This window comes from Shewanella glacialipiscicola, assembly GCF_023283485.1.
GTDB lineage: Bacteria > Pseudomonadota > Gammaproteobacteria > Enterobacterales > Shewanellaceae > Shewanella > Shewanella glacialipiscicola.
In genome coordinates this window covers 115,344-173,014 of record NZ_JAKILU010000006.1, presented here as the reverse complement: position 1 = coordinate 173,014, position 57,671 = coordinate 115,344, and the positions used below count along the sequence as shown (strand labels likewise).

Here is a 57,671-nt window from a genome sequence, read left to right as displayed (position 1 = left end):
GCTGACGGGCTACCCATTCAAGCGGTACGTAGTTAGAAAGTAGCTGACTTGCAAAGGTGTGACGACATTGGTTAGGTCCACGGTGGCGTAACTTGGCGCGTTTTAAAATGCCAGTAAACCAGCGACGAACCGAATGGTCATACCAAGGTTGTCCACTCTTACCATTGAAAAAACTAAGCGAATACTTGCTTGCGAGTTGAGCGGTTATGTCTAAGTCAGATTCATTAAAGCCCGATAAATATCGGGCTTTATGTGGTCTATCGCTGCATGATGAGCAAAGCTTCTAGCAGATTATTTTTTAATCCATTTGCCGTTTGAATCTTGCACATAATTACCTTTATCTGTGGCTGCTATGGCTTTTTCGCCAGCGAGTTTAGCAACGTCGGTAGGGGAGAGTTTGTTCTTTTTGGCGATGGTTTCGTAGTGGGCACGGCGCTTGTTATTGACATCGTCCATCACAGCTTTGGCTTCGGGATTGGCTTGAACTAACCCTAAATAGCCGTTGGGCTGCTCGCCTAGATAACCTTGTGACTTAGCGTCTTGAAGTGACATGGCAAAGGCGCTGAGGCTTAAGAAGCTGAGGGTAAATAGCAATAGTAGTTTCGATTTCATAATATATTCCTCAATTCTTATTTAATTAGAAAAGCTTATCGTCAGACAGTAGTTGGTCGAGCTCTTTATCAACTTTGATTCTTATCTCATGCTCAATTTTGACATTAAGATTGATAACAATCGGTTTATCTGGCGGTTCTATTTTTACTGTGGGTGCGCAGCCCTGTAATGCGACAAGTGCGACCAATACGGCCAGAACACTTCTGGCACCTATATTAACTTGCTGTAATTGAATTATCTTCACTGAGGTTTCCTTGTTACTTCACGGATTTTTCGATTCTATCTTGCAAATCATTACCAATTTGGAGGCTTTTGAATAATTGCAGCATGTTCTCTTCATGGGAGTAATTCAAGTGAATAGGGCGTTCAACCCCTTGGCTACGGCCTTTCACTTCGACGAGTAGCTTGGCATCCCATGCTGGGTTCATGTCAAAGCTACTTGATAATTGACTGTATTGTAAGTGTTCCATTGTTGAAAATACAAAATCAAGATACTGCTGGGATTGGCGCATCTGTTCAACCGAAGGGTTACCCGAGATAGCAATCAAGCCACCGGGTGCTCGTGCGGCTAATTGCCCACCGGTAATGGATACTTTGCCGTCGACTAAATCTACCGGTAATACGCCATCAAATATACCGTCAGCATAAATACCTGTTTGCGGTTGAATGCGTAAAACCTCTTCCAGACTCATGCCCTGCAGTAGCAGGTAGGCATGGGATTTATCCTGTAATTTAAGACTAAACTCTGGTAGCAAAAACTGGCCGCTCAACACTTTGCCTTTGGCCGTCATGGATACATCGGTATCACTTAATCCTGTGAGTTGCTGTATCCAATTGTCAGGTAGTTTTGCGGCATCTTTGCTCAGTGCAATATCGGCTGCCACTTCGATATCGGTGAGCGGAAAGCCAGGATTGAATAGGTTAAAGGTCATCAGCGTTTGTGGGCAGTTGAGTTTACTTAAACTGCTCACATTGCCTTTATCTTGAAAGTTTTTATGCGCTTCTTGTTTACGGGAAAGCCCCCAAGTGAATTCACATTGCGCCTGCAGTTTTCCACCTTCAAAAATAATGTCTTTATAAAAACCATTAAGCTCGGTCATTGATTGGGTAATTTGCATGGCAAATTGCGCCTGATCGCGCAGTTGGGTTAAGGTAAACTGTGCCTGTAATTGGTTATTGCCAGTGACATTGAGATCTGATGGCACTGGCTGGGTTTGATTAAGCAGCGCAAGGGCTTCAGTCATGCTGGTGTCAACGACCCATTGGCCTGTTAATGTTAACGGTTTAGTGGTGGTGGCGAAGCTCAGTTTATGTTGGCTTTGCAGTTTAACTGTGCCAACTTGCCAATGCTCATTACCCAATAAGGTATTATTTTTCCACTCTAAGGTTTGTGTCAGTGCTGATTTATCCAGCTTGAGCAAGGTTTCTTGGCGGCTTCGGCCTTTACTGCTAAGCAGTTTATCAATATTAAGCTGATTGATTTGCCATTCAATTTTATTGCTCCACGGCAACGCTAATAGGTCATTGATTGGCGTTTCGGTATGCGATAAATCAAAGGACATGCCCCGTTGCGATGTGATAGAAAACGCTGCTGCACTGATATCACTGCGACTCGTGACGGTATCGGCTGAGTTTATTGTTGATGCTGATTGTGTCGTTTGCGAAAAATTCAGTTGCGTGAGGGTTAATGCTAATGGCGGTAAGGCCATTTTAAATCTGCTCGCATTTGCGTTAGTCGAGCCTGTGTTTGACCTTGCATTTAACGTTACATTAGGTGCTGAACTTGCACCTTTATTTTGCTGCGCAGATTGCGTTTGAAAACTCAGTTGAAACTGATCTAGGGCATCGAGGCTGATATTGCCAAGGCTTAATTCGGTACTTTTGGTGGCTAGTTTTTTAGCCTGACTATTAAGTTTGAGCCCTTCTAACGCTAATTGAATAGTGGGTTGCTGACTTGCAACATTGGATTTGATTGGGTTAATTGGCGCAGTCATAAATTGCCAATCGGTAAAATTGAGTGAGCGCGTAAAACTAAACTGCCCGCTACTGCTTAATTTACCACTATTCCAGCCTAAATCCTGCGACGCAGTTAGCCAGAGGTCTGTTAACTTTAGCGGAAATGATTGATCAGCATTAACGTGCCAATCTGTTTTGAATTGTAATGCAGTAGCAGAATGTTCGATTTCCAGATTATCGAGGTCGAGCTGAGTGGTAATTTTACTGCCTAAGGTTTTTAGCTGCACATGGGGCAACTGGATACGGGTGGATTGCGTTAACGGAGAAGGCTGTGCCTGCTGCGGGCGAGTCAGCGGATAATGCAGGGGCTCAGTTAATGTCAGCGCTATTCCCATTGGCGCTTCGGTAGTTTTTAGCCCTGAGAGTAACGTTAATACTCGCTGCGATGTCGGCGTTGATGTTTGAGATACGGGCTTAGAAACCGGCTCGTCGAGTAGCTGCATTAATTGCTGCTGTTGTTCACTGTTTGGACTCAGTGCCAAGCTAAAGGGCTCAAGGATTAAATCCAGTTCGGTGAAATGCCCCGCAATGCTAAATTCAACCGTAGGCTTAAATTCAAGTCCGGATGTAGGCGTAAGCTGCAGCGCGGCTAATTGATTCAACGTGACTTTTGGGTTATCTAATCTATGTTGGCTCGCCAGTTCACCTGAAATTAACCCAAGGCGGCTATGGGAAACGAGCAGTCCTTGTAAATCGATGGCTAACGCTTGCCACTGTTGATCCAGTTCACTTAACTGACTCAGCACACTGTCTTTATGTTGTCTCAGGCTTATCTGATGCAAACTAGTTAATAGGGGGGCCAATGCGATTTTGCTCTCTAGCTGCCATTCTCGGGCGGTAAGCTGTGCGTTAAGTTGCGCGATACTTTCGCCAGCATGGCTAAATTCACTATTAACTTCCCCCGCACTGTTTAAGCTCAGTTTGTCCATAACGAGGTGATAGGCAGGTAAGTCGTTTTGCACTTTCAGGATAAAGTGAGTTTTACCAATATCGATTAAAGGTAATGATTTAATATCTAGGGCAAATGCAGGGCCTTGTTCATCAATGGCACTGCGATTGCGTAAAAACAACGATTCCCCTAACTCGACCTCAATGTCACCGGTGGTGATTTTTGTGATTTTTTGAGTGAGATAAGATAGTTGACTGTACTGTTTAAGCTCGGCAAAACTCTGCGGCCAATCGAGTTTTAGCTGGATATTTAGATTGTTAAGCGTGATATTGCTGTCATGCACCCTAAGAGTGGCAGACGTAATGCGCCACTGTTCTAACTGACTGTTTCCCAATTGAATATCAATCAGCTCGCTGTCCATGCCACTGAGTGCATAGTTAGCTGCCTGCATGATCAGCTTTTCAGTTTGAGTATTGATAATCCAAATAATGCACGCTGCGCCAAACAATATACCGCTTAAACTGGTGACCAATAGGGCTTTTTTGAAAGGAAATGTACCACGACCTTGGCCCGACTTTTCCCCCGTGACGCCACCCGCATCGGCGGGTATTACACTCGCCTCATTTTGTTGCGCCCGATGGTTGGCGGCGCTTTGAGAGCTTGGCTTGTGGGGTTTGGGCTTGTTGGGGATTGGCATGAGCTTTGACTTTATCCTTATCAACAGAGCACGTTATTAATATTGCAGCATGGCTCATTTTCTATGTATTTAAGTATATGTATTAAGAACATATTGTTAAGCCGTTGCACGCACTAAGATAGGCAGTTTAACACTCAAAGCGTTAGCTGACTAATGTGAAATCAGCATTCGATAGACAAGAACCTGTGGTTAATAGTTGAGGATTTACAGGCTCTTGTAGCTAATATTTTATTTGGGCTAGCTAATTTGTCGGTTAGCTAAAAATCTGGGCGGCGATAACGGCAATACCACAAAGTGTGGCGAGGATTAAGGCAAGCTTGCCACCCGCAACGCGGTAACCTGTCGGCATATTGGCCATATCTCGCCTTTGGCGTTGTGTCCACACCATAGTGACAGGTAAGAAAATGGCGAGGATCACCAGCGCAATTGCCGCATAACCAAGCGCTGTAATAAAGCCTTGTGGATAGAAGAGGGCAAAACCTAAGGGCGGTAAAAAGGTGATCGCCACAGTCAAGCTGCGGCCAGAAAAATTATCCTTTCGCCTTAAGGTGGAAGCCATAAAATCGAATAAACCTAAACTTACCCCTAAAAACGAGGTTGCCAAGGCTAAGTCGGCAAATAGACTAATCGCGCTGCTGAGATATTTGCTGTGCAGCACGCTTGCCAGTTGGTTGATAAAACTCGATAAACTCTGGTTTTCAAGCAATTGACTTTGGCTCAATACGCCTTGGCTTCCCAGTTGCCACAAAAGATAAATCACCAGAGGTAAGGCCGAGCCTAACAGCATGATTCTACGCAGGGCTTTGACCTCTACGCCCAAGTAACGCACGACAGAAGGGATAGAGCCATGAAAACCAAATGAGGTAAAAATCACCGGAATAGCCGAGATAATTAAACCTTGGTTGAGGGGTAATTCGAGCAAGTGCGGGCTTTCGACCTGCGGTAGCAATAAAGCGAGCATCAGTAATAATGCTAATAATTTAAGGGCAAAAAGACCGCGGTTGATAAGGTCCACACAATGGGTGCCCATACCCACAATCGCCCCAATCAGCAGGGTAAACAGTATGGCGCCCGATTGTGTTGGTAGGCTTAACCCTAGCCAAAAGCTCAATTTTTGGTTTACTTGCTCACCGCCGCCAGCAATGTAGGCGGCGCAAAGGGCGTACAGCAAAAACATCAAGGCGCTATTGGCGATCAACTGACCCTTACGACCCAGTAGATGTTGTGCTAAGTGATTAAGGCTGGCGTCACTGGGCGCGAATTGATGGATTTCCACCATTAACAGCGCGGTGTAGGCCATTAGCGCCCACAGGATCAACATGATGGCTGAAGAAGTACCAAAACCAAGTCCCGCCGATGCGATAGGTAAAGCCAGCATACCCGCGCCAATTGTGGTGCCTGCGATAAGCAGTAAACTGCCGAGTATTTTATTCTGTGTCATAACGAGATCTCAAAAAATAGCTGTAAAAAAGGAGATAAAGAGGTGATCCCAAAATAGCTGGCTTACACAGTCTGACGCGATTTAACGTTTAATGACTTAACGTTTAATGACTTAACGTTTAATGACTTAACGTTTAATGATTTAGCATTTAATCAGTAAATCATGTCACTATTTCATTTTGAAATAACAGTGGCGCTCAGCGGATCCGAACGGATATGGCCACAATGGAAGGTCAGGCGAGGAAGCCTATCTATGCCATTGCGGCTACAGATAGAGATAATAGAATAGTGAGAAACACATAAAACTTGCCTTAGCCTGTGTTGAGTAAAATGGTTGAGTAAACATGAATAACCACAGTACGAGTATTTTTGGTGCCGGTAATATAAACATTCGGCACTAGTCGCTTGGTTAATTGAGTCTTGAATATGAGAGCCTAGAGTAGCAGAGTGCTGTTTTAACAGCTGCATTATCTTAACACCGCAATATCCTGACGTCGGTTACGATAGGGACTCTAGCTGTACTTGTCAACCATTACGACAGTATTTTGATGGTTTTTTATCATCACGTTATCGTCGGGATCCCTTTCATTTTGTTGCGATAACGCAGGTGAAGGGTTGGCAAAAAGTAAAGTGCCGCAGACTTGAGTGAAATCTGCGGCATGGGTTATCAGTTAAACGAGTAAACCTGATACTGATGAGTTAACCTGTTCATTTGTTGCGGTATTAATTTAGCTCAATCTTACTGAGTATCCTAGATTAATATCAATTAGCTTTAGCATCAGTCATTTACGTTGTAGCGCCTTTTCATGTCTTGCTAGTAAGTTGGCCGTGATATCACTAAGGCTTAAGTTTTGATCTTCGAGTAATACTAGCAAGTGATAGATAAGATCAGAGGCTTCATTCACCAACTCTTCTTTATCATGGGTTGCGGCGGCAAGGGCGGTTTCAAGGCCTTCTTCGCCGACTTTTTGGGCAATACGCTTAGTGCCACTTTTAAATAAAGAAGCCGTGTAGCTAGAATCGGCGCTTTGCCCTTTGCGTGAGGTAATTAAGCTCGCCAGATTATTCAAAAAGGGGTGCGCATTGTCATCTAACCAGCAACTTTCTGTGCCTTTGTGGCAAGTTGGGCCGTTGGGGATCACTTGCACCAAAAGGCTGTCGTTATCGCAATCTTTATCAATAGCGACCAACTTTAACGTGTTACCTGAGGTTTCGCCCTTGGTCCATAAGCGCTGTTTTGAGCGGCTGAAAAAGGTCACATCACCTGTCTCTAAGGTTTTTTTCAGTGCCGCTTTATCCATATAGCCGAGCATTAATACCTTGCCCGATAAGTGATTTTGGATAACGGCAGGAATTAGTCCATCCTGTTTGTCCCAATCCAGCTCATTAACTTGAACAGGGCTAAAATCCGACTTAGTGTTTGTTTGCGTTGACATAATATTCACTCTTAATCTATTTGTAGAACTTAGAATCGCTCTAGCGTCTAATCGCGATCCCTTCGGCTGCTAAGTAGGCCTTTAACTCACCAATGTTGATAATTGCCTTGTGGAATACGCTCGCAGCCAGCGCCGCATCGACCTTGGCCTCAATAAACACATCACGAAAATGCGCCATAGTGCCAGCACCGCCAGAGGCAATCAAAGGCACATCGCAGATAGCACGAACAAGACTTAACTGCTTGATATCATAGCCGCCGCGCACGCCGTCTTGGTTCATCACATTGAGCACGATTTCACCGCAACCTCGTTGTTGTACTTCTTCAACCCAGTCTTGGGTAAACCATTGGGTATCCTTAGTCGCCGCTTCATCACCGGTAAATTGCTTTACCTTATAGCTGTTGCTGGTGGCATCGAAAAAGGAGTCGATACCAATCACAATACACTGGCGGCCGAACTCATCTTGCAGGCGTGAGATCAAACTCGGATCGGTTAAGGCTGGCGAGTTGATTGAAATCTTATCCGCCCCAAAGGCCAATAATTCACGGGCTTGGCTAATGGTTTTAATGCCACCTGCTACGCAGAAGGGAATATCAATTTGCTCAGCCACGCGGCTCACCCAAGATTTATCGACTACGCGATCATGGGCGCTGGCGGTAATGTCATAAAACACCAGTTCATCGGCGCCTTCTTCGGCATATCGCGCAGCTAAAGGCACGATATCGCCAACAATTTCGTGGTTACGAAACTGCACGCCTTTTACAACTTTACCGTCTTTTACATCTAAACAAGGGACTAGTCGTTTGGCCAGCATTGGATTGCCTCCGCCACATTAAACTGATTGATAAGCAAGGCTTTGCCAATGATGATGCCCGCGGCGCCGCTATCACGCACGGCGGCAACATCCTCAAGAGTGGCAATACCACCAGAGGCTTGCCAAGCGATATCGGGATAGCTAGCGGCAATTTCTTGATAAAGCGCGGTATTTGCGCCCGTTAGCGTGCCATCACGGCTAATATCAGTCACCAACGCATGCTTTAAGCCGACAGCGCTAAAGGTATCTACGAGGGATTCTAAACTTTTACCGCCACCACTTTGCCAGCCGGATACCGCGACAATTTTCTCGCCGCTTTGGTTGATATTGACATCGAGTGCCAGGCAAATTGCTTCGCTACCGTATTTAATAAACCATTCTTTAACTAATTCAGGCTCTTTTACCGCGAGAGAGCCAATCACCACGCGTTTTACGCCGATAGCTAATAATTCAGTGACTTGTTGCTGCGTGCGAATACCGCCGCCGACTTGAATGTTGGCGTTAAGTCCCGTAACGAGTTCACTGATAAGACGAATTTGACGTTTAGCAGGATCTTTCGCGCCCGTTAAATCAACTATATGAAGCCATTTAGCACCTTGGGCCTCGTAGGATTGCAGCTGTGCCAAAGGGCTTAAATTAAAGGTGGTCTGCTGGGCGTAATCACCCTGATAGAGGCGCACGACATTGCCATCAATTAAATCAATCGCAGGGATGATCATAAGTGTACCTCTCTGACAAGTTTTGGTATGAAATCGCCATTAGTGCTGACTTTTTTATTAAGTATTTTATTCATCAGTTACTCTTTTTTATGTCAGTAGAGTCGCTCACAGCATCCTTTTTCGATGCGTTCAGCAGCACTTCGTCCATCTGTAAAAAGTTACGCAGAATTTGCGCGCCCACGGCGGCACTTTTCTCGGGGTGGAATTGTACGCCCATAAAATTGTCTTTGCCGATGGCGGCGCTAAAGGCTTCACCATAGGTACATTCGGCTAAGGTAAATTCGCTCAACGGCGCGCGGTAACTGTGGACGAAATACACATAGCTGCCATCTTCAATACCCGCAAACAGCGGGTGAACGTTAGGGCTGTTGGAGACGTTAAGTTGATTCCAGCCCATGTGCGGCAAAGGTAAGCTTTCAGCTTTAAGTAACTGCGTATCCAGCTCGCAAATATCGGTAGGGATTATGCCTAAGCACTGACAATCTTGACCTTTTCCGCCACGTTCCTTAGAAATCGCCGCCAGCATTTGCATACCAAGGCACACGCCCAGTACGGGTTGAGTTAAGCCTTGAATCAATTCCACTAAGCCTTTTTCATGCAAGGACGCCATAGCAGCGCCCGCGGTGCCAACGCCCGGCAATACCACACGTTTTGCCGCTTTTATTTTAGTTTTGTCATCGGTGACCAACACCTTCGCGCCTAAACGCTCAAAGGCGAAACGTACTGAGTTTAAATTGGCGCAGCCCGTATCTATGATAACGGTTTCAGCGACGTCGCTTATCACTGTATCGGCACTGTTATTTGTAAGATCAGTATCTTGTAGCTCATTAGCGCTTAGTTGAGCTAGTTTAGATTGTTGCGAGTCTTGTTGCATCCTAACCTCTTAAACGATTTATGCTGACGCAGCCTTAAAGCACGCCTTTACTCGATGGCAGAATATCACCCTCGACTTTAACCGCTTGGCGCAGTGCGCGGCCGAGCACTTTAAACAGAGCTTCAACCTTGTGGTGATCGTTATCGCCCTGCGTCGACACATGCAGTGTACAGCGCAGGCCATCGGCAAAGGAGCGAAAGAAGTGCGGCACCATCTCTGTGGCCATTTCACCGACGTGCTCACGCTCAAAATCGGCTGAGAACTTGATAAAAGGACGGCCAGAAATATCCAGTAAACATTCGCCCTTGGCTTCGTCCATCGGCAGACTAAAGCCGAATCGGGCAATGCCGCGTTTATCACCTAGCGCTTGGCGCAGGGCATCACCTATGGCCAGCGCGGTATCTTCGACGCTGTGGTGATCGTCGATTTCTAAGTCGCCATCGACTTTCACATCCATTCTAAAATTACCGTGGGTAGATATTTGATCGAGCATGTGGTCGAAAAAGCCAATGCCAGTATCGATTTTACCTTTAACTGTACTGTCCAGATCTACTGTCACGCGAATATCGGTTTCCTTCGTCGTGCGTACTACCGTCGCGGTGCGGCCTTTATTCAGCAGTGCATCGGCGATGGCGTTCCAGCCTAAAGTGTCGCGTTGATATTTCAGGCTTTTAATGCCCATGGCATTGCCCAGTTCGACATCGGTTTCACGATCGCCAATCACTGCCGATTGGGTGAAATCGATACAACCTTGAGTTAAATATTCTTTGACCAACCCAAGTTTTGGCTTGCGGCAGCTGCAATTTTCATCATTAAAGTGTGGGCAAATCACCACATCTTCAAAGTTAACGCCTTGGCTTTTGAGAATTTGCATCATCATATTATGCGGCGCGTCGAAATCTTCCTGTGGGAAAGACGACGTTCCAAGGCCATCTTGATTACTGACCATGACGAAGCGAAACCCCGCATTTTGTAGACGCAGCAGCGCGGGTATCACCTGTGGCTCAAACACTAATTTAGTCAGGCTATCGATCTGTTTATCGGTGACAGGCTCTTCAATTAAGGTGCCATCACGATCGATAAATAAGATTTTTTGTGTAACGTTTGGGATAAATATAGGGTTCATTCTGCTACCTTTAAATTTGATTCAATTTGTTTAAATAAAATTTTATTATTTATTTTTAATCAGTAAGTTGAGATTCAAATAAATTCACTATAAAATCAGTTTCTGCCTTTGAACTAAAGCTAAAGCGAATAGCCTTGGCAAGCCTTGGGTCTTTGTAGGCACGGGCGACAACGCCGCTGCCCTGCAGCAAAGCCGCGACCTTGGCGACATCATCAAATTCAGCCAGCACATAATTGCCATTAGGCTTAAGTACGCGGGCGCGGGAATCGGCGCCGCCGAGCTTTTCACCACAGAATTGGTCACAATAGGCGCTGATCGCCGCTGTGAGTCTGGCGCCTTGCTTATTTAATTCGGTAACTTGTTCTTTCATCCGTGCAACGCCAGTGCTTGATAGCGCCTGCGTGGCGACCTCACTCACGGGCAGCGGCACTGGGTAAGGGGCAATCACGCGCATAATGATTTCGATCACAGCCTCGTTTGCCAACATAAAACCACAGCGTGCGCCGGCGAGTGCAAAGGCTTTTGACAGGGTGCGCAGTACCACTAGATTGGGATAACTTGCTAGCAAATTCGCCACGCTGTATTCGGGGCAAAACTCAATGTAGGCTTCGTCAATCACTACCAGCGCGTCTGGCAGGGCTTTGATTGCTTGCTCAATAATGGCTTTTTCAATCACAGTGCCGGTCGGGTTATTAGGATTGCAGATAAACACCAGTTTTGCGCCGCGCACCTCATCAACATAACTTGTCGGTAAGCCATACTCAACGCTGAGATTTAGCGCTTTAACACCCACGTTAAAGGTGCTGGCGCTGATGGTATACATGCCATAGGTCGGGCCAAAACAGGCAATGCTATCAACGCCCGGAATACAAAAAGCGCGAATTAACAGCTCAATGGCTTCATCGGCTCCGCGACTCGCGACAATTTTTTGCGCGCTTACGCCACTGTATTCGCTGTAGGCCTTGATAAGCTCGGGCGGCTGGCATTCTGGGTAACGATTCAGTTTGGACAAATCAAGTGTTGCCGTATCAACATTATTAAACGGCGATTCGTTGGCGTTGATCCAAATATCCCCTTGACCGCCTAATCTACGGGCACTTTGGTAGGGCGTTAAGTCCAGTAACTCAGGGCGCGCTAAGCGCTCGGCTAAGGTTAACGGTGATGCTAATGCTGTGGGTTCTGCTGTCTTTTCCATGCTGCTTACTTGGCTCATTTTATTCACTCACATCTTATTAAGCGGATCATTTTTCTAGGCTAGCTAAACGAATGGCGACGGCATTTTTATGCGCATTGAGCAATTCGTTACTGGCTAACGTCATGACCGCTTGCCCAAGCCCGATTAAACCCTTGGCACTGAGCTCTTGCACAGTAAAGCGGCGGCTGAAATCGGCTAGAGATAGACTCGATACTGCGCGGCTATAACCGTAGGTCGGCAACACGTGGTTGGTACCACTGGCATAATCGCCGACAGATTCCGGCGTATAAGCGCCTAAAAAGACTGAACCCGCAGCGCGAATTTTTTTTAGCACCTCGCGTGGAAAGCGCGTTTGAATGATCAAGTGCTCAGGCCCATATTGGTTAGATACCTGCGCAGCTTGCAGCATATTATCGACGATAAAAGTGCGACTGCTGAGCAGGGCGCTAGCGGCGATATCACAACGCGGCAGGGCGGCCAGCTGCCTTGTCAGCGCCTCATTTACGCCTGCGGCGATAGCTTGCGAGTCTGTCACTAAAATCACTTGTGAATCAGGGCCGTGCTCCGCTTGCGAGAGTAAATCGGCGGCAATAAACTCACAATTTGCGTCACTATCGGCAATCACTAACACCTCAGAAGGCCCTGCGGGCATGTCGATAGACACAGTGCAGCGACCATCTTGAGATACCAGACGTTTAGCCTCTGTTACATAACGATTACCTGGGCCAAAAATTTTATCGACTGCAGGAATGGTTTCTGTGCCAAAGGCCAGCGCTGCAATTGCCTGCGCGCCGCCGACTTGATAGATTTCTGCAATGCCACAGGCATTGGCGGCATAAATAATGGCATCGTTGATGGGCGGTGGGCTGACTAACACCCTTTGCTCGCAACCGGCAATTTTGGCGGGCAGGGCGAGCATCATCACGGTAGAGATTAACGGCGCACTGCCACCTGGAATGTATAAGCCCACTTTTTCTATCGGTTCGCTACGTAGCTCGCAGCGCACTCCCGCCTCGGTTTCCATATCAATCGGGCTAAATTGCTGGGCGCTGTGAAACGCATCAATATTCGCCATCGCTTTGGCGATGGCCGCTTTTAGCTCCGGTGACACCCGTACACAAGCTGCGGCGATTTCGCTTTCGCCCATGCGCAGTTCGCCCACTTTTGCGCTATTAAAGCCATCAAACTTTTGATTAAACTCTGCAATGGCGGCATCACCGCGGCTTGCTACTGCATCGAGAATGGCGCGAACGCTTTGCTCTAAGCCACTATCACCAATTAAGGGTGAACGTTTGAGGGCATCTTTCTGTTCGGCGATTGATAATGTTGACCAAGTTAGGATATCCATACATTACCCCATCATTTTTTCGATTGGCATCACCAGAATCGAACTGGCACCGAGTGCAGTTAGCTGTTCCATCGTGTCCCAGAACAAATCTTCGGTACTGACGGCGTGAATAGCAACGCGGTTAGTGTCATCGTTTAATGGCAATACGGTAGGGTTTTCGGCGCCGGGCAGTAGGGCGACGATTTGAGCTAAGGTTTCGGTTGGCGCGTGCAATAAAATGTACTTACTTTCACGGGCACGAATAACGCCATTCACGCGGGATAAAATTTTATCGATTAATGCTTGTTTGGCTGGCGTTTGGGTTTGAGTTGATTGAATGATGCAGGCCATAGAGCGGTAAATAACTTCGGTTTCGTATAAACCATTGGCTTCTAAGGTGGCGCCACTAGAGACTAAATCACAAATACCATCGGCAAGACCAGCACGCGGCGCGACTTCAACCGAGCCTTTTAATAAACAGTCGCGATAAGTTATGCTTTTTTCTTGCATAAAACGGCGCAGCAAGTTGGGGTATGAGGTAGCGATGCGCAATCCCTCTAAAGATGACGGGTCTTTGTAGCTGAACTCTTTTGGTACGGCGAGTGACAGGCGACATGAACCAAAATCTAATTGACGCAGTTTGAGGCAATCTGCCGGTTTATTCAGTGTTTGACGCTCGATTTGTTCTTCTTCGAGTACGTTCTCACCAATAATCCCCATGTCAACCACACCGTCCATCACCAATCCTGGGATATCGTCATCACGAACGCGCAGTAAATCGATAGGCATATTGTCAGAGTGAGCGATAAGTCTTTGTTCATTAATGGTAAATTTAACACCGCAGCTTTTTAGTAGTTGTTGCGATTCGGTTGAAAGACGACCAGATTTCTGGATGGCAATACGTAAACGGGTTGATTCAGTCATAGTGTTATCTCGCTCAAAAGTATCAAAATTAGAAGATTCAAAAGTGTGCTGTTTAATCGGTTTAATACGCCTTGCCATTCAATGGCTCTCGCTAATAAATCTAGCCAAGTGTTCTAGCTAACGTATTGATAATTTATTAAATATCTAAAATTACCTATTTAAAATAAAATCAAAATTAAAACCCAAATTAACGCCTAAATGCAAAAAACCCCCGGAATTCCTTCCAGGGGTTTATGATCATCTTGAATCAGTCCGCCAGAAGGATATAGTCCTCCGGCAGTGAGCGTCCGAAGGCTACCGCATATGGTGGTGATGGTGGATAGCGTTCAGTAATCGGCTCATATCATTGTCTCTGTATTGGCTAGATGTTTAATTCTGTATTTACGGACGTCTATCCGTTTAAGTGGATTTAAACTAACCGCTTTTATCAGCCTTTGCAACAGCCAATTTGAATTAAATGAGAATATTTATGCGTTTCTGTGAAAAGGCAGATGATTATCGCTGGGCAAAGAAGTCGAGCATGCTTGTTGGGGGATGTTGCAAGTGGATAGAAACTTGAGTTGTGAGTTATTAGGTCTTTATTGATATCCAACTCACACAAGCTTGCCATGGTATTAGCTCGTCGACTCGGTGAATAGAAACCTAGGGTTTCTGAGCTTATGAACGGCGAACTGGCAGTTAAACAGGGATGTTGTTCAAGTCCGCCCCGTCTGATGTGAAGGGGTTCACAAATACTGCGATTGAATGAATGTCAAAAAACGTCCATGAGGCGACGGTCGTCTCGCTAATCACCATGGCTCACCTTTCGAGCATTAGTGTTGTCTGTAGCTGTAAATGACTAGAGCTAACATTAACAATTACTGTATTTATTATTTCAATTAGTTATGTGGTCAATATTTTTAAAATTAGTTGTAGGTGTCTTAGAAAAGCTGATTTGTTTAAGGCTGAAAAACACTGAGCAAACTTTTGGACACAACCTTGTTAGATAATTAACTTTTATTAGCTAGATTCGGATTAACTATTTTATTGTCTGCAAACTAATCTACTCTCATTAATGGTTCGGCATAACTAGTCGCAATGATGCGTAAATGACACGTGCTTGGGCGTGTATCAGTCTGGGCTAGAGTGATTCACTGGCACTATTTGGTGGTGAAGTGTGCAATAAATGAGAACATAATATTTCTTATCAAGTGGACAAATTAAAATTGCCACTACAAGAGAGCTATCCTACAATGCGAAGATGGTTGAGGATTAGCCTACTTCGCCAAAAAACGTGTCCCTACGGGATAAAAATACACTGTATATTCCTTGGTACTTCCTGTCTCAACAAAGGGCAGTGTGATAGTGAAATATCCTTTTTCGTCAGCAAAGTTCGTATCCATTGCGACTAATTCACCGCAGAGTATATTGGGATTAGAAATCAACCCACTACCCTTTATTAAATCTAAATTGAAATCAGTCATGTAAGGCACCTCAATACTTTTCTCTTGATAAAAATCGTAAAAAGCTTTTTGTGTTAATTCCGAATATGTACATACCAATAAGCCATGTTGATTTTTCGCTAAACTTGGATAATGTTTTTTCTCCAAAAAATTAACAGATGTCTTTTTACTAATGCGATACTGCTCTAGTATAATATGCTGTGTATCTAGCTCAATTCCTTTTTTTAACGAGGTAATAAATACCTCGATTCTTGCATTATCAAAATGCTCTAAGTCTTGTGGTTTTCGAGGCGAATTATACATCTCTGATATGCTAAACTTGACTTGTACGCCGTTATCAAAGGTAAGTACTGGACTGGTAATTGGGGAATAATAGCCCGTATTAATCGGCCCTAAATACTCTTCGGTATCAACTTTCGTTAAACCATAGGAAGTATGGGGGCTATAAACGTAATAGGCACAACCCTGCAATAAACTTATTGCTAATATCAGCCCTACGCGAATGTATAGCATTAGCGTTTCCTCTCAAAATTGGTTAAGTAATAGTGATAATTACCAATCCCAAGCGCATAATATTGACCTGCTACCGCTGGTGTTATTGTACCTGCTAAGACGCCCAAATTTTCTATCTGCCAATTTGCCATTCTATAGTTCATATTGCAGTGGCCAACTGAATTTAGCCACTGCTTTAAATAATAAATGCTAGGGCGTATTGACGTTTCGAGATTAAATTTTTTTTCACTCTGGCAAGCTCGTGATCACGAAACGAGGAGTGACGTGTAGTTATTCTACTCAAATGACGAGTGACACAGAGCAAGAGCTTACCAGACGAACCCTTCGGGCAGCGTTTGGCAGGCATTTCTGCTGAGTTATCGCCCGTTTATGTAGAATAACTACACTGCACGGGCTTTGTCTTGCATAAAAGCCAGCCAAATCGCTGCAAAAATAACCCTGAAACGTAAGGCCTAGACTGTGAGTCAGGCTAGGCAAGTCTGATTTACTGTAACAATCTATAAAATCACTTATGGCAGGTTTTACCTTTTGATATCCATTACTTTTAGTATCTCAAATTATCAGGCAACAAAGTTCTATTCTTCGAGCTGAGGCACTCTTTGAGGCAAAAGCTGTTTAGGGCGGATTTGTGAATTAAGGACTTGGTTAAGATTGGCATTGTTGCGACAGTGACCGTTGGCGCAATGGCCGCTTTTTCACATCTGACCCATAGGGATATGGGAAATGTCACTATGATGTCGGGAACATCATTGATGATGTGAACGCGGCATTTACACTTCCGTGTGCTGCAGATGTCGCCATCGAGCCTATAGGGATACTTTTTTAAAATGAAAGAGCGGCGTGTCACTGGGGAAATAATGACAATTAATGCAGCACAACTGACGACAATGTTATCTCGCTTTGGGCGCTTTGTGTCAAAACTAACATACCCACAAACGGGCTTAGTGCCGACGCTCGTATGGCGCGAGGGAAAGAACTCGTGAAATTATCCTTGCTAACTTGTAGTCTTATCTTAAATCAGCATAATGCTTCGAGCCGTTAAGCTTAACACTACAGTTTACGGCAGTGGTTTGCGTTACTAACCATTGTTTGTGCTTATAAAGTATCACTATGCACTCGCTCAGTAATTTATTATGTGGACTTGCTGTACTGTTTTCACTGACGTTCCTAACACCTTGATAAAGGATTTATTTTCCCTTTGACTCGCTCCCGCCAACCGACATCAAAGCCTGCTGTCTCCAAAGAGAAAGCCGCTAAACCTGTTGCCTCAAAAGGCGCTGGCGCGGTGAGTCGACTTGCGGGCGAAGTGCAACGTGCATTTTTGCCAGATGGAGTTTTGTCTAAGTATATTCAAGGGTTTAGTGCCAGAGCAAGCCAAATGCAGATGGCGCAGGAGGTGAGTGAGGCGATAGCAGTAAAAGGCAATGTGGTGATAGAAGCGGGGACAGGCGTAGGTAAAACCTTTGCGTATTTGATCCCCGCGATATTGAGTGGTAAGCAAGTTATTGTCAGTACGGGCAGTAAAAATCTGCAAGAGCAGTTGTTTTTTAAAGATTTACCCGCGCTGGTCACCATGTTAGGAATTGAGCCCAAATTGGCGCTGTTAAAGGGGCGTAATAATTATCTGTGCCAGTGGCGGCTCGATAAGCAAATGAGCGAGGCGACGCATATCGAGGCGCGCTTGTTGGATGATTTACTAAAAATTAATCAATGGGCGAGCACCTGTAAAGATGGTGATATTGGTGGCTTGACCTCAGTGCCTGAAAACTCATCGGCGCTGCCGCTAGTGGTCAGCACCAAGGAAACTTGTATTGGTAAGCGCTGCGATTTTTATGATGTCTGCTTTACCCGTAAGGCGCGCAGCCGGGCTATGGATGCCAAAATCATTGTGGTTAACCATCATTTATTTTTTGCTGATAGCGTTTTGAAAGATACTGGCTTTGCTGAGTTATTACCCGATGCTGATGTGGTCATTTTCGATGAAGCGCATTTATTACCCGATATTTGTGTTAACTATTTTGGCCAGCAATGTTCGAGTCGCACTATCGATGATTTTATTCAAAAGTTACTGGTGATTTATCAAACTGAACTAAGTGATACCGGACAACTTGATCAATTTTGCCAGCGCTGTCTTGTTAAATTAAGTGATTGGCATAATCAGTTATATGCCAATGGTGAATCTGATTGGCGTTTAGTGTTGGGTAATAAAGCGCTCGCAAGTGCATCATGGGATTTATTAGCGGAATTAACCGCGCTACAAAAATTATTAATGGCCCATATTGGACGCAGTGAATTATTAGACGATGTTGCCATTAAATTAGCGGAGCTGAACAATAAGCTCAGTGTGTTTTTTAACTGCGATAATAATCAGGCGGCCTACAGTATAGAATTTGGTAGCCGCTTTTTAGTGCTGCGAATTTCCCCTATTAATATTGCCCGTGAGTGCCAGCAGCTATTTATGCCCGATACCTGCTGGATATTTACCTCGGCAACTTTGCAGGTTAACCGTAGTCTTGCCCATTTTGCGAGGGAGATGGGCATTGTCGATTCAAAGCAAAGCATTCTCGACAGTCCCTTCGATTATCCCCGCCAAGCGGTATTTTGTGTGCCGCGGCAACTGGGTAGTGTGACCAATCAACAGCAAGCATTAAAACAGTTGGTGGATGTGTGCGTGCAAGCGATTGATGCGGCGCAGGGTCGTACTTTTATTTTATTTACCAGCCATAAAATGCTCGAACAAACGGCGCTGGCACTGCGAACGCGCACTCAGTATCCACTGCTAGTACAAGGTCAAGCGGGAAAACAAAGCCTGCTGACTAAGTTTCGCCAACTCGGCAATGCGGTGTTGCTCGGCACCAGTAGCTTTTGGGAAGGGGTAGATATGCGCGGCAAGCTACTGAGCTGCGTGATTATTGATAAGCTGCCTTTTGTATCGCCCGATGAGCCTTTGTATCGTGCCAGAGCCGATAATGTGAGTCGTCAGGGACTCGATCCTTTTACTGAGGTGTCCTTGCCGCAGGCCATTATTTCGCTTAAACAAGGGGTTGGGCGGCTTATTCGTGATGAGAAAGATCGCGGTGTGCTGATCCTTTGCGATAATCGCATTGTGAATCGCTATTACGGCCAAGCCTTTTTAAATTCCTTGCCGCCGATGGCGCGCACCCGTGACTTAGATAAAGCGCTGACTTTCTTGAGAGGGATATTTTGAGGGTTAATGAGATATTTACTGGTTATATATCAATAACATTAAAGCGTAGATGAAACTTGCCACTTACAATCAGTAGGTGGCAAGTCCCGTTGAAATTAGGCTAAACAGCATTTAGCCTAATGACGTTCTTCAACATAAATTTTTATAATGATAGTCAATTAATGGCAGTCTTTACAGGAATCCGCAGGCGCTTTTTCTTCGTGGGCGATATGGCAAGTCGTACATTCTACTACGCCATCATGCTTAGCATGAGCTTCCCCTGTGAGGGTTTTCATTTCACCATGGCATGAAATACATTGCTGATTTTCAAACGCTAAATCTGCAGAAGGCGCCTTATCCTTGTGGCAAGATTCACAATCAGCCCTTTCAGAATGGCTATCGGCAAGTGATGCCGCCATTATATTCGTCGACAAGCACAGTGCAGCGACTAGCATCATCTTTTTAAACATATCATTTTCCTTCTTTTATTTTTAGGTTAAATCATCATTCTCAAACCGGCATATCGGCATATCACTTATTGCATTATGTGAGTATGTTATTGATGTACATTTCTATTTAAGGTTAAAGATGTATTTTATAAAGCCTTTATTGCACAGTTTTAATATATCGCTCATTATCATTACTATGCGATTTATGGCTTTTATGGTGAAATATAAAAATATAGATTTTACTTTTAAGGTCGTTTAGGGTTAGGCCGCCTTACGTTGGTATAATAAGTTTTTAAAGTGGTAAAATATTGATCATTATCAAAAGTGACTGAGTTAATATTTTTTTAGTTAAAAACTATGATTAAGGTTATATCGCAGGGTTTATTATCTTAATGAGTTAATCTTTTTTCTATAATTCTATTTATGCAAATACTGACTTGGTCATATAAATGATGAAAAATGACTTTATTGTTTATTCAAGATGGTAATTCTATGAGTTTTGTCGTCGCTTTTACGTTTTTAGCGGTAAGGTCACTCCCTTAACCTATAGCTCTGAAGTAAGGGCGTTCGCTAGGGCAAAAAATGACCGATACCAGATGGGTTCTGCCGAGATTATTTACTGGGAGTAAACATAAAGTGCTGAGTTTTTTTACCCTAAATAAAACATTAAGCTTAATGACTAAAGTGAGTCGCGTACAAACTGCAATAAACGATTATTTGCTGGCATCGCGATATCATGCTGAAGTGTTAATTTTTGCTCACTAGCGAGCTGACAAATCCATTCTATATCGCGAATACCGCTGGCGGGGTCGCGCTGTTTTAAAAAACCATCAAATTGACGATTGCTGTCACTGCTAAACTCACCTTGATAGTTAAACGGGCCGTAGATGCACAGGGTGTTAAGTTGAGGTAGATATAGTCCAAGGCCGCTAAAAAACGCTTCTACCATGTTTTTGCTCATAATATGCAAAGTATTGGCGCTGAAAACGGCGTCAATCTCGGGTGTTAAGCCGCCCACCGGCCATGGCGCGGTAACATCAAGGATAATGGGTAAAGCTAGATTTGCCGCTACATCGGATAGCTTGCCTTCTTGCGTGCACCTTGCGCTAATGACCTCAATATATTCTGCTTGATCGCTGGTTTGCCAGATTAAATGGGGCAGATTGGCGGCAAAATACACCGCATGTTGGCCCGTGCCACTGCCGATTTCGAGTACATGCTGGTTGAGTGAGAATGCCTGTGTTAATACCGCTAAAATCGGCGCTTTGTTGTTTTCGCACGCTTGTGAAAACGGCAGTTGGGCAAGTGGCTGGGCAATTGGCATTAGTGGCATAATGGACTCTAGGTTGCTGAGATTAAAAGAGGGTAACGCCGTATAAGCCTATCTTAAACCAGCAAAAAGCATAAGGCATAAAAGATAAAATGAGCCACGCCTTAATCTTCGCTGCCGCGATTTCAGAAGCTTCCATCTCAAGCTCCTCCATTTCAGGTTCTTCAAGCAGGAGCTAGCCCAACTCCCTTTGTGATGTCCGCATGCGGTGAGCACAATCCAATGTTGACCTCGATCTCAACTCAGATATACTCACAAATTCTGAACAATTGTAAAAAATATAAAACAACTGTCGGCATAATGCCGTGTTAAAACGCGTGTCCAAAACTAAAGCTCAACACTCACTTTCAGCCATCAACTTCCAACAGTTAACTTTCAACATCAAGGAATGACTATGCCAGCAGAGCGTTGCGCCTCCTACTACAATGCCACCATTAACCAAGAGTCTGATTATCCTGAGCTAGAAAGTGACATTCGCGTCGATGTGGCTATTGTCGGTGGCGGGTTTACCGGTGTAGCAACGGCGTTGGAATTATCCGAGAAGGGCTACAAGGTGGCACTAATTGAAGCTAACAAAGTTGCGTGGGGGGCAACCGGACGCAACGGCGGGCAGGTGACGGGCAGTTTGTCCGGCGATGCGGCGATGACAAAACAACTGCGCCGCCATATTGGCAATGAAGCTGAAGATTATGTGTGGAATTTACGTTGGCGCGGTCATGACATTATTAAAAATCGGGTGGCCAAGTACGGTATCGATTGTGATTTAAAGTTTGGTCATATCCAAACCGCTTACCAGATACAGCACATGCACGAGCTTAAGGCTATGCACGATGAGGCGCAGCGCCGCGGCATGAGCGAGTTTATGACGCTGGTCTCAGCCGATGAAATGTCAGGCTATTTAGGCTCGCCTTTGTATCACGGCGGCTTAGTCAATCGGCGTAATATGCATGTGCACTCAGTCAATTTATGCCTTGGTGAAGCTCGCGCTGCCGCGGGTCTTGGGGCGTTAATTTTTGAAAACTCGCCCGTACTCGATATTGAAGAAGGCGATGTAGCTACAGTTATCACCGCAAAGGGAAAAGTGCACGCTAATAGCGTACTGATTGCTGGCAATGCCTATCACAAACTCGCGCGGCCTCAACTTCGCGGCATGTTATTTCCTGCTTCTTTGGGGAATTGTGCCACAGCCATTTTGCCCGATGATATCGCTTTGCAAATCAATCCGCAGGACTTAGCCGTGTACGATTGCCGCTTTGTATTGGACTATTATCGCCTTACCGCAGATAAACGGCTGATGTTTGGCGGCGGCACTAATTACAGCGGCCGCGATCCTAAAAACGTGGCGGTAGAGTTAAGGCCCGCGATTGAGCGTACCTTTCCGCAATTAAAGGGGGTTGATATTGAATTTGCGTGGGCGGGAATGGCGGGAATTGTGATTAACCGTATCCCACAGCTGGGTAAAGTGTCGCCTAATGTGTTTTATTGCCAAGGATATTCAGGGCATGGACTGGCGACATCGCACATTATGGCCGAGATCATGGCCAATGCGATCGACGGACAATTACGTGAATTTGATCTGTTTGCCGCCATGCGTCATATCCGCATACCGTTAAATGAATGGTTTGGTAATCAAGCTTTGGCGTTAGGTATGTTGTATTGCACTTTACGTGAAAACTGGCGCTAGTGTGCGCCGTTTTTAGCCGCGATGGTTAACCTTGACCATCGTCGCTGGAGCCTATTCAATCAGTTTTTCGGCAAGATAATCCACTAATACGCGGATCTTGGCCGACAGATGACGGTTTTGGGGATAAAGTGCCCAAATGCCTTCTTTAGCTTCGCGGTGACCGTCAAGCAAGGAAAGTAAATGCCCAGCTTGTATGTCTTGTTCAATATAGTAATCAGGTAATTGCACAATTCCTATGCCCTTTAGCGCCGCATCTCTTAGTGCGTAACCGCTGTTACAACTCAGACCACCGCGCACTTTTATATTGCGCTCACGGCCATTTTCGACAAAGCGCCAGTAATTATGATTCCCGATCAGGCAATTATGTTGATTGAGTTCAGATAACGTATGCGGTTGGCCGTACTTTTCCACGTAACTCGGTGAGGCGGCCACATAATGCGTGCGGCTGCTGAGTGGTTTTGCCATCAAGCTAGAATCGGCAAGTTTTCCAAGGCGAATAGCCAAATCGTAACCGCCTTCAACCAAGTCTAAGGTGCGGTTAGTTAAGTCGACATTAAACTCAACGCTGGGATATTGCACCATAAAATCATTAAGTAACGGCATGATGAATTTCTCGCCGTAGGCCACGGGCGCGGTGAGTTTAACTAAGCCTTGGGGTGAATCTTTTAAATTAGAAATAGCGCGCTCGGCTTCTTCAAGCCCAGTTTGTAACTGACGGCAATGGCGATAATAAATCGTGCCTTCTTCGGTTAGCGACACTTTGCGTGTGGTGCGGTAAAACAGTTTTGTGCCGAGACGATTTTCTAACGCACTGATTTGGCGGCTAACGTGGGCGGTGGAAATATTAAGCCGCTGGGCTGCGAGGGTGAAGCTTTCTGCCTCGGCCACTGCGACAAACTCAGAAATGCCATCCCATAAGTACATTGTTGTTACTCAGTAAAAATAAATTGCTTAAATAGTAGATTGTCTCTTGCTGAGAAACAAATACAATCATCATTATTCAATGGTCCCTATGATATGTTGGGAGCAGATTGAAACGGATGACAGCTATCATTTACTCATCTACTTATTCATTTATTGTTAATGTAACTTACTCAAATAACCTCTGAAGGACGGTAACCATGTCGAACGAAAAACCGCAGTTTATTAAGTCAAAGGCCGCCGTTGCTTGGGGACCAGGACAACCACTTAAAATTGAAGAAGTGGATGTGATGTTACCCAAAGCGGGCGAAGTGTTAGTACGCATTGTGGCTACTGGCGTGTGTCATACGGACGCGTTTACCCTGAGCGGTGACGATCCAGAAGGGGTATTTCCTGCCATTTTAGGCCATGAAGGTGGCGGTATTGTTGAGCAAGTGGGTGAGGGCGTGACGAGCGTGCAAGTGGGCGACCATGTGATCCCTCTTTATACGCCTGAGTGCGGCGAGTGTAAGTTTTGTTTATCGGGTAAAACTAACCTGTGTCAAAAGATTCGTGCGACCCAAGGCAAAGGTTTAATGCCCGATGGCACTACGCGTTTTTACCTTGATGGCAAGCCTATTTTCCATTATATGGGCTGCTCAACCTTCTCTGAATATACTGTTTTACCTGAAATTTCATTGGCTAAAGTCAATAAAAGTGCGCCATTAGAAGAAATTTGTCTGCTGGGTTGTGGCGTGACGACTGGTATGGGCGCTGTGATGAACACGGCTAAAGTAGAAGAAGGCGCTACCGTCGCTATTTTCGGTCTTGGCGGTATCGGTTTATCGGCCATTATTGGCGCCACTATGGCCAAAGCCAGCCGCATTATTGCCATCGATATCAACGAGTCTAAGTTCGAGTTGGCTAAAAAACTTGGTGCGACCGATTGTATCAACCCTAAATTATTCGATAAGCCTATCCAAGATGTCATTGTTGAGATGACCGATGGCGGTGTGGATTACTCCTTTGAGTGTATCGGCAACGTCAACGTGATGCGCAGCGCTTTAGAGTGTTGCCACAAGGGCTGGGGCGAGTCTGTGATCATCGGTGTTGCGGGTGCAGGTCAAGAGATTTCAACCCGTCCATTCCAGCTGGTAACCGGTCGAGTATGGCGCGGCTCCGCCTTTGGTGGCGTGAAAGGGCGTTCAGAGTTACCACACATTGTTGAGCGTTACTTAGCCGGTGAGTTTAAGCTCGATGACTTTATTACCCATACAATGGGACTAGAGCAAATCAATGAAGCGTTTGAGCTGATGCACGAAGGTAAGAGTATCCGCAGCGTGATCCATTTTGATAAATAAGCGGTTTTACACTTTAAACTGACGCTTCAGATTGATGTATTAAACGGACAGATAGAGTCAAATCTGTCTGTTGTTCAGCCATCTAAAGAGGCGATAAACTTTATGACGTTGAGTTTAAAAGGACTTGTATGACCATAGAAAATATCAGTTGTAATAAGAGTTTCGGCGGTTGGCATAAGCAATATCGCCATCAATCTCAGTCGCTAAATTGTGAAATGCGTTTTGCCATTTATCTGCCTCCAGAAGCGGTGAATAAACCTGTGCCTGTGTTGTATTGGCTTTCAGGCCTAACCTGCACCGATGAAAACTTTATGCAAAAAGCGGGTGCTCAGCGCATGGCGGCTGAGCTTGGGATGGCAATTGTGGCCCCCGATACCAGTCCTCGCGGGGACGATGTGCCTGATGCAACCGATAAAGCTTACGATTTAGGCCTAGGCGCGGGTTTTTACCTCAATGCGACAAAAGCGCCGTGGAATCATCATTACAAAATGTATGATTACATCGTCCACGAGTTGCCTGCTTTGATTGAAGCACATTTTCCCGTGACGACACAGCGAGCGATATCGGGTCATTCTATGGGTGGCCACGGTGCTTTGGTGATTGGGCTCAGTAACCCGCACCGATATAGCTCAATTTCGGCTTTTAGTCCGATTTCGAACCCGAGTAATGCACCTTGGGGCATTAAAGCCTTCAGTGAGTATTTAGGTGAAAATCGCGAGCATTGGCGTCAGTACGATGCCTGTGAATTGCTTAAACTCGCCATTAGCGAAGTGCCGGTATTGGTTGACCAAGGTGAAGCCGACAGCTTTTTAGACACCCAATTGATGCCACAGTCCTTGGTGGATATCGCGCAAGCTAAGGGCTACCCCTTAGATGTACGGATGCAGGCGGGCTACGATCACAGCTATTACTTTATTGCGAGCTTTATTGAGGAACATCTTAAATTCCATAGCTTGTACTTTAAGCCGGAAATCGGTGTTACATAGTCGGTATCTATGAGTGAAAACAAAAATGCCGCGACTTTATTAGTTGCGGCATTTTTTATGGTGCGATTTAAGCGATTAGCGAGATGATATTAACACTCAACAATGTTGACCGCTAAGCCGCCTTTAGCGGTTTCTTTGTACTTGCTGCGCATATCTCTACCGGTTTCCATCATCGTTTTGATCACTTTATCCAGTGAAACCTTATGATGACCATCGCCGCGTAACGCTAAACGAGAGGCGTTGATCGCTTTAATTGCGCCCATAGCATTACGCTCAATACAAGGCACTTGCACTAGGCCGCCAACGGGATCACAGGTTAAACCTAAGTTATGTTCCATACCAATTTCTGCTGCGTTTTCAACGTGCTCAACCGTGCCGCCCATGATTTCTGTCAGTGCGCCAGCGGCCATTGAACAGGCCACGCCGACTTCACCTTGGCAACCCACTTCAGCGCCCGAAATAGAAGCGTTTTTCTTGTACAAAATACCAATCGCAGCGGCTGTTAATAGATAACGTGCACACACATCGATATCTACTGCTTGTACAAAAGTATCGTAATAACATAATACGGCTGGAATAATTCCCGCTGCACCGTTTGTTGGTGCTGTCACGACGCGATCACCGGCTGCATTCTGCTCGTTAACAGAAAGAGCAAATAAATCCACCCAATCCATTGCCGTTAACGGGTCAACATTGTTACGGCCTTCGGCTTTTAAACGACGATAAAGTGCAGGGGCGCGGCGACGCAGCTTTAAGCCACCAGGTAAAATACCTTCTTTTTGATAACCGCGTTCGATGCAGGTTTTCATGGTTTGCCAAATATTCCACAGCTTGGCTTTCACTTCGTCTTCGCTGGCTAAGCTCTGCTCGTTTGCCATCATCAAAGATGAAATGCTGAGGCCTTGTTGGCCACACAGTTCGAGCAGTTGCGCTGCACTATCAAACTCAAACGGCGCAGCTTGAATCGGTGATGCAGGTGAAGCATTGCGTTGGCTAATTTCATCTTCGTCTAAGATAAATCCGCCACCGACAGAATAATAAGTTCGTTCGTAAACACATTCACCTTGGCTATAAGCGTATAGGGTCATGGCGTTGGCATGTGCGGGCAGCGATTTACGTCTGTGATAGATAATGCCATGTTCACGGGTAAATTTAACGATTTTACCGCCACTGAGTGTTAGCGTTTCATTTTTTGATGCACTGTCTAAAATGCCATCAATGCTTTCGGTATCGACAAATTCAGGATCTTCGCCCATTAATCCTAAAATAACGGCTTTACCTGTGCCGTGGCCTTTACCCGTTTGGCCAAGAGAGCCAAACAGTTCAGCTCTTAATTCGTCAACTTGGCTATCCAGACCTGAGTCTGTAAGACGCTGCATAAAAATTTTGCCCGCTTTCATTGGGCCAACAGTGTGTGAGCTCGATGGACCGATGCCAATCTTGAACATGTCAAATACGCTAATCATGATAGAAGTCCTGTTGTGTCTTGATGATTATTTTAGTTTGAGTGTATGGGATTGCTCGCGCTATAAATTGAAGCGGGTTAATCTTCTGCAAACACTCTGGTCTATTGAGGCACTCTTTCATGCAAGATGTGCCTGTGTAATACTCTACTATCAGTATCCCATAGATCAGTGTGACAATTCACATTAGTTTTTTTAATTCGTTATAGTTCGCATAAGCTGAACTTAACTGGGAACGTATTCCCGAGCTATTTTTGAGTGAGAATACCGGTTTTTAAGGCGCTACAAGGGTAGGTGCTTCGCTTTTTTGAGCTTTTTTGTGAGCGTAGACTACTTATAACGTGAGTGGCTATTTTTTGAGTATAAATGAATATTATTAGGGAAAAATATGAGTTATTTAATGTTAGATCTACTCGCATTGGACGTAAGTGAAGCAGAATCTGAGATGTTACGTCATCCACAGGTTGGCGGTTTAATTTTATTTTCTCGTAATTTTTCGAGCCGCGATCAACTGTGTCGCCTCGTACAACAGATACGTCAAATTCGTCCTGAGATACTGATAGCGGTCGATCACGAGGGGGGCCGTGTGCAACGTTTTCGCGATGGCTTTACCCTCATTCCTACCATGGGTGACATTTTACCCGCGGCGAAGGGCGATATGGTACTGGCAAAACGTTGGGTCTGTGAACTCGGCTTTTTAATGGCGATTGAATTATTGGCCTGTGATATCGACTTAAGTTTTGCGCCAGTATTAGACTTAAACGGCGTTAGCCAAGTGATAGGCAAACGCAGCTTTAGCCCAGAGCCTGCCGAGGTGATTGCCCTGGCAGAAAGCTTTATTGAAGGAATGGCGGCTGCGGGAATGGGCGCAGTGGGTAAACATTTCCCTGGACACGGCAGTGTAGTGGCGGATTCTCACTACGAGAAACCTATTGATGAGCGTGATGCCGATGCTATTTTTGCAAAAGATATTTTGCCGTTTAAAGAGCTGATCGCAAAAGATAAATTATTAGGCGTTATGCCAGCACATGTGGTTTACCCTAAGGTCGACCCAAACTCTGCGGGTTTTTCGCAATACTGGTTAAAACAAGTGCTGCGTAAAGAGCTCGGGTTTAACGGGGTGATTTTCTCCGATGATTTAGGCATGCAAGGTGCTGGGTTTGCCGGCGATTACCGTGCAAGGGCCAGCGCCGCCTTAGCTGCAGGCTGCGATATGATTTTGGTGTGTAATGATAATGCTGGCGTAATGTCGCTTCTGGATGGCTTTAGCTGGCCTGCAAACGCGCCGCAATATCCTGCAAGATTGCTCAAACCTAATACCGCACAAACTGCAGCGGCACTGGCTAATACGGCTCGCTGGGAAAATGCCAAACAACTTGCGGAGCAAATTTGTTTAGCTCAACAAGTAAAAGTTTGATGTAGCGCAAGGTATGAGATCATTCTTTTGCTAGGGTTAGTCAATTCACGTTATTAAAAACGATTAAAAGGCCTGATATGATTTTCTATCTTCATGGATTTGATGCAACGAGCCCAGGTAATCACGAAAAAATGCGTCAGTTGCAGTTTATTGACTCTGATGTACGTTTGGTCAGTTACAGTACTTTGCATCCAAAGAACGATATGCAGCATTTGCTTAAGGAAGTGGCCAAGCAAATGAAACATAGCGATGATCCAGCCCCTTTAATGGTCGGAGTGGGGTTAGGTGCCTATTGGGCTGAGCGCATTGGTTTTTTAACGGGGCTAAAATCGGTGTTGATCAACCCTAATTTGCATCCAGAAATTACCATGCAAGGCTGTATCGATCGCCCTGAGGAATATACTGATATTGCGAGTAAATGTGTGTCTGGGTTTAGATTGAAAAACCGTCATCAAGCCATGTGCATTTTGTCGATGCACGATGAGGTCACCGATAACACTCTGTCTGCAAATGAATTGAGTCCCTATTATTCGATTGAGTGGGATACTGTTCAGCCGCATAAGTTCTCACAATTAGCTGCGCACTTACCCAAAATTAGCCAATTTAAAACCGCATAATAATAGTTTTTGTAATGTATTGGGTTTCGCTCGCCACGTGCGAAACCCAATAACTCCCTTCAATAACTCCCTTCAACAACTCTCCAGCAATGCCTTCGGGTTATTTATTCCAGTTCCTGTACGCCGCCACCTGACACGGTAAGTATTTGACCACTGATCCAACTTGCTGCTGGAGAAGATAAAAATAAGGCCGCATTGGCCATATCTTGCGGCTCACCTAATCGGTGGATTGGGGTTTTCTTTAGCATATGTTGTTCAATTTCAGCGGTGAGTACCGATTCTAATGCGGCCGTGCGGGTAGCACCGGGGGCGATGCCGTTCACGCGAATATTTTTGTGGCCAAGATCAAAGGCAATATTGCGGATTAAATGGTTGGTCGCAGCTTTGGACGATGCGTAGGAGGCCATATGTTCATTTTTATTTTCTCCTGCCATTGAGGTAATCCCTAAGATGGATCCTCCGCCCGCTTTTTCCATTGCTGGTGCGGCAATTTGAGCGAGGCGGAACAAAGAAAACACATTCAAATCAAATGCACGACGGAAATCGGCCATTGGCATATCAAATGGCTTTGGCCCACCGCCACCGGCATTACTCACTAAAATAGTAAGCTTACCAAACTCGCTAATGGTTTGTGCCACGAGGCGAGTGAGATCATCTTCCTGAGTGATATCACAGTCAATTGCAACCGCTTTACCTCCTTTTGCAATAATGGCTTGCGCTACGACATTTGCCGTCTCTTGTTTTAGATCGCTGACCATAACGGCAGCGCCCGCTGCTGCAAAGGTTTCTGCTATCGCGCGGCCAATGCCAGCGCCGGCGCCCGTAATGACGGCAACGTTTCCATTGAGTGTAAAGTCTTTAGGGTTATACATGTTTATCTCCTTAGAGGATGAAGCCAAATCAAAATGGTTAAGTACTAAATTGATGAGTTTGGTGACCATTTATTAACAGGTGATTGGGCGTGTTGCCAATCTAAGCTTAAGAGAAATATTGTGGCGTCTCTTGAGTATACAGAGTGCGGCATGACGAACACTATAGAAAGGTAATAGGGCAATTTTCAGTAAAAAGTATGATATTGATTTAAATGAATCGTTTATTTTTCAAAAACTTGAAAATAATTATCTTTTGTGTAGAGTTGCGTATCTGAACAACTTGTAACAAAGTAATACAGCTTGTTCAATCTATTTATCTATTGAATGGATATCCCTTTGCGTATGTCGCCCGACACAGCTAACAGCAGTCTAGTTAGCTGTTTTTTTACTGCTAATTTAATCACCTCTACTACAAGCCCCTCGATTAACACTGATCTTTGCATTCATTTTTAATACGATGGATATAATTCGATTAGTTTAATATTTTTAGTTTAATCCAAGGCAAGGTTTCGAAAACAGTATGGATGGTGCGGAGTGGCGATATTGCGGTTAATCACTTAATGCACTATTGGTGGTGAGGCGTTTGCCCTATTTAGAGACATTAATCGTGACGGTACAAGAAGGCGAAACTGATGATATTTATCTTCTCGACTTATCGATCGTACCGTCTTAAGTTAACCGCACTGTTTTTATCATGAGTTTTCAGAATAAAAACAGTGTTTTAACTTGGTTTTTGCTGGTATTTACTCGTTCAGTATTGCCCAACCGTTTGGATAGATTCGGTATTTTGAGGTTGTTGCTGGGCACTGGGCTGCGCCATTTTACGCACTTGGATCACCATGCCCATTTCGGGATGATCTAAATAATGGATTTCTTCACTCTTCACGCGGCGATTTTGCTCTAAAGGAATCGACATTAAAAACGGCGTCATCACTTTGGGCGTTGTGAGTGCTACGCTGGTATCTGCTCCATCACTTGGCACGACGGGCATGAGTTTTCGGCCTTCTTTGCGTAAATTCAACGCAGTTTCAATATATAAATAATGGCTTAAGTAGATATTTAGTGTGCCATCTAATTCCCATACCGGTGATACCACAGATGAAGACAATGGTATTCCTCCAGTACTGAGCGTTGACGCGCTCTGATTTTGTTTAACTATTTTTCGGCCATCAAAGTGGTAAGTGTTGGAAAAGTCTTTACCGGCAAATAATCGTATTGGTGTTGAACCGCTTTTACCGCTCATAGGTTGTTGCCAAGTCATGTGTAGTAAACTGCGTGTGCCTCGCTCACGAGATATGCTGCTAATAATGCTGGCAAATTGGCCTTGGCTACGTGTGAGTAATACTGGATTACCGTTGGCACTAGTATAACGTGGCTCTGGGCTACTGATTTCTGACGGAATGATTGACGGATAGCGATATTGCACAGTGGCGCGCGCATTATCTGTCGCGCCGTTTAAGGTTTCAGCGCAGTGGCTGTTCGCATCGGCGTCAAATACCAAAGTGCAAGGTGTCGATGCGCTTGTGCTCGGCGTGACCGCTTGTGCGACGACGGGTGAAATTAAATCTATTGCGTTGTCGGTTTTAGTCTTGAGAGGCGCATTGGGCCATTGTTCAGTTGACTGACTTTGGCGTTCAAACACATAGACCTCAACCTCAAACCAAGCTTGTGCTTGGGCGACTTGAGTGTGTGATAGCGCAATGAGTGTAGCGATAGAGACCGCGAGTTTACGTAACACTATTTATCTCCAAGACGATGTTGTGATAATTGTTCAAGCAAAAGTTTCACTAAAGCGAGGCGGTCTTTACTGGTTTCGGCCGCAAAGCTGAACTTTAACTTATTCGGTCCTTCCATTCGATAGATTTGTGGCTGGCTTTGGAGTAATCCAATAATAAACATCGGGTCGATGACATGATCATCACTAAATTCGATGCTACCGCCTTTGCTGTGCACTTCGATTTTAGTGGCCCCTAAGCGAGTCGCCTCATGTTTGTAGAGGGTCATTTCCATTAAGTTGCGTGTAGGTTCCGGCAATAAGCCAAAACGGTCAATTAATTCAACTTTTAACTCATCTAGCGCCGCCTGTGTTTCGCAACCCGCAATACGCTTATAAAGCGATAGGCGAATATTAACATCGCTTACATAGGCTTCGGGTAATAGGGCGGGGATACGCAGTTCAATCTCGCATTGCTGATTCAGCATTTGCGCTAGCGATGGCTCTTTACCTTGTTTTAAGGCCTTGACTGCCGCTTCGAGCATTTCCATGTACAAGCTAAAGCCAATTTTAGAAATATGGCCACTTTGTTCATCACCTAAGAGTTCACCTGCGCCGCGGATCTCTAAATCTTGGGTCGCCAGCATAAAACCTGCGCCAAGATCTTCAAGTGCACCAATCGCTTCTAAACGTTTACGTGCATCTGGCGTGATACGTTTTGGGTGCGGCGTCATCAAATAAGCATAGGCTTGGTGGTGCGAGCGCCCGACGCGGCCACGTAATTGATGCAACTGCGCCAGACCGAACATATCGGCGCGTTCAATAATAATGGTGTTGGCACTCGGGACGTCGATACCAGTTTCGATAATAGTGGTACAAACTAATACGTTGAATCTTTGATGATAAAAGTCGGACATCACCCGTTCAAGATCGCGCTCACGCATTTGACCGTGGGCGACGACGACTCGCGCTTCGGGCAGTAAATCGATAATGCCTTGGGCACATGCTTCGATACTTTCAACATTATTGTGCAGGTAATACACTTGGCCGCCACGGAGAATCTCCCGCAAAATGGCCTCGCGCACAGTCGCAGGATCTGATTCTCGCACAAAGGTTTTTACCGCTAACCGTTTGGCGGGTGGGGTAGCGATAATCGATAAATCGCGCATGCCCGACATAGCCATGTTTAAGGTACGCGGAATGGGCGTTGCAGTGAGCGTTAAGATATCCACGTTAGCACGTAGCGCCTTGATTTTCTCTTTTTGGCGCACACCAAATCGATGTTCTTCGTCGATAATCAACAGGCCTAAGTTTTCAAACTTGGCCTCAGATTGCAATAACTTATGGGTACCGATAACGATATCCACTTTGCCTTCTTCCAATTGCTGTAGCACTTGAGTTTGCTCTTTGGCGGTTCGAAAGCGTGACATCACTTCGGTGACTACTGGCCAGTCGGCAAATCTGTCTTTAAAGTTTTCATAGTGCTGCTGTGCAAGCAATGTGGTCGGAACCAGCACCACCACTTGTTTGCCAGCATTGACGGCCACAAATGCGGCGCGCATGGCGACTTCTGTTTTACCAAAGCCCACATCGCCGCAGACTAATCGGTCCATTGCGGTCGGTGATTGCATATCGGCTAACACCGCTATAATAGCGCTTTCTTGGTCGACGGTTTCTTCAAAGGGGAAACCGCGAGCGAATTGGGCGTATTCTTCTTCGTCAATCGCGCAGCTTTCGCCAGGGCGCGCTTGGCGACGAGCATAGACATCGAGAAGCTCGGCCGCAACGTCGCGAATTTTTTCAATGGCTTTTTTCTTGGCTTTAGCCCAAGTCTCGTTGCCGAGTTTATTTAAGTGGGCGTCTTCGTCGGCGCCAACACTGTAGCGGCTGATAAGATGTAATGAAGACACTGGCACATAGAGCTTATCGCCACCGGCATATTCGAGTTGTAGGTATTCAGCTACTAATCCACCCGTGTCTAAGGTAACTAAGCCTTTATATAGCGCCACGCCGTGCTCTAAATGCACTATGGGCTGGCCGACTTTGAGTTCGGCTAAGTTTTTAATCAGGGCATCGTTGCTAATTTGTCGCTGTTTTTCACGGCGGCGTTGCTGAGAAATACGATGGCCAAATAGCTCAGTTTCACAAATGATACTGATGCTTTCTTTGGCGCTGATCTGCAGCAAACAACCGCGGGATAGCGGCGACACGATAAGGCCTAACTTGGCATCACTTTGAATAAATTCATCAAAATGGTTAAACAGCGCAGGTTTTAACTGAATTTTAGCGAGCAATTCAAGTAGCGCTTCGCGGCGACCTTCGGACTCAGCGCTAAACAACATGCGCTTGGCGCTACTGGCATAATCTTGCAGCGCGAGCAGTGGTTGCTTTAATTTATGGTTGGCGCTGATATCGGGCAGGGTACTGGCAGCAATAATCGCCGCTTTGCTTGTGACAGGGCTATCGGCCGTAGGCACTTGCATTTGGTAACGTGACAGCGGTTTAAAGGCGGCAAATAACTCTTCGATGAGTAAATACAGCTCTTTAGGCGCAAGTAATGGCCGCAGTGGATCAACGCGTCTGTCTTGATAGCGATGCTCGACTTCTTGTAAATGCGCGCGCGCCGACTTTTCAATATCACCTAAGGTGACTAATTGTGTGTCCTTGGGCAAATAATCAAATAAGGTGGCGGTGTCATCAAAAAATAGTGGCAGGTAGTTTTCAATCCCTGCGGGCATTAAATTGCGGCTGACTAACTGATAAACCGATTCAGGTTCTTTAACGATAACCTCAAAACGGCGACGGTATCGTTGCCTAAAACCTTCTATGGCTGCGCTGTCGGTGGGGAATTCCTTGGCGGGTAATAACCGAATAGAGTCGACCGGTTGCAATGAACGTTGGGTTTCTGGGTCAAAACGGCGAATAGTTTCGACTTCTTCGTCGAATAACTCGATACGCAGTGGCATATTCATGCCCGTGGGGAAGATATCCAGAATCGAACCGCGAATAGCAAACTCACCGTGTTCATAGACTTGCTCAACCGCATGGTAGCCCGTGTCGGTTAAATGCTGGCGCACATCGTGTAATTTGTAGTTGTCGCCCTTCTTCAGCACAAACACATTGGCACTTAAATAGGCCTTAGGAGGTAGGCGCATCATTAAGGTCGTAACCGGAACGATAACGATATTTTGCTCAATCTGAGATAGCTGCGCCAGTGTTTCAAGTCGTTGGGAAATTAAATCCTGATGGGGCGAAAAGCTGTCGTAGGGCAGGGTTTCTCGGTCGGGAAATAATCTGACCTTAATCCCTGTTTTACTGAGTAAATAACTCAGCTCTAGCTCTAAGGTTAAGGCGCTTGGCGTATCACTGGTGACAACCAGAGTCGTCCCCTTATGTTGACGCGCTAAACTGGCGAGTGTAACGGCTTGGCAAACCCCGCCCACAGTGGACAAGGTTTGAATTTGAGTGCCAGTTTTAACGGCTGGCGGCGCTAGGGCTGATATGTGAGTCATTGGCGTACGATAAACTGATTCATTCACAAAAAGTTGCTGACATTGTAGAGACTTGAGGGCGTAGGTGCCAGTGAAAAGTCAACGGCTATTAACGCTCGTCTCGGGAGAGTTTACGTAATTTGAGCTGTTTCTGTTGTACATTAAGGCTGGCTTTGACTAACTGTTCGACATCGGCTTCGAGAATTTGACTGAACTCAACATCGGTTTGCCATTGTGCATCACAGGGCTTGGCAGCAGACTCAGCGTTGATGTTATGCTCATTATTCTGTGATTGAGCGGCGGTGATGGGCTGAGTGGCAACAACTTTACCAAAGCACAAAATAGCCACTAATTCGTCATGAATAAATAGGGTGATTTTATAATGGGTGCCAATGGTCAAGGCTGATGGCGTGAATAATCGCAAGCCGCTACCACCGAACTGACTGCCAATGCATTTTTCACCCTCTTGGGTTTCTTTTTCTAATACATGTTGTAGTACTAAATCGACTTTGCGTGATTGTAGCTTTAAAAAGTCCACCACGGCTTTTGCGTCGTTGTCTAAATGACGCAGTTGTAGCAGGCAGTTAGCCTCGAGCGTTTTAACTTCACTTAATAGCTGAATACCCAAGGATTGCATTGATCTTAATGTCATTTCTGAGGGTAATGGCTGGGAATTAGGCCATTGGCTTAAATAGGCTGTGAAGTGGTGAGGCACACTAAAATACGGATTGGGGTCAGTGAACAAGTCTTGCCTCTTTATTTATAGGACCAATACCCCTATTATCGTGCCCATCTTCATGATTTAGCAAGTTCAGCACACAGGACGTAACCCTCTTTCAATGAATCCAGGATTTCCTTTCTATATTGGTTACCGCTATTGGCGGGCCAGAAAAGCGAACGCGTTCGCGTCGTTCATTACTTTATTTGCCGTTTCGGGCATTTTTTTAGGTGTTGCCGCGCTTATTGTTGTGAGCTCTGTGATGAATGGTCTTGAAGGCCAACTGAAGCAACGCATCTTAGGGGCCGTGCCGCAATTAACTATTTATAGCGAAGTTCCCTTAGTCGATTGGACTGAGCAGGCGAGTGCGCTTAAAGCTTTGCCGGGCGTACTAGGCGTAACGCCGAGCGTGTCGACTCAGGCCATGGTGCAATCGGCAGCGAATATTCGCGCTGTACAAATTTATGGTGTGTTTCCCGAATTAGCACAAGAACTATCTTCTGTTGCCCAGCACACTTACTCAGGTGCTTTTGAACAGCTAAAAAGTGGCGATTACAAGGTGATTTTAGGCGCTGAACTGGCAAGACAACTCAAAGTCGCACCGGGTGATACGATACGGCTATTGAGTGGTGATGGTGTGGTGTATTCGCCCTTGGGACCGGTGCCGAGCCAACGTAAGTTTTTAGTATCGGGTATTTTTGAAATGGGATCGCAGGTCGATGCGGGCGTGGCGTATATCCATTATCAAGATGCGAAACGCCTAATGCGTCAACCCAGTGATGCCATCGATCAATTAAGGCTCTATTTGGTCGATCCCTTTAGCGCGCCAGCTTTAGCGCCTAAAGTACAGGATGTTATTGCTAAACAAGGCGTTAAGGCAACAACCAGTGACTGGCGCGATACCTATGGCCACTTGTTTGGCGCGGTCAAAATGGAAAAAAATATGATGTCGCTCATGCTGAGCCTGATTGTGGCAGTCGCGGCTTTTAATATTGTTTCAGCGTTAGTGATGATGGTGGTGGATAAAACTACCGATGTGGCGGTACTGAAAACCCAAGGTGTGACCACGCCTGCCGTGATGGGCATTTTTGTGGTGCAAGGCACGCTCAATGCCGTACTTGGTTTAGTGCTCGGGCTAGCAGTCGGCATACTCATTACCTTGAATCTGAATGGGATTATGACGACCTTAGGGATTTCAATTTTAGGTGTAGGGCAGAGCTTGCCAGTGAAACTGGAGTTTATGCAGTTGTTTGTGATTGTGATAGGCACCTTGTTGGTGACCTTATTAGCCACTTTATATCCCGCGCTGCGGGCAGCCAATGTGCAACCAGCAACCGCGCTGAGATACGAGTAAATACGCAAATGTTGATGAGTCATATTCACTTATAGATATTAACCTAAGTGATATATTGGGTAATATATGAATGATTACATGCATTTATTTGATGAAATAAATTGATGCCAAGACCTGTTTAAGAGAGAACTTTAATGCAAGACGTGTTACTGCAAGTGCAGAGTGTCAGTAAGAGTTACCATGATGGCGCCGTGACCACACAAGTTTTGTCCAATGTCGATTTGCAAGTTTTTAAGGGTGAGCAGTTGGCAATTGTCGGTAGCTCAGGCTCAGGTAAAAGTACGCTGCTGCATATTATGGGCACGTTGGATGAGCCAACCGCCGGTAAAGTGTTGCTGTTAGGCGAAGATTTATATCAAGTATCGAGTGCGCGCCAAGCACAAATCCGTAATCAGGATTTAGGTTTTATCTATCAGTTCCACCATTTATTACCTGAATTTACCGCGTTAGAAAACGTAGCAATGCCAGCGTTTATTCAAGGGAAAGATCGTAAGCAAGCACTTGCCGATGCTAAAGCCTTACTGGAGCGCGTTGGGCTGGGGCATCGCCTGACGCACATTCCTGCCGAGTTATCGGGCGGCGAACGTCAACGAGTGGCTATTGCAAGAGCCTTGATTAATAAACCTAAGTTAGTGTTGGCGGATGAACCAACGGGTAACTTAGATGCCAATAGTGGCGATGCGGTGTATGAGCTTATCCGTGAGCTGGCCGATCAGTTGGGAACGGCCTTTGTGGTGGTGACTCACGATCATAAATTAGCTGCCCGTATGGATCGCCAACTGATGATGAAAAATGGCTTCCTGCAATTAGCGGCGGAAACCCAAGTATGAACGGCCCGTTAGCCTTATCCATTGGTTGGCGTTTTTATCGCGCTCGCCAAGCCAACAGTTTTATCAGCTTTATTTCCTTCGCATCGACTGCGGGTATCGCTTTAGGTGTGGCGGTATTGATCATAGTTCTGTCGGCGATGAATGGTTTTGAGCGCGAATTAGAGCAAAGATTACTTGGCGTCGTACCGCAGGCGGATATTATTGGTGTGAATGAGCCCATTACTAACTGGCAAGATGTGGCTAAAGGCGCGCTACAGATTGAGGGTATTCGCGGCGCGGCGCCCTTTATCCGCATGCAAGGTTTAGTGCAAAAGCCTGGTGGGTTTCAAGGTTTAGCCGTGGTGGGGATCTTTCCGAAAGAGGAAATGAAGGTTTCAACCCTGTCACAATTTATGAGCGATACCAGCTGGCAGAGTCTGAGCCAAGATGACAATAATATTGTGCTTGGCCAGAGTTTATTGACTAAATTAGGGCTTGAGATTGGCGATACGCTGGCTTTGTATGTGCAGGATATGGATCCAGAAACTGCAGGCAGTTTACGTGCGGCCAAAAGCCATCGTTTTGTAGTGTCTGGTACCTATCATCTTGGCGGCGAGCTTGAACTGACCACGGCTTATATTCCACTGCAGTACGCGGCGCAAATTTTGAATCTGCAGAACGGCGTAACAGGTGTACGTATTAGCGTTGATAAGGTATTTGATGCGCCAGAAAAAGTGCGCGAACTGGGTTATGCGCAAAAACAGTCTGTTTATATCAGTGATTGGACCCGCACCCAAGGGCATTTGTATCAGGATATTCAGTTAGTTCGCACTGTAATGTACTTAGTGTTAGTGCTCGTGATTGGTGTGGCCTGCTTTAATATCGTGTCTACCTTAGTGATGGCGGTGCGTGATAAAGCCTCCGAGATTGCGATTTTGATGACGATGGGTTTAAGCCGTATTGCTGTGATGGGTATTTTTATGGTGCAGGGCGCCTTAAATGGTCTGCTTGGTTGCGGTCTTGGCGGCATTATCGGTATTAGCGTGGCGCTAAATTTAAGTGCGATTGCCAGCACGATTGAACGGTTATTGGGTATTCAACTACTATCAGCCGATGTGTACTTTGTCGACTTTTTGCCGTCAGAGTTACATAGCTCTGATGCGGTATTAGTCATTGCGATGGCATTTATAATGAGTTTAATCGCGACGCTTTATCCTGCTTGGAAGGCGAGTCAAATTGCGCCAGCACAAGCATTAGCGGGTAGATAACGTATTTAAGATAATGTTCGCTCTGTTCGCGGACGAGTGCAGAATTGAGTGCACACTCTTTTAGAGTGTAATCGTTAGTGTGTAATCAAAGTGCTGATTTGCGCTAATGTACTTATCATCGGCACAGATAATGATTTAGCGTTATGATTTAGCATTAAAACAATAGAAACAAAAAGGCCAGTGAGCGCTCTTAGAAGAGACTGCCACTGGCCTTTTTCGTGTTTAATCTGTGTATCTATGCGATATCTAAAGTTAAGCGTTGATAGAGATTAACGCTTTAAACCTTCGTTCAATAATGGACGCATGATTTTAACTAATTCTGTGGTCACTTTAGGTGAACCTGCCACGATATTGCCAGAAACCATATAGTTATGGTTGCCAGTAAAATCAGTCACAGTACCGCCAGCTTCTCGGCAAATAAGATCGCCAGCTGCGATGTCCCATGGCTTTAAGCCAATTTCGAAGAAACCATCTAAACGACCGGCGGCAACATAGGCTAAATCTAATGCGGCAGAACCTGCGCGACGTAAGTCTGCACATTGGCCGAAGACTTCGCCGAAAATAGCAATATAGGTTTCAGTGTGTTGACGAGCCTTGAATGGAAAGCCTGTACCAATCATGGTAGAGGTAAGTTCATTCACGTTAGTCACACGCAGACGGAAATCATTGAGTTTTGCGCCTTTACCACGGACTGCGGTAAAGAGTTCTTCGCGAACGGGATCGTAAACAACCGCAACTTCAGTTTTACCTTTGTGTTGCAGAGCGATAGAAATCGCGAAGTGGGGAATGCCTCTAACAAAGTTGTTAGTGCCATCCAGAGGGTCAACTATCCAAACATAGTCGTTATTACTACCACGGTTTTCGCCTTTCTCTTCACCCACAATAGTGTGATCAGGATAAGATTTACGAATTTGGTAAGTAATTGTCGCTTCTGCTTCCTTGTCTACACTGGTAACAAAATCGTTGATACCTTTTGAACTCACTTCAATACGATCAAGTTCGGTATAGGCGCGCATAATATTTTGGCCGGCCGCGCGGGCAGCGCGTACAGCAATCGTCAGCATCGGATGCATTGCAATCCCCTGGATGTTAAAGAACGTTAAATAGCGGGCGGCATTATACTCGATTTGATAGTTATATCAAATACCGATTTTCATATAAGCATTCGGCAATGGCTGTGATAATATTCGTCCCCAACGTTTTATGAATTAAATTAAGTTATTCCATGCTAAGTAATATTCGAGTGGTTTTAGTGGGGACATCGCACCCCGGCAATATTGGTTCCACTGCCAGAGCGATGAAGACTATGGGTTTGTCTAATTTGTATCTTGCCGAACCGCGTGTTGAACCTGATGGGCATTCCATCGCCTTAGCCGCGGGTGCATCGGATATTCTTAAACACCTTGTAAAAGTCGATTCACTCGCTGAAGCGATAGCCGATTGCAGCTTAGTTATTGCAACCAGCGCGCGCAGCCGCACCTTAGATTGGCCGATGTTAGAGCCAAGAGAAGCGGGCGTAAAGTTAGCCACCGAGGCACTTAACGGCCCTGTTGCTATTGTGTTTGGCCGTGAAAACCACGGGTTAAGCAATGAAGAATTGCAACAATGCACTTATCATGTAGCTATTCCGGCCAATCCTGAATACAGCTCGCTCAATTTGGCGCAAGCGGTACAAATTATTTGTTATGAAACCCGCGTTGCCCATCTGGCACAAAAAGAAGTGATAGAGGAGGAGCCAACAGAGTATCCGCTGGCCGCCGATCAGGAACGTTTTTTTGCCCACCTTGAATCGACCTTACTAGCGACTGGATTTATCATCAAGAATCATCCTGGACAAGTGATGATGAAACTGCGTCGTTTATTTAGTCGCGCACGGATTGAGAGCCCTGAAATGAATATCCTTAGGGGTATTTTGACGTCAATTGAGAAAGTGACCGATTCTAAAGATAAATAGCCAGATCCTAATCATCAATAATTACCGTACAGAATGACCGCAAAGGATAAATAATGGGCGTGATAGCTAGGCTAAAAGAAGACATTGAATCTATATATCACCGTGATCCTGCGGCGCGCAGCGCCTTTGAGATCTTGGTTAACTATCCAGGCATGCATGCTATTTGGTTGCATCGGATAAGCCATAAGCTTTGGAAGCGCGATTGGCGTTTAACGGCACGTTGTTTATCGACTTTTTCCCGTTGGCTAACCGGGGTTGAAATTCATCCTGGCGCAACCATAGGGCGTCGATTTTTTATCGACCATGGCATGGGCGTAGTAATTGGTGAAACCGCTGAAATTGGCGATGATTGCACACTTTATCATGGTGTTACGCTTGGCGGCACTACATGGCAAGCCGGTAAGCGTCACCCAACGTTAGCGAATAATGTGGTGGTCGGTGCGGGGGCAAAAATCCTCGGTCCTATTACGATGCATGATGGTGCTCGTGTCGGTTCTAACTCCGTTGTCGTGAAAGATGTGCCTAAAGATACTACGGTTGTGGGCATTCCTGGGCGCGTGGTGGCAACACCGTCAGCGCAATCGAAAGAGAAAACCGAACGTCGCAGCGCAATGGCAAAAAAATACGGCTTTGATGCTTATGCGGTATCACCGGATAACCCTGATCCGGTTGCCAATGCGATAGGACAGATGCTGGATCACATGCATCTAATGGACTCGAAAGTACAAGAGTTGTGTCAAGCCATTCAAGGACTGGGTGGCAATGTTTGCACAGAAAAGTTGCCTGAGCTTGATATGGGTGAGTTCAATGATGCTGAAAAAGTCGCCACAGACAAGCGCGATGAGTTTGATCCCAGTGTTTAAAGCGAGATGACAGCGTTTATGATTGATGTCAATACAGCTATCAAACTCATGCTTGGCTAGGATTTCGCTAAGATTCTACTCAGTTTTAGCGAGTGTTTGACTAGATTTTGGCTAACGTCCTGCTCAGTTTCGATAACTTGCTTCTCCTTCTAAACGCTTTTATTCGTTGTGGATATCGTGCTAGATGTCGATAAATTGCTTTTTCAGCATTGAATCTTAGAGCGGAAAAAGGTTAAATACCCCACCAAGATGAAAGGGTATTGATGCACTCTTAATACCTGAGTGTTTTAGTAGGTTTAATACTTGACTGATTTACTCGGGTATGTTGAAATAAAGCATACTTGTTTGAAATGAAGCATACCTTTTCGGGAGCTATGATAGTAGTTATGAAACTGACATCAAAAGGTCGTTATGCAGTAACCGCTATGCTAGATGTGGCAATCCACTCAGCATCGGGACCCGTTCCCTTAGCGGATATCTCTGAAAGACAAGGCATTTCGCTTTCCTATCTTGAACAACTCTTTGCTAAGCTAAGAAAACATGGCTTAGTGGCCAGTGTACGAGGACCCGGCGGTGGATATCGCTTAGGCTTAGAAGCCAATGATATTTCTGTCGGCATGGTTGTCCATGCTGTAGATGAGTCAGTTGATGCGACTCGTTGCCAAGGACTGGGTAATTGTCAGAGTGGAACTCGCTGCTTAACCCATTCACTTTGGGGCGATTTAAGCAAACAAATTTCAGATTTTTTAGATGGTATCAGTCTTGCTGGCTTGATGCAGAAGCGAGATGTGCAATTTATCTCTCTTAAGCAAGACACTATACAAAAGGAACAAAGAGTCAGTTTGTAATGACGATTTGTTATATATAAAAATAATTTTTGTACGTTGTATGTAGCCTCTACCAGAGACTGCTCAGTACGGAGTGTGTTATGAAGCTTCCTATCTATTTAGATTATGCCGCCACCACGCCTGTTGATCCAAGAGTCGCGGAAAAGATGTTCCAATGTATGACAATGGACGGCATTTTTGGTAATCCCGCCTCACGTTCGCACCGTTACGGCTGGCAAGCTGAAGAAGCGGTAGATATTGCTCGCAATCAAATTGCTGAGTTAATTAACGCTGATCACCGTGAAATTGTGTTTACTTCTGGCGCGACTGAATCTAACAACTTAGCGATTAAAGGTGTGGCTCATTTCTATAACAAGAAAGGCAAGCACATCATTACCAGCAAGACTGAACATAAAGCGGTGCTCGATACCTGCCGTCAATTAGAGCGCGAAGGTTTTGAAGTCACTTACTTAGAGCCAGCACCAAACGGCATCATTCCAATGGAACGTTTAGAAGCGGCAATGCGTGATGACACTATTCTTGTCAGCATTATGCATGTGAACAATGAAATCGGCGTGATCCACGATATCGATGCCATCGGTGAGTTATGCCGTTCAAAAGGCATTATCTTCCATATGGATGCGGCGCAAAGTGCGGGCAAACTACCTATCGATGTGCAAGCCACTAAAGTGGATTTGATCTCAATTTCTGGCCATAAAATGTATGGCCCTAAAGGAATTGGCGCGCTCTATGTTCGTCGTAAGCCACGTATTCGCTTAGAAGCGCAAATGCACGGTGGTGGTCATGAACGTGGTATGCGTAGCGGTACGTTACCAACGCATCAAATCGTCGGTTTAGGTGAAGCGGCTGCAATCGCAAAAGCGGAAATGGCCTCTGATGACGCCCGTATCGGTGCATTACGTGACAAATTATGGAATGGCATTAAGCACATCGAAGAAACCTATATCAACGGTGACTTGACTCAACGCCATTGCGGTAGCCTCAACGTCAGCTTCAACTATGTTGAAGGTGAATCGTTAATGATGGCCCTTAAAGATTTAGCGGTTTCATCGGGGTCGGCTTGTACTTCAGCCAGCTTAGAGCCTAGCTACGTATTACGTGCACTTGGTTTAAACGATGAAATGGCACATAGCTCAATTCGTTTCTCACTCGGCCGTTTCACAACGGAAGAAGAAATTGATCACGCTATCGAAGTTATTACTCAATCTATTGATAAATTAAGAGAAATGTCTCCTTTGTGGGAAATGTTCAAAGATGGAATCGATCTGAACCAAGTTCAGTGGGCACATCATTAATTCTGGCTTTTACAATAGATAATTTTGGAGCAGTACCATGGCTTACAGTGAAAAAGTGATAGATCATTATGAGAACCCACGTAACGTTGGTTCTTTCGATAAAAACGATCCTTCGGTCGTAACCGGTATGGTAGGCGCGCCTGCTTGCGGTGACGTGATGAAACTTCAGTTGAAAATCGGTGCCGATGGCATTATTCAAGATGCTAAGTTCAAAACCTACGGTTGTGGTAGCGCAATTGCATCTAGCTCACTGGTGACTGAGTGGGTTAAAGGCAAAACTATCGAACAAGCAGCGGCGATTAAAAATACTGATATCGCTGAGGAATTAGCACTGCCACCCGTAAAAATCCACTGTTCAATTTTGGCGGAAGATGCCATTAAAGCAGCTATCGACGAGTATAAATCGAAACAAGCTAAGTAACATCTGGAGTTAAGATGGCGATTACAATGACCCCAGCGGCAGCCGATCGTGTCAGATCTTTCTTAGTTAACCGAGGCAAAGGTGTAGGCCTGCGTCTCGGCTTAAGAACATCAGGCTGTTCAGGTATGGCATATGTACTTGAGTTCGTTGATTCTTTGAATGATGACGATGAAGTTTTTGATATCGAAGGTGTGAAAATCATTATTGATGCTAAGAGCCTGATTTATCTTCAAGGGATTGAGCTGGATTTTGTTAAAGAAGGGCTGAACGAAGGCTTTCAATTTAACAACCCTAACGCAAAAGGTGAGTGTGGTTGCGGTGAAAGTTTCACTGTTTAACTGCTAAAGTTAACGCATGAATTATTTCGAGTTATTTAAATTCTCTCCTGCCTTCGATATTGATACCGCCTTACTTGCAGAACGCTATCGCGAACTGCAACGGGCGGTTCATCCCGATAAGTTTGCTAATGATACTGATCAGCAAAAATTGCTGTCAGTACAACGCACTGCGCAAGTCAATGATGGTTTTCAAACCTTAAAAGATCCTATTCGCCGTGCCGAGCACATGTTGTCCCTTCGCGGCATTGAATTAAGCCATGAAACCACCACGGTGAAAGATACGGCCTTTTTAATGCAGCAGATGGAATGGCGTGAAGCGTTAGAAGACATACGCGACAGTGCCGATCCTCAAGCCAGCATCGATGAGTTATATCAATCTTTTGCACAGTACCGCGCGCAACTGACTCAGCAATTGACACAATTGTTAAGCAGCGAGCAGCCTGAAGATGCATTGTTAGCGGCGGATCAAGTTCGCAAACTTAAATTTATGGCAAAATTACACGGTGAATTAACTAGAGTTGAAGACGCGCTGTTAGATTAATTTTACGTGTTTACGTTATCTTGCTGACTCAAGCGTGCTTGGGTCGGCATTACTAAGTTGGATATATATGGCCCTTTTGCAGATAGCTGAGCCCGGACAAAGTGCCGCGCCGCACCAACATAGACTTGCCGTTGGCATTGACTTAGGTACCACTAATTCTTTAGTGGCAGCGGTTCGAAGTGGTGAGACGGCAACTCTGCCGGACGAATTTGGACAGCATTCATTACCTTCTATAGTGCGCTATACCCAAGATACAGTTGAAGTTGGCGCCCTCGCAGCTCTGAGCTCGGCGCAAGACCCACAAAATACGATTGTCTCGGTGAAGCGTTTTATGGGTCGTAGCCTTGCGGATATTCAAGCAGGCGAACAATCATTCCCCTATGAGTTCGCAGCTAGCGAAAATGGCTTACCTTTATTTGTTACCCCTCAAGGCCAAGTGAATCCGGTGCAAGTTTCTGCGGAAATTTTGCGTCCGCTTATCGCCCGCGCTGAAAAGACCTTAGGTGGCGAGCTGCAAGGCGTGGTGATCACTGTGCCGGCTTATTTTGATGATGCCCAGCGCCAAGGCACTAAAGATGCTGCAGCTTTACTGGGTGTTAAAGTGTTACGCCTATTAAATGAGCCAACAGCGGCTGCCATTGCCTACGGTTTAGACTCTAAGCAAGAGGGGGTGATTGCCATCTATGACTTGGGTGGCGGTACTTTTGATATTTCTATTTTACGTTTAAATCGTGGTGTATTTGAAGTGTTGGCCACTGGCGGCGATTCAGCCCTTGGCGGTGATGATTTTGACCATTTATTGCAAGCACATATGCAACAAGTTTGGCAGCTTAAAGACATAGATTCGCAATTAAGTCGTCAACTGTTAATTGAGTCGCGCCGTGTGAAAGAAGCCTTAACTGATGCGGTTCAAACTGAAGCGAGAGTGACGCTCGCCGACGGTACAGAGCTGACGCAAATTGTTACCAAAGCTGAGTTTGATGCTTTGATTGCAGCGTTAGTGAAAAAAACCATCGCCTGCTGTCGCCGTACGCTGCGTGATGCAGGCGTAAGCGCAGATGAAGTGCTCGAAACGGTCATGGTTGGCGGTTCAACGCGCGTGCCATTAGTGCGTGAACAAGTTGAAGCTTTCTTTGGTAAACCGCCGCTAACGTCTATCGATCCCGATCGTGTTGTGGCGATTGGTGCAGCAATTCAAGCTGATATTTTAGTCGGTAATAAACCTGAATCTGATTTGTTATTGCTCGATGTGATCCCACTGTCGTTAGGCATTGAGACTATGGGCGGTTTAGTGGAAAAAGTGGTGTCGCGTAATACCACTATTCCGGTTGCACGCGCGCAGGAGTTTACCACCTTTAAAGATGGTCAAACTGCGATGGCATTCCATGTCGTGCAGGGTGAACGTGAACTCGTTGCCGATTGCCGCTCGCTAGCGCGTTTTACGCTCAAAGGTATTCCGCCATTAGCTGCAGGTGCTGCGCATATTCGTGTCACTTTTCAAGTGGATGCCGATGGTTTACTGAGCGTGACTGCGATGGAAAAATCTACAGGCGTGCAATCTAGTATCCAAGTTAAGCCGTCTTTTGGCTTATCCGATACTGAAATAGCCACTATGCTGAAAGATTCGATGAAGTATGCCAAGGATGATATTGGCCGTCGTATGCTTGCGGAGCAGCAGGTTGAAGCTGCCAGAGTGCTCGAGTCTTTACATGCTGCATTAGCCAAAGATGGTGATTTACTGAATGCCGATGAGCGTGAGCTGATTGATGCTACCATGACTCATGTAGCACAAGTGGCCACGGGTGATGATGCCGATGCGATTAAACACGCAATTGAAACACTGGATGAGCAAACCCAAGACTTTGCTGCCAGACGTATGGACAATTCTATTCGAGTGGCATTTAAAGGCCAATCGATCGACAATATATAGGTGATACGATGCCCCAGTTAGTCTTTCTTCCCCATGCTGAATTGTGCCCAGATGGCGCAGTACTTGAGGCCAATGTTGGTGAGACCATTCTCGATGTAGCGCTGCGTAACGGCATTAATATCGAACATGCGTGTGAAAAGTCCTGTGCTTGCACTACATGTCACTGTATCGTCCGTGAAGGTTTTAACGATCTTGAGCCAAGTGATGAACTTGAAGATGATATGCTTGATAAAGCATGGGGGTTAGAGCCCGAAAGCCGTCTATCTTGCCAGGCTAAAGTAGTTGATAGTGATATGGTGATTGAAATTCCTAAATACACAGTTAATATGGTCAGCGAAGGCAATTAATTGTGTTGTAGTATGATGAAAACCAGTCCAAGCGACTGGTTTTTTACTTTTGGCGTTGAGCATTTGTGCAACTAACCTTGTCTATGGGTATAGATGTTTGATTTATCCCAGCGCAGGCGTATTATGCGCTCAAAATTAATGGTTGCCGGAGACCTGAATGAAAATAGCGATCTTATCGCAAGGGCCTGAGTTATATTCAACAAAGCGACTCGTTGAAGCAGCTCAATTACGTGGTCATGAAGTACATGTAATTAATCCCTTAGAATGTTATATGAATATCAACATGCGGCAATCGAGTATCCATATTGGTGGGCGCGAGCTACCTGCATTTGATGCGGTTATTCCTCGTATTGGCGCATCAATTACCTTTTATGGCTCAGCAGTATTGCGCCAGTTTGAGATGATGGGTGTGTATGCCCTAAATGATTCAGTTGGGATCTCGCGCTCACGTGACAAATTGCGCTCTATGCAGCTGATGTCACGTCGCGGTATTGGTTTACCCATCACAGGTTTTGCGAATAAGCCGAGTGATATCCCAGACTTAATTGATATGGTGGGTGGGGCGCCGTTAGTCATCAAGCTACTCGAAGGCACCCAAGGAATTGGTGTGGTATTAGCCGAGACGCGTAAAGCGGCAGAGAGTGTGATTGAAGCCTTTATGGGCCTTAAAGCCAACATCATGGTGCAGGAATATATCAAAGAAGCCAATGGTGCCGATATTCGTTGTTTTGTGCTTGGTGATAAAGTCATTGCCGCCATGAAACGCCAAGCGATGCCCGGTGAGTTTCGCTCTAATTTGCATCGTGGCGGCACGGCAAGTTTAGTTAAATTAACGCCAGAAGAACGGTCAGTCGCTATCCGCGCGGCTAAGACCATGGGATTAAATGTGGCTGGTGTTGATTTACTGCGCTCAAACCACGGACCTGTGATCATGGAAGTTAACTCATCTCCAGGGCTTGAGGGCATAGAAGGCGCCACCACGAAAGATGTGGCGGGTGCTATCATTGATTTTGTGGAAAAAAATGCAATTAAAGTGAAAAAAGTGACTCAAGCGCAGGGTTAATATTTTGTCCTTGAGTGTGTCATATCAACACTGATGTATTTCCTGATGGGTCACTTAATTGCTCAATAGGTTACCTCTATAGGATTAAAGTAACATTCATGACTAGGCATATTTGAATGTGAGCCAAAGTGTCTTTTAAATGATTATTTGAAGTGACACATGTCACGATTTTGCGGAGCCGTAAGCGATATTTAGTAAGAATTTGATCACTGTCAAGTTCACCGTAAATGAATCTTGTACCTTGTTATAACTAGGTTAAGTATTTTAGATTATTTACGTTGTTATCGCAGCTGCAAGCGCAAGGATGTCCACATGAAAATTTTACTTATATTGTTATGCGCATTTGTTCCCTCCATGGTTTGGGCTCACCCCGGCCATGGCGGTGTTGGTTTATTCCATCACTTGCTAGATCTTGCTCCCGCAGTCATCTTAGTGGCTTTGATTGTGTGGGCGGGTATGTGGGCCAAGAATAGAAAATAAGCATATTTTTAATGAGTTTGCATTCCTCGCTAAGATTTTTTAATCCTAGTGAGGGTCTTGTGTATGCGTAAACTGATTATCAATAAAGCAAATGAACATAAAATCTCAGACTAATTGGCTATAAAGATAGGATTTAGCGTTTAAATTTCGTATAATCCGCGCGAATTTTTTAACTTGCTCACTAAAGGAAGCTCTTCATGGCGATCGAACGCACATTTTCTATAATTAAGCCAGATGCTGTTGCAAAAAACCACATTGGTGCTATCTACAATCGTTTTGAAACTGCAGGTCTACAGATCGTTGCAGCAAAAATGCTTCACCTAACAAAAGAACAAGCTGAAGGTTTCTATGCTGAGCATAGCGAGCGCGGTTTCTTTGGTGATCTTGTTGCATTCATGACTTCTGGTCCAATCATGGTCCAAGTGTTAGAAGGCGAAAATGCTGTTTTAGCTCACCGTGAAATTTTAGGTGCAACTAACCCAGCTCAAGCAGCACCTGGTACTATCCGTGCTGATTTTGCTGAAAGCATTGACGAAAACGCTGCTCACGGTTCTGATGCGGTTGAATCTGCAGCACGCGAAATTGCTTACTTCTTTAGTGCTGAAGAACTGTGCCTACGCACACGTTAATTTAACACTAAGATTAAAAAAGGAGCCTTTAGGCTCCTTTTTTATTGAAAATTTTTTAATTTTATAGCTTGAAATGTGGTTTCCCGTCCCTATATCTATTGCAGGATCGCTCTATGAGGATCTTAGTATCAAGTCTGTGCCGCAAGGACAGACTCTTTAACTCGGCGAGACCTAATATGTTTTCATTGTGAAAACTGTCCGCCAAACTTCCATATTGCTTAAGACAAGGATATGAACATGCGTAATTATGATTTAACTCCACTTTACCGTAGTGCCATTGGTTTCGATCGTTTAGCACAATTAGCAGAGCATGCTGCCGCTAATAATGGCAACACAGGTTATCCACCATATAATATTGAATTATTAGGCGAAAATCGTTATCGCATTACGATGGCCGTCGCTGGATTCTCTATGGATGAACTTGAGATTAGTAGTGAAGGGGAGAAATTATTAGTCAAAGGTAATAAAGCTGAAATCCAATCTGAGCGTAAATACCTGTACCAAGGTATTGCAGAGCGCGGTTTTGAGCGTACCTTCCAACTTGCTGATTATGTTACCGTATTGGGTGCAAGTTTAGAAAATGGCTTATTGAATATCGATCTGGTACGTGAGATCCCTGAAGCGTTAAAACCACGCAAGATTGAGATCAGCTCATCGCGCTTACTCGATAATCAATCATAACTGACTTAGCGGTAACCGATTGAATAGAAAGGGGAGCATAATGCATAATGCCGATCAGTTAAGACAGATCGCTTGACGATCTCGCTGAAAAGATCAAAATCCGATGACCTCTTGTCATCGGATTTTTTTATGCAACTTTCAGAAGCTCTCGCTCGCACTCATATTACCCGCCTAACCGAATTCACCTGCTTAGCTGATGTGTTAGAACCTGAGTTAATTCAATCCTGTTTGGACTCTCAGGGCGTTACCACACTCAGACGGCGTAAATTGCCGATGGATTTGATGATTTGGGCGGTTATCGAATTGGCCTTGTTCCGAGGAGAGTCTGTTTGGTCACTCATCAACAAACTCGACATTGTCTTGCCACAATATATTGATTATGTTGCACGCAGCTCCCAGATACCCTTGAAGGGCGTTTACTCACTAAGACAGTGAAAGGTAAGTTAGTCGCCATTTTGACCTCGTTGACTGACCCGATGCGTTACCCCGGCGAAGACATTGTCGACTTATATGCCCATCGATGGGAAATCGAACTGGGCTACAGAGAGATGAAACAACACCTGTTGGAGAGTCGCTTTACACTGCGCAGTCAACTGTCGGAGCTGGTGACTCAAGAGCTGTGGGGCGTGTTGCTGGCCTACAATCTCATTAGATACAATATGTTACTGATGGCCAAAAGCTTGCCATCGGTCCATCACAAACGCCGGGGAATGTCGCGAGAGATGTATTGGATATAGAACGTAATGCACGGCAATTTAAGTTGGATGGTAAACGGGAAAGAGCTTATCCAAGAGTGCTTAAAATGAGCAAAAAACAAGTATCCAATTAGACCAAATAAAAATGCCGTTCACTCTTAAGTGAACGGTATTAGCCTAGCTCGCTTTGTATTATTCTATTGTCACTCAAACCTGTTTCTCTAGCGTTTATACAAGCTGCTATTGGCCAAGATGAGCAGTAACAAGGTAACTAAATCAGCCGCAAAGCGGACAATATAAAGATGCCTAAAGTGCAAGTGACCAGCGAGCAGACTGTGGTTAGGGCTATAATATTGGCGGCAAGGGGCGCATTGCCTCCCATGGCGCGGGCCATCACATAGCTTGCGGCTGCGGTGGGTGCTGAACTCATTAGAAAAACCAGTGCTAACTCAATCCCTCGATAGCCCAACAGCAAGGCTCCAATCGTGATAAAAAGTGGGGCAAAGATCAGTTTCAATGAGGTTGAGAACCAAGTCGAATGCTTTTCATGTTTGAGTGAACCAATATCGAGCGAACCGCCAGTGCACAGTAGTGCTAAGGGCAGGGTCATATTGGCAAAGTATTGTCCCGCATCGAGTACCATTTTCGGTACTGGAATAGCAAGCAAATAGAACAACATGCCGACCATAATGGCAATGATCAGTGGGTTTTTGGTGATGGTCTTGATGATCACGCCAAATGCACGTTGGCTGGATTCTTCGCCTTTAGGGCTTAGGCAAATAACCGCTTGAATGTTATACAGCAGCGTCATCGAGGCGACATAGACCGCGGCTAAGGCAACGCCAGAACTCCCATAGGCGTTGGAAACATAAGCTAAGCCGATAATGGCAGTATTGGCCCTAAATCCCCCTTGAATGATCACTCCTTGGTCTTTGTGCTTGGGAAATAGCCGCCTAGTTGCATAAGTGGAGAGTATAAAAAACAGTAGATTGGCTGCTAAACCATAGACAATCAAGGGGGCGCTGGAGGCAAGATCGTGATTGGAGCTGATGATACTGAGAAACAGCAACGCAGGCAGTGTTACGTTAAAGACTAATTTTGATGCAACATCAATAAAGTTTTCATTGATGATTTGGGTGCGTTTTAGGAGCACGCCGAGTGCTAACATTAAACAAATAGGACCCGTTATTGATGCAGAAAACAGTAACTGCTCAATGATCATTTCCATAGTTATTCCTTGAATTATTCACTTAAAATCCTGTCGATTTTAGACTTGTCACAGATATGAATACCACACTGCAGCAAATGTTGTGGTGATAGAGATGTGCGCATCAACTTAATCCCTTAAACTATGTTTTGTAAACTTGGTCTCTTAAACTTAATATTTACATTCAACAGCTTAAAAAATAAGAGATACTCAGTGTCCACGAACGATACCAACAAATAAGGCCACATAAAATGCGGCCTTATTGATTTTTGAGTATGGTCTAATGCGGATTACTTAACGCGCATGCCAGGCTGCGCGCCTTCATGGGGTTCTAAAATCCACAGGTCGCTGCCACCAGGGCCAGCAGCTAACACCATACCTTCTGACATGCCAAAACGCATTTTACGTGGCGCTAAGTTTGCCACCATCACCGTCAGTTTGCCTTCGAGATCTTCTGGCGAATAGGCTGATTTAATGCCTGCAAACACTTGGCGCGTTTCGCCACCGATATCGAGTTGTAACTTCAGCAGTTTATCGGCATCAGCAACATGTTCGGCTTTAACGATGCGAGCGATACGCAGGTCGATTTTAGCAAAATCATCAAAGTTGATGGTTTCACTGATTGGATCGTCAACCAGCGGCTCACTGCTGACAACTGAAGCCTCAGCCGTCTTTTCAGCTACTGCTGTCTTTGGCACATCGGCCGTGACTTGCAAGTTATCCTTAGAATCAGCGACCATAGCATTAACTTTATCTAACTCAACACGCTGCATCATGGCTTTGAATGGCGCGATTTCATGGCCCGCTAAATCTTGGCTCAATGCATCCCAAGTCAGTGGCAATTGGAAGAAGGCTTCCACATCTTGCGCTAAACGTGGCAATACAGGTTTTAGATAAGTCACCAAAATACGGAACAGATTCAAGGCGTTTGAACACACTTGATGGGCGGCTTCCTGTTGGTCATCGTGTTTTACCATTTGCCAAGGCGCGGCATCAGCCACAAAACCGTTAGCAATATCTGCCAGTGCCATGATTTCGCGCACGGCTTTGCCATATTCGCGAGTCTCGTAAAACTCGGCAATCACGTCTTGTTTGGCTAAAAACACTTCAGTTAAGCTGGTATCGCTAATTTTTGCGAGCTTGCCATCAAAACGCTTAGTGATAAAGCCGGCGGTGCGTGAGGCTAAATTCACTAATTTACCGACTAGATCTGAGTTAACTCGCTGGGCGAAATCTTCTAGATTTAAGTCTAAGTCGTCGATACGACTGCTGAGTTTTGCGGCGTAGTAATAACGTAAATATTCAGGATCTAAATGATCTAGATACGTGCGCGCTTTAATAAAAGTGCCTTTGGATTTTGACATTTTCGCGCCATTAACTGTCACGTAGCCGTGGGCATAGACGCTATTTGGCTGGCGATAGCCTGAGCCGTGCAGCATGGCGGGCCAGAACAAGCTGTGGAAGTAAACAATATCTTTACCAATGAAGTGATAAACCTCGGCTGTAGAATCTTTACCCCAAAACTCATCGAAGCTCAGCTCAGGGCGTTTGTCACATAGATTTTTAAATGAACCCATGTAACCAATTGGCGCATCTAGCCAAACGTAGAAATATTTGCCCGGCGCATCGGGGATTTCGAAACCAAAATACGGTGCATCACGGGTAATATCCCACTGCTTTAAACCTTGCTCAAACCATTCGTCGAGTTTGTTAGCCATTTCGACTTGCAGAGCGCCCGAGCGGGTCCACTCTTTTAGCATGCCTTCGAAGGCGGGTAGATCAAAGAAAAAGTGCTCAGAATCTTTCATTACTGGCGTTGCACCCGATACCGCTGATTTAGGATTTATCAGTTCGGTTGGGCTATAAGTTGCGCCGCAGGCATCGCAGTTATCGCCGTATTGGTCAGGCGACTTACACTTAGGGCATGTCCCTTTAACAAAACGGTCGGGCAGGAACATGGATTTTTCAGGATCGAACAACTGAGAAATGCTCTTGCTCTTGATGTAACCATTGGCACGTAGTTTGAGATAAATATCGTTCGCCAATACGCGGTTTTCTTCACTGTGGGTGCTGTGATAGTTATCGAAAGCAATATTGAAATCAGCAAAATCCTGCTGATGTTCAGTGTTCACTTGGGCAATCATATCTTCAGGCGCGATGCCTAATTGCTGTGCTTTGAGCATAATTGGCGTGCCATGGGCATCATCGGCACAAATATAGTGGCACTCATGTCCACGAAGTTTTTGATAACGCGACCAGATATCAGTCTGGATGTATTCCAACATGTGACCTAAGTGGATCGGTCCGTTTGCATAGGGAAGTGCGCTGGTCACGAGAATTTTACGTTGTGAAGTTGCCATCTGTTCTCAAATATCGTGGTGGGCCAAAAATATTGGTAGAGATACTAACTGATTACAGGATGATTTTCATCAAAACCTGAGTCGATTGAGCTAAAACTGCGCTAATGTTTTCTGCATTATCTGGTACACTTGCACAAATTTATCAGTGGGGGTAATTCTTTTGTCTTCAATACAAACCGATTATCGTTTAAATGACGATCTTCTCGAGCCTGTTCTGGCTATTCTCGATTCATTTGTTGACCCGTATTTATCAAAGGGGTTAGTGAGCGCAGGATGCGTAAACAAACTTGCGTTGGAAGGTAAGCGTTTGTTGCTTGGCTTAGTTTATCCGTACCCTTGCATGACACAGTATCGCGATACTGTGATGGCGTTAACCAACAAGCTCGCTGTCCTTGATGCTATTGATGAGGTTGAATGCGAAATTGATTTTCAACCTAAAGTCTATTCAGCTTTATCTGCTATTGCGCCTATTGCTAATGTAAAACAAGTGATTGCAGTTGCATCAGGTAAAGGTGGTGTGGGTAAATCAACTACTGCGGTTAACCTCGCTTTAGCGTTAGCGGCAGAAGGCGCACAAGTCGGCATCCTCGATGCGGATATTTACGGTCCGTCAGTGCCGATGATGTTAGGTATTCCTAATTTCAGACCGCTTTCTCCCGATGGTAAACATATGACCGCTGCCAGTGCCCATGGTATTGCGGCGCAATCGATTGGTTTTATGCTCAGTGGTGATGAGGCGGCCGTATGGCGTGGTCCTATGGCCGCTGGCGCGCTGGCACAGCTACTGAACGAAACCCAGTGGCCTGAGCTGGATTATTTAGTGATTGATATGCCGCCAGGTACAGGGGATATTCAATTAACGTTGTCGCAAAAAGTGCCTGTAAGTGGCGCAGTTATTGTTACAACGCCACAAGATATCGCGCTGGCTGACGCCCAAAAAGGCATCAACATGTTCCAAAAAGTGAACATTCCAGTGCTGGGTATTGTCGAAAATATGAGTTTTCATTTATGTCCTGAATGTGGCCATAAAGAACACCCATTTGGTACGCACGGTGGCAGTAAAATGGCCGAGCGTTATAACGTGCCATTGTTAGGGGCTTTGCCGCTACATATTAATATTCGTGAAGCAATGGATATCGGTTCTCCTACAGTGGTCGCGGATCCTGACAGCGAAGTAGCCGCACTTTATCGGGAAATTGCCCGTAAAGTAGGCGCCGAATTGGCTCTCAAACAGAGCCAAAAAGCAGTTTCTATCAGCATGTCAGACGACGAGTAAGGTTTAAGGGTATGAATTCTCAGCAGTGTGTCGTTATCGCAATTGCAGGCGCGTCAGCATCGGGCAAAAGTTTAATTGCCAAAACGATTTTTGACGAATTGCGCCGTGATTTAGGCACAGATCAAATAGGGGTAATTAATGAAGATGCGTATTATCGCGATCAGAGTCATTTATCCATGGATGAACGAATATTAACCAATTACGATCATCCAAAAGCGTTAGACCACCAACTGCTGTGCACCCATTTACAGTTGCTTAAATCTGGCGAAGCTGTTGATATCCCTTGTTATAGCTATACAGAACACACCCGCACCGCAGAAACCGTTACAATGACGCCTAAAAAGGTAATCATTTTAGAAGGTATTTTGTTGCTGACCGATCCTAAGTTACGTGCACTGATGGATGCGAGTGTGTTTATGGATACACCACTAGACATTTGTTTCTTACGTCGTTTAACCCGTGATGTGGCAGAGCGCGGCCGTACTATGGAATCGGTGATTTCTCAATACAAAAAAACCGTGCGCCCAATGTTCTTACAGTTTATTGATCCATCAAAACAATACGCCGACATTATCGTGCCCCGTGGCGGTAAAAATCGTATAGCGACCGATATTTTAAAAACGCGTATTCAACATTTACTGGCAAAATAACGAAATAGCAACTCAAGGAGTAATAGGCAAGATGCGCTTAACTGATATCGAAATTGAACAAGCCCTTGATAACGGCACTATTGTAATAGAACCTCGCCCCGGCATTGAGGCTATTTCAGGCGTTAGTGTTGACGTGCGCTTAGGTGGACAGTTTCGTGTATTTAAAGATCATACCGCGCCTTTTATCGACTTGAGTGGCCCAAGTGCTGAAATGCAGACGGCGCTTGATCGGGTGATGAGTGAGATTATCGAAATCCCCGATGGAGAAGCCTTTTTCTTGCACCCAGGCCAATTGGCATTGGCTGTCACCTATGAGAGCGTGACTCTGCCCGCCGATATCGTCGGTTGGCTTGATGGTCGTTCATCACTGGCACGTTTAGGCTTAATGGTACACGTGACGGCGCACCGAATCGATCCGGGTTGGCAGGGGAAAATTGTGCTCGAGTTTT

At 45.3% G+C, this 57,671-nt stretch carries 50 protein-coding genes and 1 pseudogene (2 of these 51 cut by a window edge); 26 read left to right on the top strand and 25 right to left on the bottom strand.

Annotation, left to right across the window (positions count from 1 at the left end; translation table 11 throughout):
* The 14 genes from L2717_RS07520 to L2717_RS07455 all read right to left on the bottom strand — a co-directional run.
* Positions 1-208: the 5' portion of a tyrosine-type recombinase/integrase gene (locus L2717_RS07520; RefSeq protein WP_246611756.1), read on the bottom strand. It extends 176 nt beyond the left edge of the window; 208 of the gene's 384 nt are visible here — the first part of the coding sequence; its start codon is at positions 206-208; the stop codon falls past the left edge of the window.
* A gap of 83 nt (positions 209-291) precedes the next feature.
* A complete protein-coding gene (locus L2717_RS07515) occupies positions 292-612 on the bottom strand; it encodes a YdbL family probable chaperone protein (protein ID WP_283106041.1) in 321 nt (106 codons plus the stop codon).
* Positions 613-637: 25 nt separating this feature from the next.
* Positions 638-856 (bottom strand): YnbE family lipoprotein, encoded by a 219-nt coding sequence (locus L2717_RS07510; RefSeq protein WP_220773444.1) that lies wholly within the window; start codon positions 854-856, stop codon positions 638-640.
* Positions 857-869: 13 nt separating this feature from the next.
* A complete protein-coding gene (locus tag L2717_RS07505; RefSeq protein WP_220773445.1) occupies positions 870-4,214 on the bottom strand; it encodes an intermembrane phospholipid transport YdbH family protein in 3,345 nt (1,114 codons plus the stop codon).
* 253 nt (positions 4,215-4,467) lie between these two features.
* Positions 4,468-5,655 (bottom strand): aromatic amino acid transport family protein, encoded by a 1,188-nt coding sequence (locus tag L2717_RS07500; RefSeq protein WP_220773446.1) that lies wholly within the window; start codon positions 5,653-5,655, stop codon positions 4,468-4,470.
* Between the two features lie 781 nt (positions 5,656-6,436).
* A complete protein-coding gene (gene hisIE, locus L2717_RS07495; protein ID WP_220773447.1) occupies positions 6,437-7,090 on the bottom strand; it encodes a bifunctional phosphoribosyl-AMP cyclohydrolase/phosphoribosyl-ATP diphosphatase HisIE in 654 nt (217 codons plus the stop codon).
* Between the two features lie 40 nt (positions 7,091-7,130).
* On the bottom strand, positions 7,131-7,904 hold the full coding sequence (gene hisF / locus L2717_RS07490) for an imidazole glycerol phosphate synthase subunit HisF (protein ID WP_220773448.1): 774 nt from the start codon (positions 7,902-7,904) through the stop codon (positions 7,131-7,133).
* Complete coding sequence (hisA, locus tag L2717_RS07485) at positions 7,886-8,623, bottom strand: 1-(5-phosphoribosyl)-5-[(5-phosphoribosylamino)methylideneamino]imidazole-4-carboxamide isomerase (RefSeq protein WP_220773449.1); 738 nt, start codon at positions 8,621-8,623, stop codon at positions 7,886-7,888. Before hisA ends, hisF begins: the two co-directional genes overlap by 19 nt.
* Positions 8,624-8,696: 73 nt before the next feature.
* Positions 8,697-9,497 (bottom strand): imidazole glycerol phosphate synthase subunit HisH, encoded by an 801-nt coding sequence (gene hisH / locus L2717_RS07480; RefSeq protein WP_220775142.1) that lies wholly within the window; start codon positions 9,495-9,497, stop codon positions 8,697-8,699.
* Between the two features lie 34 nt (positions 9,498-9,531).
* Positions 9,532-10,623, bottom strand: coding sequence for a bifunctional histidinol-phosphatase/imidazoleglycerol-phosphate dehydratase HisB (gene hisB / locus L2717_RS07475; protein ID WP_248938018.1), 1,092 nt, complete (start codon positions 10,621-10,623; stop codon positions 9,532-9,534).
* Positions 10,624-10,678: 55 nt separating this feature from the next.
* On the bottom strand, positions 10,679-11,836 hold the full coding sequence (gene hisC, locus L2717_RS07470; protein WP_248938017.1) for a histidinol-phosphate transaminase: 1,158 nt from the start codon (positions 11,834-11,836) through the stop codon (positions 10,679-10,681).
* A gap of 28 nt (positions 11,837-11,864) precedes the next feature.
* Positions 11,865-13,166 carry a histidinol dehydrogenase gene (hisD, locus tag L2717_RS07465; protein ID WP_220774660.1) on the bottom strand — a complete coding sequence of 434 codons (1,302 nt, stop codon included), beginning with the start codon at positions 13,164-13,166 and terminating at the stop codon, positions 11,865-11,867.
* A 3-nt stretch (positions 13,167-13,169) separates the two neighbouring features.
* Entirely contained in the window at positions 13,170-14,069 is a 900-nt protein-coding gene (gene hisG, locus L2717_RS07460) for an ATP phosphoribosyltransferase (protein ID WP_076502215.1), read from the bottom strand.
* A 1,256-nt stretch (positions 14,070-15,325) separates the two neighbouring features.
* On the bottom strand, positions 15,326-16,024 hold the full coding sequence (locus L2717_RS07455) for a hypothetical protein (protein WP_220774661.1): 699 nt from the start codon (positions 16,022-16,024) through the stop codon (positions 15,326-15,328).
* 1,198 nt (positions 16,025-17,222) lie between these two features.
* Between L2717_RS07455 and yoaA the strand changes: the two genes are divergently transcribed.
* The gene (yoaA, locus tag L2717_RS07450) at positions 17,223-19,232 is read left to right on the top strand and encodes a DNA repair helicase YoaA (RefSeq protein WP_220774662.1); all 2,010 of its coding nucleotides are present in this window, start codon (positions 17,223-17,225) and stop codon (positions 19,230-19,232) included.
* Between the two features lie 158 nt (positions 19,233-19,390).
* On the opposite strand, the gene L2717_RS07445 is transcribed toward yoaA, so the two are convergent.
* Both L2717_RS07445 and L2717_RS07440 read right to left on the bottom strand, forming a co-directional pair.
* A complete protein-coding gene (locus L2717_RS07445; protein ID WP_076500281.1) occupies positions 19,391-19,681 on the bottom strand; it encodes a cytochrome c3 family protein in 291 nt (96 codons plus the stop codon).
* A gap of 658 nt (positions 19,682-20,339) precedes the next feature.
* Positions 20,340-20,993 carry a DUF938 domain-containing protein gene (locus tag L2717_RS07440; protein ID WP_220774541.1) on the bottom strand — a complete coding sequence of 218 codons (654 nt, stop codon included), beginning with the start codon at positions 20,991-20,993 and terminating at the stop codon, positions 20,340-20,342.
* 391 nt (positions 20,994-21,384) lie between these two features.
* Here L2717_RS07440 and L2717_RS07435 point away from each other — a divergent pair, with 391 nt between their 5' ends.
* Positions 21,385-22,674 carry an NAD(P)/FAD-dependent oxidoreductase gene (locus tag L2717_RS07435; protein WP_220774542.1) on the top strand — a complete coding sequence of 430 codons (1,290 nt, stop codon included), beginning with the start codon at positions 21,385-21,387 and terminating at the stop codon, positions 22,672-22,674.
* A 51-nt stretch (positions 22,675-22,725) separates the two neighbouring features.
* On the opposite strand, the gene L2717_RS07430 is transcribed toward L2717_RS07435, so the two are convergent.
* Positions 22,726-23,598, bottom strand: coding sequence for a LysR family transcriptional regulator (locus L2717_RS07430; RefSeq protein WP_220774543.1), 873 nt, complete (start codon positions 23,596-23,598; stop codon positions 22,726-22,728).
* A 197-nt stretch (positions 23,599-23,795) separates the two neighbouring features.
* On the opposite strand from L2717_RS07430, the gene L2717_RS07425 reads away from it, so the two are divergent.
* Complete coding sequence (locus L2717_RS07425) at positions 23,796-24,935, top strand: S-(hydroxymethyl)glutathione dehydrogenase/class III alcohol dehydrogenase (RefSeq protein WP_076500287.1); 1,140 nt, start codon at positions 23,796-23,798, stop codon at positions 24,933-24,935.
* Positions 24,936-25,063: 128 nt separating this feature from the next.
* Complete coding sequence (fghA, locus tag L2717_RS07420) at positions 25,064-25,921, top strand: S-formylglutathione hydrolase (RefSeq protein WP_220774544.1); 858 nt, start codon at positions 25,064-25,066, stop codon at positions 25,919-25,921.
* An 89-nt stretch (positions 25,922-26,010) separates the two neighbouring features.
* On the opposite strand, the gene L2717_RS07415 is transcribed toward fghA, so the two are convergent.
* On the bottom strand, positions 26,011-27,387 hold the full coding sequence (locus tag L2717_RS07415; protein WP_220774545.1) for an L-serine ammonia-lyase: 1,377 nt from the start codon (positions 27,385-27,387) through the stop codon (positions 26,011-26,013).
* 385 nt (positions 27,388-27,772) lie between these two features.
* Between L2717_RS07415 and nagZ the strand changes: the two genes are divergently transcribed.
* Positions 27,773-28,801 carry a beta-N-acetylhexosaminidase gene (gene nagZ, locus L2717_RS07410; protein WP_220774546.1) on the top strand — a complete coding sequence of 343 codons (1,029 nt, stop codon included), beginning with the start codon at positions 27,773-27,775 and terminating at the stop codon, positions 28,799-28,801.
* Positions 28,802-28,878: 77 nt separating this feature from the next.
* Positions 28,879-29,418, top strand: coding sequence for an alpha/beta hydrolase YcfP (gene ycfP, locus L2717_RS07405; protein WP_220774547.1), 540 nt, complete (start codon positions 28,879-28,881; stop codon positions 29,416-29,418).
* Positions 29,419-29,522: 104 nt separating this feature from the next.
* Here the strand turns inward: ycfP and hdhA are convergent, their stop codons facing one another.
* The 4 genes from hdhA to L2717_RS07385 all read right to left on the bottom strand — a co-directional run bounded on the left by hdhA (position 29,523) and on the right by L2717_RS07385 (position 36,240).
* A complete protein-coding gene (gene hdhA / locus L2717_RS07400) occupies positions 29,523-30,290 on the bottom strand; it encodes a 7-alpha-hydroxysteroid dehydrogenase (RefSeq protein ID WP_220774548.1) in 768 nt (255 codons plus the stop codon).
* A 751-nt stretch (positions 30,291-31,041) separates the two neighbouring features.
* Complete coding sequence (locus L2717_RS07395) at positions 31,042-32,028, bottom strand: peptidoglycan binding protein CsiV (protein WP_220773527.1); 987 nt, start codon at positions 32,026-32,028, stop codon at positions 31,042-31,044.
* Positions 32,028-35,516 carry a transcription-repair coupling factor gene (mfd, locus tag L2717_RS07390; protein WP_220773528.1) on the bottom strand — a complete coding sequence of 1,163 codons (3,489 nt, stop codon included), beginning with the start codon at positions 35,514-35,516 and terminating at the stop codon, positions 32,028-32,030. Before mfd ends, L2717_RS07395 begins: the two co-directional genes overlap by 1 nt.
* Before the next feature lie 88 nt (positions 35,517-35,604).
* A complete protein-coding gene (locus tag L2717_RS07385) occupies positions 35,605-36,240 on the bottom strand; it encodes a hypothetical protein (RefSeq protein ID WP_220773526.1) in 636 nt (211 codons plus the stop codon).
* A 94-nt stretch (positions 36,241-36,334) separates the two neighbouring features.
* Here L2717_RS07385 and L2717_RS07380 point away from each other — a divergent pair, with 94 nt between their 5' ends.
* The 3 genes from L2717_RS07380 to lolE all read left to right on the top strand — a co-directional run bounded on the left by L2717_RS07380 (position 36,335) and on the right by lolE (position 39,644).
* The gene (locus L2717_RS07380; RefSeq protein WP_220773525.1) at positions 36,335-37,567 is read left to right on the top strand and encodes a lipoprotein-releasing ABC transporter permease subunit; all 1,233 of its coding nucleotides are present in this window, start codon (positions 36,335-36,337) and stop codon (positions 37,565-37,567) included.
* Between the two features lie 134 nt (positions 37,568-37,701).
* Positions 37,702-38,397 carry a lipoprotein-releasing ABC transporter ATP-binding protein LolD gene (gene lolD, locus L2717_RS07375; protein WP_107882794.1) on the top strand — a complete coding sequence of 232 codons (696 nt, stop codon included), beginning with the start codon at positions 37,702-37,704 and terminating at the stop codon, positions 38,395-38,397.
* Positions 38,394-39,644 (top strand): lipoprotein-releasing ABC transporter permease subunit LolE, encoded by a 1,251-nt coding sequence (lolE, locus tag L2717_RS07370; RefSeq protein ID WP_220773524.1) that lies wholly within the window; start codon positions 38,394-38,396, stop codon positions 39,642-39,644. Before lolD ends, lolE begins: the two co-directional genes overlap by 4 nt.
* A gap of 269 nt (positions 39,645-39,913) precedes the next feature.
* On the opposite strand, the gene suhB is transcribed toward lolE, so the two are convergent.
* A complete protein-coding gene (gene suhB, locus L2717_RS07365; protein ID WP_220773523.1) occupies positions 39,914-40,717 on the bottom strand; it encodes an inositol-1-monophosphatase in 804 nt (267 codons plus the stop codon).
* 152 nt (positions 40,718-40,869) lie between these two features.
* Between suhB and trmJ the strand changes: the two genes are divergently transcribed.
* The 14 genes and pseudogenes from trmJ to L2717_RS07295 all read left to right on the top strand — a co-directional run bounded on the left by trmJ (position 40,870) and on the right by L2717_RS07295 (position 51,891).
* Positions 40,870-41,598, top strand: coding sequence for a tRNA (cytosine(32)/uridine(32)-2'-O)-methyltransferase TrmJ (gene trmJ / locus L2717_RS07360; protein WP_220773522.1), 729 nt, complete (start codon positions 40,870-40,872; stop codon positions 41,596-41,598).
* Positions 41,599-41,651: 53 nt separating this feature from the next.
* Positions 41,652-42,461 carry a serine O-acetyltransferase gene (cysE, locus tag L2717_RS07355; protein WP_220773521.1) on the top strand — a complete coding sequence of 270 codons (810 nt, stop codon included), beginning with the start codon at positions 41,652-41,654 and terminating at the stop codon, positions 42,459-42,461.
* 386 nt (positions 42,462-42,847) lie between these two features.
* Positions 42,848-43,309: a Fe-S cluster assembly transcriptional regulator IscR gene (iscR, locus tag L2717_RS07350; protein ID WP_220773520.1), complete on the top strand. Its 462-nt coding sequence runs from the start codon at positions 42,848-42,850 to the stop codon at positions 43,307-43,309.
* An 80-nt stretch (positions 43,310-43,389) separates the two neighbouring features.
* On the top strand, positions 43,390-44,604 hold the full coding sequence (locus tag L2717_RS07345) for an IscS subfamily cysteine desulfurase (protein WP_220773519.1): 1,215 nt from the start codon (positions 43,390-43,392) through the stop codon (positions 44,602-44,604).
* A gap of 37 nt (positions 44,605-44,641) precedes the next feature.
* Positions 44,642-45,025 (top strand): Fe-S cluster assembly scaffold IscU, encoded by a 384-nt coding sequence (iscU, locus tag L2717_RS07340; protein ID WP_006081856.1) that lies wholly within the window; start codon positions 44,642-44,644, stop codon positions 45,023-45,025.
* A 14-nt stretch (positions 45,026-45,039) separates the two neighbouring features.
* On the top strand, positions 45,040-45,363 hold the full coding sequence (gene iscA, locus L2717_RS07335; RefSeq protein WP_076500311.1) for an iron-sulfur cluster assembly protein IscA: 324 nt from the start codon (positions 45,040-45,042) through the stop codon (positions 45,361-45,363).
* 16 nt (positions 45,364-45,379) lie between these two features.
* Complete coding sequence (gene hscB, locus L2717_RS07330; protein WP_220773518.1) at positions 45,380-45,904, top strand: co-chaperone HscB; 525 nt, start codon at positions 45,380-45,382, stop codon at positions 45,902-45,904.
* 67 nt (positions 45,905-45,971) lie between these two features.
* A complete protein-coding gene (gene hscA / locus L2717_RS07325; protein WP_220773517.1) occupies positions 45,972-47,834 on the top strand; it encodes a Fe-S protein assembly chaperone HscA in 1,863 nt (620 codons plus the stop codon).
* An 8-nt stretch (positions 47,835-47,842) separates the two neighbouring features.
* Positions 47,843-48,181, top strand: a complete 339-nt coding sequence (gene fdx / locus L2717_RS07320) for an ISC system 2Fe-2S type ferredoxin (RefSeq protein ID WP_076500317.1) — start codon at positions 47,843-47,845, stop codon at positions 48,179-48,181.
* A 157-nt stretch (positions 48,182-48,338) separates the two neighbouring features.
* Entirely contained in the window at positions 48,339-49,244 is a 906-nt protein-coding gene (rimK, locus tag L2717_RS07315) for a 30S ribosomal protein S6--L-glutamate ligase (protein WP_220773516.1), read from the top strand.
* Positions 49,245-49,556: 312 nt separating this feature from the next.
* Entirely contained in the window at positions 49,557-49,724 is a 168-nt protein-coding gene (locus L2717_RS07310; protein ID WP_220773515.1) for a hypothetical protein, read from the top strand.
* A 197-nt stretch (positions 49,725-49,921) separates the two neighbouring features.
* Complete coding sequence (ndk, locus tag L2717_RS07305; protein WP_220773514.1) at positions 49,922-50,353, top strand: nucleoside-diphosphate kinase; 432 nt, start codon at positions 49,922-49,924, stop codon at positions 50,351-50,353.
* 237 nt (positions 50,354-50,590) lie between these two features.
* Complete coding sequence (locus L2717_RS07300; RefSeq protein WP_220773513.1) at positions 50,591-51,034, top strand: Hsp20 family protein; 444 nt, start codon at positions 50,591-50,593, stop codon at positions 51,032-51,034.
* A gap of 129 nt (positions 51,035-51,163) precedes the next feature.
* Positions 51,164-51,891, top strand: a pseudogene (locus L2717_RS07295) (transposase domain-containing protein).
* A gap of 109 nt (positions 51,892-52,000) precedes the next feature.
* Here the strand turns inward: L2717_RS07295 and L2717_RS07290 are convergent.
* Entirely contained in the window at positions 52,001-52,957 is a 957-nt protein-coding gene (locus L2717_RS07290; protein ID WP_220773512.1) for an AEC family transporter, read from the bottom strand.
* 269 nt (positions 52,958-53,226) lie between these two features.
* Entirely contained in the window at positions 53,227-55,296 is a 2,070-nt protein-coding gene (metG, locus tag L2717_RS07285; protein WP_248938016.1) for a methionine--tRNA ligase, read from the bottom strand.
* A 160-nt stretch (positions 55,297-55,456) separates the two neighbouring features.
* Between metG and apbC the strand changes: the two genes are divergently transcribed.
* The 3 genes in view from apbC to dcd are tightly spaced (at most 31 nt apart) and all read left to right on the top strand, a layout consistent with a single transcriptional unit that may run on beyond the window.
* Entirely contained in the window at positions 55,457-56,572 is a 1,116-nt protein-coding gene (gene apbC, locus L2717_RS07280; protein WP_220774450.1) for an iron-sulfur cluster carrier protein ApbC, read from the top strand.
* A gap of 11 nt (positions 56,573-56,583) precedes the next feature.
* Positions 56,584-57,222: a uridine kinase gene (udk, locus tag L2717_RS07275; protein WP_220774449.1), complete on the top strand. Its 639-nt coding sequence runs from the start codon at positions 56,584-56,586 to the stop codon at positions 57,220-57,222.
* A gap of 31 nt (positions 57,223-57,253) precedes the next feature.
* Positions 57,254-57,671, top strand: the 5' portion of a protein-coding gene (gene dcd / locus L2717_RS07270; RefSeq protein WP_220774448.1) for a dCTP deaminase. Its footprint extends 164 nt past the window's final position; 418 of the gene's 582 nt are visible here — the first part of the coding sequence; its start codon is at positions 57,254-57,256; its stop codon lies beyond the right edge, outside the window.

What these genes read in the sequence shown, in the direction of transcription:
- mfd (WP_220773528.1), bottom strand. Translation starts at nt 35,516, where the DNA reads ATGACTCACATATCAGCCCTAGCGCCGCCAGCCGTTAAAACTGGCACT.
- trmJ (WP_220773522.1), top strand. Translation starts at nt 40,870, where the DNA reads ATGCTAAGTAATATTCGAGTGGTTTTAGTGGGGACATCGCACCCCGGC.
- L2717_RS07440 (WP_220774541.1), bottom strand. Translation starts at nt 20,993, where the DNA reads ATGCCACTAATGCCAATTGCCCAGCCACTTGCCCAACTGCCGTTTTCA.
- lolE (WP_220773524.1), top strand. Translation starts at nt 38,394, where the DNA reads ATGAACGGCCCGTTAGCCTTATCCATTGGTTGGCGTTTTTATCGCGCT.
- L2717_RS07505 (WP_220773445.1), bottom strand. Translation starts at nt 4,214, where the DNA reads ATGCCAATCCCCAACAAGCCCAAACCCCACAAGCCAAGCTCTCAAAGC.
- L2717_RS07300 (WP_220773513.1), top strand. Translation starts at nt 50,591, where the DNA reads ATGCGTAATTATGATTTAACTCCACTTTACCGTAGTGCCATTGGTTTC.
- hisH (WP_220775142.1), bottom strand. Translation starts at nt 9,497, where the DNA reads ATGCAACAAGACTCGCAACAATCTAAACTAGCTCAACTAAGCGCTAAT.
- hisD (WP_220774660.1), bottom strand. Translation starts at nt 13,166, where the DNA reads ATGGATATCCTAACTTGGTCAACATTATCAATCGCCGAACAGAAAGAT.
- hscA (WP_220773517.1), top strand. Translation starts at nt 45,972, where the DNA reads ATGGCCCTTTTGCAGATAGCTGAGCCCGGACAAAGTGCCGCGCCGCAC.
- L2717_RS07425 (WP_076500287.1), top strand. Translation starts at nt 23,796, where the DNA reads ATGTCGAACGAAAAACCGCAGTTTATTAAGTCAAAGGCCGCCGTTGCT.
- iscA (WP_076500311.1), top strand. Translation starts at nt 45,040, where the DNA reads ATGGCGATTACAATGACCCCAGCGGCAGCCGATCGTGTCAGATCTTTC.
- ycfP (WP_220774547.1), top strand. Translation starts at nt 28,879, where the DNA reads ATGATTTTCTATCTTCATGGATTTGATGCAACGAGCCCAGGTAATCAC.
- ndk (WP_220773514.1), top strand. Translation starts at nt 49,922, where the DNA reads ATGGCGATCGAACGCACATTTTCTATAATTAAGCCAGATGCTGTTGCA.
- fghA (WP_220774544.1), top strand. Translation starts at nt 25,064, where the DNA reads ATGACCATAGAAAATATCAGTTGTAATAAGAGTTTCGGCGGTTGGCAT.
- iscU (WP_006081856.1), top strand. Translation starts at nt 44,642, where the DNA reads ATGGCTTACAGTGAAAAAGTGATAGATCATTATGAGAACCCACGTAAC.
- lolD (WP_107882794.1), top strand. Translation starts at nt 37,702, where the DNA reads ATGCAAGACGTGTTACTGCAAGTGCAGAGTGTCAGTAAGAGTTACCAT.
- L2717_RS07310 (WP_220773515.1), top strand. Translation starts at nt 49,557, where the DNA reads ATGAAAATTTTACTTATATTGTTATGCGCATTTGTTCCCTCCATGGTT.
- hdhA (WP_220774548.1), bottom strand. Translation starts at nt 30,290, where the DNA reads ATGTATAACCCTAAAGACTTTACACTCAATGGAAACGTTGCCGTCATT.
- hisA (WP_220773449.1), bottom strand. Translation starts at nt 8,623, where the DNA reads ATGATCATCCCTGCGATTGATTTAATTGATGGCAATGTCGTGCGCCTC.
- L2717_RS07430 (WP_220774543.1), bottom strand. Translation starts at nt 23,598, where the DNA reads ATGTACTTATGGGATGGCATTTCTGAGTTTGTCGCAGTGGCCGAGGCA.
- iscR (WP_220773520.1), top strand. Translation starts at nt 42,848, where the DNA reads ATGAAACTGACATCAAAAGGTCGTTATGCAGTAACCGCTATGCTAGAT.
- rimK (WP_220773516.1), top strand. Translation starts at nt 48,339, where the DNA reads ATGAAAATAGCGATCTTATCGCAAGGGCCTGAGTTATATTCAACAAAG.
- metG (WP_248938016.1), bottom strand. Translation starts at nt 55,296, where the DNA reads ATGGCAACTTCACAACGTAAAATTCTCGTGACCAGCGCACTTCCCTAT.
- hisC (WP_248938017.1), bottom strand. Translation starts at nt 11,836, where the DNA reads ATGAGCCAAGTAAGCAGCATGGAAAAGACAGCAGAACCCACAGCATTA.
- hscB (WP_220773518.1), top strand. Translation starts at nt 45,380, where the DNA reads ATGAATTATTTCGAGTTATTTAAATTCTCTCCTGCCTTCGATATTGAT.
- L2717_RS07515 (WP_283106041.1), bottom strand. Translation starts at nt 612, where the DNA reads ATGAAATCGAAACTACTATTGCTATTTACCCTCAGCTTCTTAAGCCTC.
- L2717_RS07415 (WP_220774545.1), bottom strand. Translation starts at nt 27,387, where the DNA reads ATGATTAGCGTATTTGACATGTTCAAGATTGGCATCGGTCCATCGAGC.
- L2717_RS07290 (WP_220773512.1), bottom strand. Translation starts at nt 52,957, where the DNA reads ATGGAAATGATCATTGAGCAGTTACTGTTTTCTGCATCAATAACGGGT.
- nagZ (WP_220774546.1), top strand. Translation starts at nt 27,773, where the DNA reads ATGAGTTATTTAATGTTAGATCTACTCGCATTGGACGTAAGTGAAGCA.
- hisG (WP_076502215.1), bottom strand. Translation starts at nt 14,069, where the DNA reads ATGACTGAATCAACCCGTTTACGTATTGCCATCCAGAAATCTGGTCGT.
- hisF (WP_220773448.1), bottom strand. Translation starts at nt 7,904, where the DNA reads ATGCTGGCCAAACGACTAGTCCCTTGTTTAGATGTAAAAGACGGTAAA.
- udk (WP_220774449.1), top strand. Translation starts at nt 56,584, where the DNA reads ATGAATTCTCAGCAGTGTGTCGTTATCGCAATTGCAGGCGCGTCAGCA.
- L2717_RS07345 (WP_220773519.1), top strand. Translation starts at nt 43,390, where the DNA reads ATGAAGCTTCCTATCTATTTAGATTATGCCGCCACCACGCCTGTTGAT.
- fdx (WP_076500317.1), top strand. Translation starts at nt 47,843, where the DNA reads ATGCCCCAGTTAGTCTTTCTTCCCCATGCTGAATTGTGCCCAGATGGC.
- hisIE (WP_220773447.1), bottom strand. Translation starts at nt 7,090, where the DNA reads ATGTCAACGCAAACAAACACTAAGTCGGATTTTAGCCCTGTTCAAGTT.
- L2717_RS07445 (WP_076500281.1), bottom strand. Translation starts at nt 19,681, where the DNA reads ATGTTTAAAAAGATGATGCTAGTCGCTGCACTGTGCTTGTCGACGAAT.
- hisB (WP_248938018.1), bottom strand. Translation starts at nt 10,623, where the DNA reads ATGAACCCTATATTTATCCCAAACGTTACACAAAAAATCTTATTTATC.
- L2717_RS07500 (WP_220773446.1), bottom strand. Translation starts at nt 5,655, where the DNA reads ATGACACAGAATAAAATACTCGGCAGTTTACTGCTTATCGCAGGCACC.
- L2717_RS07435 (WP_220774542.1), top strand. Translation starts at nt 21,385, where the DNA reads ATGCCAGCAGAGCGTTGCGCCTCCTACTACAATGCCACCATTAACCAA.
- L2717_RS07455 (WP_220774661.1), bottom strand. Translation starts at nt 16,024, where the DNA reads ATGCTATACATTCGCGTAGGGCTGATATTAGCAATAAGTTTATTGCAG.
- cysE (WP_220773521.1), top strand. Translation starts at nt 41,652, where the DNA reads ATGGGCGTGATAGCTAGGCTAAAAGAAGACATTGAATCTATATATCAC.
- suhB (WP_220773523.1), bottom strand. Translation starts at nt 40,717, where the DNA reads ATGCATCCGATGCTGACGATTGCTGTACGCGCTGCCCGCGCGGCCGGC.
- L2717_RS07380 (WP_220773525.1), top strand. Translation starts at nt 36,335, where the DNA reads ATGAATCCAGGATTTCCTTTCTATATTGGTTACCGCTATTGGCGGGCC.